50 protein-coding genes are annotated in these 53,566 nt (G+C 63.7%); 22 read left to right on the top strand and 28 right to left on the bottom strand.

The window, feature by feature from the left end; translation table 11 throughout:
- Positions 1 to 406: 406 nt before the first annotated feature.
- Positions 407 to 1,732: a phosphoglucosamine mutase gene (gene glmM, locus AUR64_RS16720; RefSeq protein WP_058583107.1), complete on the top strand. Its 1,326-nt coding sequence runs from the start codon at positions 407 to 409 to the stop codon at positions 1,730 to 1,732.
- Positions 1,733 to 1,916: 184 nt separating this feature from the next.
- Complete coding sequence (locus tag AUR64_RS16725; protein WP_058583108.1) at positions 1,917 to 2,108, top strand: hypothetical protein; 192 nt, start codon at positions 1,917 to 1,919, stop codon at positions 2,106 to 2,108.
- A gap of 164 nt (positions 2,109 to 2,272) precedes the next feature.
- Here the strand turns inward: AUR64_RS16725 and glmS are convergent, their stop codons facing one another.
- From glmS to AUR64_RS21175, 3 genes are all read right to left on the bottom strand, one after another.
- Positions 2,273 to 4,075 (bottom strand): glutamine--fructose-6-phosphate transaminase (isomerizing), encoded by a 1,803-nt coding sequence (gene glmS / locus AUR64_RS16730; protein ID WP_058583109.1) that lies wholly within the window; start codon positions 4,073 to 4,075, stop codon positions 2,273 to 2,275.
- A gap of 1,023 nt (positions 4,076 to 5,098) precedes the next feature.
- The gene (locus AUR64_RS16735) at positions 5,099 to 6,568 is read right to left on the bottom strand and encodes a helix-turn-helix transcriptional regulator (RefSeq protein ID WP_155120640.1); all 1,470 of its coding nucleotides are present in this window, start codon (positions 6,566 to 6,568) and stop codon (positions 5,099 to 5,101) included.
- Between the two features lie 256 nt (positions 6,569 to 6,824).
- Positions 6,825 to 7,457, bottom strand: a complete 633-nt coding sequence (locus tag AUR64_RS21175; RefSeq protein WP_058583111.1) for a DUF7344 domain-containing protein — start codon at positions 7,455 to 7,457, stop codon at positions 6,825 to 6,827.
- 882 nt (positions 7,458 to 8,339) lie between these two features.
- On the opposite strand from AUR64_RS21175, the gene AUR64_RS16745 reads away from it, so the two are divergent.
- From AUR64_RS16745 to AUR64_RS16765, 5 genes are read left to right on the top strand one after another with little or no spacing between them, the layout of a single operon-like run.
- On the top strand, positions 8,340 to 9,686 hold the full coding sequence (locus AUR64_RS16745) for a nucleotide sugar dehydrogenase (RefSeq protein WP_058583112.1): 1,347 nt from the start codon (positions 8,340 to 8,342) through the stop codon (positions 9,684 to 9,686).
- A complete protein-coding gene (locus AUR64_RS16750) occupies positions 9,686 to 10,774 on the top strand; it encodes a glycosyltransferase family 2 protein (protein WP_058583113.1) in 1,089 nt (362 codons plus the stop codon). Before AUR64_RS16745 ends, AUR64_RS16750 begins: the two co-directional genes overlap by 1 nt.
- A complete protein-coding gene (locus tag AUR64_RS16755) occupies positions 10,771 to 11,835 on the top strand; it encodes a DUF354 domain-containing protein (RefSeq protein ID WP_058583114.1) in 1,065 nt (354 codons plus the stop codon). The genes AUR64_RS16750 and AUR64_RS16755 overlap by 4 nt, the downstream gene beginning before the upstream one ends.
- Positions 11,832 to 12,767, top strand: a complete 936-nt coding sequence (locus tag AUR64_RS16760) for a glycosyltransferase family 4 protein (protein WP_058583115.1) — start codon at positions 11,832 to 11,834, stop codon at positions 12,765 to 12,767. Before AUR64_RS16755 ends, AUR64_RS16760 begins: the two co-directional genes overlap by 4 nt.
- Before the next feature lies 1 nt (position 12,768).
- Entirely contained in the window at positions 12,769 to 14,763 is a 1,995-nt protein-coding gene (locus AUR64_RS16765) for a hypothetical protein (RefSeq protein WP_058583116.1), read from the top strand.
- Positions 14,764 to 14,924: 161 nt separating this feature from the next.
- Here AUR64_RS16765 and AUR64_RS20625 read toward each other — a convergent pair whose 3' ends face one another.
- Positions 14,925 to 15,068, bottom strand: a complete 144-nt coding sequence (locus AUR64_RS20625; protein ID WP_155120641.1) for a hypothetical protein — start codon at positions 15,066 to 15,068, stop codon at positions 14,925 to 14,927.
- A 229-nt stretch (positions 15,069 to 15,297) separates the two neighbouring features.
- Here AUR64_RS20625 and AUR64_RS16775 point away from each other — a divergent pair, with 229 nt between their 5' ends.
- Positions 15,298 to 15,717 (top strand): hypothetical protein, encoded by a 420-nt coding sequence (locus AUR64_RS16775; RefSeq protein ID WP_058583118.1) that lies wholly within the window; start codon positions 15,298 to 15,300, stop codon positions 15,715 to 15,717.
- A gap of 64 nt (positions 15,718 to 15,781) precedes the next feature.
- On the opposite strand, the gene AUR64_RS16780 is transcribed toward AUR64_RS16775, so the two are convergent.
- The 3 genes from AUR64_RS16780 to AUR64_RS16790 are packed head-to-tail and all read right to left on the bottom strand — an operon-like array spanning position 15,782 to position 19,178.
- A complete protein-coding gene (locus AUR64_RS16780) occupies positions 15,782 to 16,348 on the bottom strand; it encodes a metal-dependent hydrolase (protein ID WP_058583119.1) in 567 nt (188 codons plus the stop codon).
- A complete protein-coding gene (locus AUR64_RS16785; protein WP_058583120.1) occupies positions 16,348 to 17,463 on the bottom strand; it encodes a DUF1616 domain-containing protein in 1,116 nt (371 codons plus the stop codon). Before AUR64_RS16785 ends, AUR64_RS16780 begins: the two co-directional genes overlap by 1 nt.
- 5 nt (positions 17,464 to 17,468) lie before the next feature.
- Complete coding sequence (locus tag AUR64_RS16790; protein WP_058583121.1) at positions 17,469 to 19,178, bottom strand: asparagine synthase-related protein; 1,710 nt, start codon at positions 19,176 to 19,178, stop codon at positions 17,469 to 17,471.
- Between AUR64_RS16790 and AUR64_RS21285 the strand changes: the two genes are divergently transcribed.
- The 4 genes from AUR64_RS21285 (at position 19,177) to AUR64_RS16805 (ending at position 23,180) form a co-directional block, all read left to right on the top strand.
- A complete protein-coding gene (locus AUR64_RS21285; protein WP_276203545.1) occupies positions 19,177 to 19,302 on the top strand; it encodes a hypothetical protein in 126 nt (41 codons plus the stop codon). The two genes, AUR64_RS16790 and AUR64_RS21285, sit on opposite strands and share 2 nt — an antisense overlap.
- Positions 19,303 to 19,589: 287 nt before the next feature.
- Positions 19,590 to 20,951, top strand: a complete 1,362-nt coding sequence (locus AUR64_RS16795) for a glycosyltransferase family 4 protein (RefSeq protein ID WP_058583122.1) — start codon at positions 19,590 to 19,592, stop codon at positions 20,949 to 20,951.
- Positions 20,952 to 21,029: 78 nt separating this feature from the next.
- The gene (locus tag AUR64_RS16800) at positions 21,030 to 22,397 is read left to right on the top strand and encodes a polysaccharide deacetylase family protein (protein ID WP_058583123.1); all 1,368 of its coding nucleotides are present in this window, start codon (positions 21,030 to 21,032) and stop codon (positions 22,395 to 22,397) included.
- A 357-nt stretch (positions 22,398 to 22,754) separates the two neighbouring features.
- A complete protein-coding gene (locus AUR64_RS16805) occupies positions 22,755 to 23,180 on the top strand; it encodes a hypothetical protein (RefSeq protein WP_155120642.1) in 426 nt (141 codons plus the stop codon).
- A 124-nt stretch (positions 23,181 to 23,304) separates the two neighbouring features.
- Here the strand turns inward: AUR64_RS16805 and AUR64_RS16810 are convergent, their stop codons facing one another.
- The 8 genes from AUR64_RS16810 to AUR64_RS16845 all read right to left on the bottom strand — a co-directional run bounded on the left by AUR64_RS16810 (position 23,305) and on the right by AUR64_RS16845 (position 33,295).
- On the bottom strand, positions 23,305 to 24,843 hold the full coding sequence (locus tag AUR64_RS16810; protein WP_155120643.1) for a right-handed parallel beta-helix repeat-containing protein: 1,539 nt from the start codon (positions 24,841 to 24,843) through the stop codon (positions 23,305 to 23,307).
- A 155-nt stretch (positions 24,844 to 24,998) separates the two neighbouring features.
- A complete protein-coding gene (locus AUR64_RS19665) occupies positions 24,999 to 27,485 on the bottom strand; it encodes a flippase (RefSeq protein ID WP_071391312.1) in 2,487 nt (828 codons plus the stop codon).
- A 206-nt stretch (positions 27,486 to 27,691) separates the two neighbouring features.
- Positions 27,692 to 29,293 carry a right-handed parallel beta-helix repeat-containing protein gene (locus tag AUR64_RS16820; RefSeq protein WP_205628417.1) on the bottom strand — a complete coding sequence of 534 codons (1,602 nt, stop codon included), beginning with the start codon at positions 29,291 to 29,293 and terminating at the stop codon, positions 27,692 to 27,694.
- Between the two features lie 419 nt (positions 29,294 to 29,712).
- Positions 29,713 to 30,480 (bottom strand): helix-turn-helix domain-containing protein, encoded by a 768-nt coding sequence (locus tag AUR64_RS16825; RefSeq protein WP_155120644.1) that lies wholly within the window; start codon positions 30,478 to 30,480, stop codon positions 29,713 to 29,715.
- A gap of 267 nt (positions 30,481 to 30,747) precedes the next feature.
- Positions 30,748 to 31,296, bottom strand: a complete 549-nt coding sequence (locus AUR64_RS16830) for a metal-dependent hydrolase (RefSeq protein ID WP_058583127.1) — start codon at positions 31,294 to 31,296, stop codon at positions 30,748 to 30,750.
- Between the two features lie 228 nt (positions 31,297 to 31,524).
- Entirely contained in the window at positions 31,525 to 31,707 is a 183-nt protein-coding gene (locus tag AUR64_RS16835; protein WP_058583128.1) for a DUF5786 family protein, read from the bottom strand.
- Positions 31,708 to 31,797: 90 nt separating this feature from the next.
- Complete coding sequence (msrA, locus tag AUR64_RS16840) at positions 31,798 to 32,352, bottom strand: peptide-methionine (S)-S-oxide reductase MsrA (RefSeq protein ID WP_058583129.1); 555 nt, start codon at positions 32,350 to 32,352, stop codon at positions 31,798 to 31,800.
- 94 nt (positions 32,353 to 32,446) lie between these two features.
- Positions 32,447 to 33,295, bottom strand: a complete 849-nt coding sequence (locus AUR64_RS16845; RefSeq protein WP_058583157.1) for an aldo/keto reductase — start codon at positions 33,293 to 33,295, stop codon at positions 32,447 to 32,449.
- A gap of 154 nt (positions 33,296 to 33,449) precedes the next feature.
- On the opposite strand from AUR64_RS16845, the gene AUR64_RS16850 reads away from it, so the two are divergent.
- Entirely contained in the window at positions 33,450 to 34,421 is a 972-nt protein-coding gene (locus tag AUR64_RS16850) for a D-2-hydroxyacid dehydrogenase (protein WP_058583130.1), read from the top strand.
- 51 nt (positions 34,422 to 34,472) lie between these two features.
- Here AUR64_RS16850 and AUR64_RS16855 read toward each other — a convergent pair whose 3' ends face one another.
- The 3 genes from AUR64_RS16855 to AUR64_RS16865 all read right to left on the bottom strand — a co-directional run bounded on the left by AUR64_RS16855 (position 34,473) and on the right by AUR64_RS16865 (position 36,418).
- Positions 34,473 to 35,036: a hypothetical protein gene (locus AUR64_RS16855; protein WP_058583131.1), complete on the bottom strand. Its 564-nt coding sequence runs from the start codon at positions 35,034 to 35,036 to the stop codon at positions 34,473 to 34,475.
- A 100-nt stretch (positions 35,037 to 35,136) separates the two neighbouring features.
- Entirely contained in the window at positions 35,137 to 35,811 is a 675-nt protein-coding gene (locus AUR64_RS16860; protein WP_058583132.1) for a DUF4166 domain-containing protein, read from the bottom strand.
- Positions 35,812 to 36,028: 217 nt separating this feature from the next.
- A complete protein-coding gene (locus AUR64_RS16865) occupies positions 36,029 to 36,418 on the bottom strand; it encodes a MaoC/PaaZ C-terminal domain-containing protein (RefSeq protein WP_058583133.1) in 390 nt (129 codons plus the stop codon).
- Positions 36,419 to 36,624: 206 nt separating this feature from the next.
- Between AUR64_RS16865 and AUR64_RS16870 the strand changes: the two genes are divergently transcribed.
- Entirely contained in the window at positions 36,625 to 37,731 is a 1,107-nt protein-coding gene (locus AUR64_RS16870) for a tyrosine-type recombinase/integrase (RefSeq protein ID WP_058583134.1), read from the top strand.
- Here AUR64_RS16870 and AUR64_RS16875 read toward each other — a convergent pair.
- The gene (locus tag AUR64_RS16875) at positions 37,728 to 37,955 is read right to left on the bottom strand and encodes a hypothetical protein (RefSeq protein WP_058583135.1); all 228 of its coding nucleotides are present in this window, start codon (positions 37,953 to 37,955) and stop codon (positions 37,728 to 37,730) included. The two genes, AUR64_RS16870 and AUR64_RS16875, sit on opposite strands and share 4 nt — an antisense overlap.
- 547 nt (positions 37,956 to 38,502) lie before the next feature.
- Here AUR64_RS16875 and AUR64_RS16880 point away from each other — a divergent pair.
- Positions 38,503 to 39,384, top strand: coding sequence for a ParA family protein (locus AUR64_RS16880; RefSeq protein WP_058583136.1), 882 nt, complete (start codon positions 38,503 to 38,505; stop codon positions 39,382 to 39,384).
- Positions 39,377 to 39,835, top strand: a complete 459-nt coding sequence (locus tag AUR64_RS16885; RefSeq protein ID WP_058583137.1) for a hypothetical protein — start codon at positions 39,377 to 39,379, stop codon at positions 39,833 to 39,835. The genes AUR64_RS16880 and AUR64_RS16885 overlap by 8 nt, the downstream gene beginning before the upstream one ends.
- Positions 39,836 to 39,876: 41 nt before the next feature.
- Here AUR64_RS16885 and AUR64_RS16890 read toward each other — a convergent pair whose 3' ends face one another.
- A complete protein-coding gene (locus AUR64_RS16890) occupies positions 39,877 to 41,901 on the bottom strand; it encodes a bacterio-opsin activator domain-containing protein (protein WP_058583138.1) in 2,025 nt (674 codons plus the stop codon).
- Positions 41,902 to 42,199: 298 nt separating this feature from the next.
- Here AUR64_RS16890 and AUR64_RS16895 point away from each other — a divergent pair, with 298 nt between their 5' ends.
- Both AUR64_RS16895 and AUR64_RS16900 read left to right on the top strand, forming a co-directional pair.
- Positions 42,200 to 42,547 (top strand): DUF7344 domain-containing protein, encoded by a 348-nt coding sequence (locus tag AUR64_RS16895; protein ID WP_058583139.1) that lies wholly within the window; start codon positions 42,200 to 42,202, stop codon positions 42,545 to 42,547.
- Positions 42,548 to 42,630: 83 nt separating this feature from the next.
- Complete coding sequence (locus tag AUR64_RS16900) at positions 42,631 to 42,849, top strand: DUF7120 family protein (RefSeq protein WP_058583140.1); 219 nt, start codon at positions 42,631 to 42,633, stop codon at positions 42,847 to 42,849.
- 196 nt (positions 42,850 to 43,045) lie between these two features.
- Here the strand turns inward: AUR64_RS16900 and AUR64_RS16905 are convergent, their stop codons facing one another.
- Entirely contained in the window at positions 43,046 to 43,432 is a 387-nt protein-coding gene (locus AUR64_RS16905; protein ID WP_058583141.1) for an SWIM zinc finger family protein, read from the bottom strand.
- Between the two features lie 184 nt (positions 43,433 to 43,616).
- Between AUR64_RS16905 and AUR64_RS16910 the strand changes: the two genes are divergently transcribed.
- Positions 43,617 to 45,416, top strand: a complete 1,800-nt coding sequence (locus AUR64_RS16910) for a hypothetical protein (protein ID WP_155120645.1) — start codon at positions 43,617 to 43,619, stop codon at positions 45,414 to 45,416.
- Between the two features lie 54 nt (positions 45,417 to 45,470).
- On the opposite strand, the gene AUR64_RS16915 is transcribed toward AUR64_RS16910, so the two are convergent.
- On the bottom strand, positions 45,471 to 45,782 hold the full coding sequence (locus tag AUR64_RS16915) for a HalOD1 output domain-containing protein (protein WP_058583143.1): 312 nt from the start codon (positions 45,780 to 45,782) through the stop codon (positions 45,471 to 45,473).
- Between the two features lie 271 nt (positions 45,783 to 46,053).
- Here AUR64_RS16915 and AUR64_RS16920 point away from each other — a divergent pair, with 271 nt between their 5' ends.
- Complete coding sequence (locus AUR64_RS16920; protein ID WP_058583144.1) at positions 46,054 to 46,401, top strand: four-helix bundle copper-binding protein; 348 nt, start codon at positions 46,054 to 46,056, stop codon at positions 46,399 to 46,401.
- A gap of 137 nt (positions 46,402 to 46,538) precedes the next feature.
- A complete protein-coding gene (locus AUR64_RS16925; RefSeq protein WP_082230836.1) occupies positions 46,539 to 48,005 on the top strand; it encodes an arylsulfotransferase family protein in 1,467 nt (488 codons plus the stop codon).
- Between the two features lie 39 nt (positions 48,006 to 48,044).
- Here the strand turns inward: AUR64_RS16925 and AUR64_RS16930 are convergent, their stop codons facing one another.
- From AUR64_RS16930 to AUR64_RS16950, 5 genes are all read right to left on the bottom strand, one after another.
- Positions 48,045 to 48,809, bottom strand: a complete 765-nt coding sequence (locus AUR64_RS16930) for an HFX_2341 family transcriptional regulator domain-containing protein (protein WP_058583145.1) — start codon at positions 48,807 to 48,809, stop codon at positions 48,045 to 48,047.
- 616 nt (positions 48,810 to 49,425) lie between these two features.
- Positions 49,426 to 49,941: a TspO/MBR family protein gene (locus tag AUR64_RS16935; protein WP_082230833.1), complete on the bottom strand. Its 516-nt coding sequence runs from the start codon at positions 49,939 to 49,941 to the stop codon at positions 49,426 to 49,428.
- Between the two features lie 220 nt (positions 49,942 to 50,161).
- On the bottom strand, positions 50,162 to 50,446 hold the full coding sequence (locus AUR64_RS16940) for a DUF7521 family protein (protein WP_058583159.1): 285 nt from the start codon (positions 50,444 to 50,446) through the stop codon (positions 50,162 to 50,164).
- Entirely contained in the window at positions 50,443 to 50,820 is a 378-nt protein-coding gene (locus AUR64_RS16945; protein WP_058583146.1) for a winged helix-turn-helix domain-containing protein, read from the bottom strand. Before AUR64_RS16945 ends, AUR64_RS16940 begins: the two co-directional genes overlap by 4 nt.
- Before the next feature lie 72 nt (positions 50,821 to 50,892).
- A complete protein-coding gene (locus tag AUR64_RS16950; RefSeq protein ID WP_058583147.1) occupies positions 50,893 to 52,083 on the bottom strand; it encodes a redox-regulated ATPase YchF in 1,191 nt (396 codons plus the stop codon).
- Positions 52,084 to 52,259: 176 nt separating this feature from the next.
- On the opposite strand from AUR64_RS16950, the gene AUR64_RS16955 reads away from it, so the two are divergent.
- The gene (locus AUR64_RS16955) at positions 52,260 to 52,538 is read left to right on the top strand and encodes a hypothetical protein (RefSeq protein WP_058583160.1); all 279 of its coding nucleotides are present in this window, start codon (positions 52,260 to 52,262) and stop codon (positions 52,536 to 52,538) included.
- Here AUR64_RS16955 and AUR64_RS16960 read toward each other — a convergent pair whose 3' ends face one another.
- A complete protein-coding gene (locus AUR64_RS16960; protein ID WP_058583148.1) occupies positions 52,539 to 53,393 on the bottom strand; it encodes a hypothetical protein in 855 nt (284 codons plus the stop codon).
- Between the last annotated feature and the right edge of the window lie 173 nt (positions 53,394 to 53,566).

Below are 53,566 nucleotides of genomic sequence, written 5' to 3' on the forward strand. Positions count from 1 at the left end.
GATAAGCCGAGATTCGGCCGTCTGCGGCCGGACAGGCAGATCTAGCCGAGACCGTTGTAGTCGGTTTCGAACGGTTCAACCGACGCACGACAGCAGACGAATCGGTCCCACTTCGGGCGCAGAGCGCTTATCTCGTTCATAATAATAGTCGTAGGGGGCCACCGTTAGAATGCGTCGCGCCGAACGAGGTGTTCCGGGCACTCGGTTCCCCCACGGCACGTGAACTGACGCCTCGTTCCCGCGGCCACCCATCGCGGGCCCCCACCCTTTGACCCGAGGTTGCGGACCCGTCTCTCTCCCCCCCTCGTCCTTCGTCGGGGACGCCCCGACAGCAGTGTGTCAGGTGTGTCGACCGACCCGGTTTATTCCCTCTATAACTACCACCCGTGAGCGCGAACTACGGACAATGTTCGGAACCAGCGGTATCCGTGGACCGGTCGGAGACGACGTGACGGGTGAGTTAGCCCTCGCCGTCGGGCGCGCACTCGCCGCAGAGGGCTACGACCACGTCGTTCTCGGGCGCGACGCTCGAGAAAGCGGTGCCTTCCTCGCCAACGCCGTCGCTGCAGGCGCACAGGAGTGCGGGACCGACGTCACCCGAGTCGGCGTCGCCTCGACCCCCACCGTCGCTCGCAGCGTCGCCGACTTCGACGCCGACGCCGGCGTCGTCATCACGGCGTCGCACAACCCCGCGACCGACAACGGCATCAAACTCTGGACGCCGAGCGGTCAGGCCTTCGACGCTAAGCGTCGCGCGGCCATCGAGGAACGCATCCGCGAGGAGTCGTTCGAGCGCGCAGACTGGCAGGGCGTCGGTATCGAACGCGAGCGAAACGACGCCATCGAGAACCACATCGACGCACTCGTTTCGGCGGTCGACCTCGGCCGCCAGCTTTCGGTGGTCGTCGACGCCGGCAACGGCCCGGGTGCGCTGACCGCGCACGCACTCTCGGAACTCGGCTGTGACGTGACGACGCTGAACGCCCAACCCGACGGGAGCTTCCCGGGCCGACCGAGCGAACCGACGGCCGAAAACTGCCAGACGCTCTGTTCTGTCGTCGCCTCCACCGACGCTGACCTCGGCATCGCACACGACGGCGACGCCGACCGGATGATGGCCGTGACCGAAAACGGCGAGTTCGTCGCCGGCGACCATCTCCTCGCGCTGTTCGGCCGCCGTGCCGCGAACGACGGCGAACGCGTCGCCGCGCCGCTGAACACGAGTCTCGCCGTCGACGACGCGCTCTCGCCGCAGGGCGCGACGGTCGAACGAACTCCCGTCGGTGACGTGTACGTCGCCGAAGCCGCGAGTTCGCCCGCCGTCACGTTCGGCGGCGAACCCAGCGGCGCGTGGATTTGGCCCGACGAGACGCTCTGTCCGGACGGCCCCCTCGCCGCGGTCAAACTGGCCGAACTCGTGAGCGTCGAAGGCTCGCTCGAAACGCTGCTGGGCGAACTCCCGCGCTACCCGACGCTGCGCGACAGCGTCGAAGTCGCCGACAAGACGGCGACGATGGCTGCGGTGAGCCAGCGCGTGGACGACGAGTTCGACGACGTCGACGAGATGGACGGTGTCCGCGTCGCACTCGACGATGGATGGTTCCTCGTTCGCGCCAGCGGTACTCAACCGTTGGTCCGCGTGACCGCGGAAGCACGCGACGAGACGCGCGCACAGGAACTGTTCGACCGGGCCTACGAGATGGTCGAAGACGCGGCGAAAGCGTCGGCGTAAGCGCGTCAGCTACGGTCTCTGCGCATTCTGCGCTCTCTTCGGACCTCGCGGGCCGGCCGCTCTGTCTGCTTTCTTCGGCTTCGCCATCGGCGTGACCCGACAGCACAGATTCTCGCGTGTCGTTTCGTGCTCTCGCTCGGAGAGATTATGAACTCGCTATCCATTCTACGAGACGAAGACACCCATGCCCTCCACAGACCCAACAGAGAAAATCGCACTCGCCCTGACCGGGTTGTTCGTCGTCGCCGTCCTGCTCTGGGGATATCTCGTCGCCCAGCAACTCCTCCTCTCGGTTCTGATAGCGCTGGTCGGCGTCCTCGTCTACGTCGCGTGGCGTCTGTTCGGTGGGACCTCTCGTCGACCCGTCGAACCGTAGACTATCGAGTCGAAGCGCGAACTATCGAATCAGTCCGGAGACTCCCGAGTTAGACTGAGCCACAGCAGTTCAGAACCATCGCTCCGGTCGAGCGAACGACGAACTCGGTGGTCGAGAGACCACCGGGCGTCAAAAAAGGGGTGGTCCGCGGTTGCGAGTCGCGCCTACTCGACAGTGACGCTCTTTGCGAGGTTCCGCGGTTTGTCTATGGAGCGACCCAGCAGGTTCGCCGTGTGGTACGACACCAGTTGGAGTTGAACGTTGGCGAGCAGGCCGGCCAGCGCGGGGTCCGTGTCGGGGATGGGGAGGTGCGCGTCGGCGGCGTCGACGGCCGGATGTCCCTCGGGTGCGACGGCGACGATGGGCGCGCCGCGGGTCTGGGCTTCTTTGGCGTTCGTCAACGTCTTCTGGTCGTCGGTGCCAGTGAACACCGCGAACACCGGGGTCTGGGGAGTGACGAGCGCAAGCGGACCGTGTTTGAGTTCACCAGAGGCGAACCCTTCGGCGTGTTCGTACGTGATTTCCTTGAACTTCAGCGCGCCTTCGACGGCGACCGAGTAGCCGAGGCCGCGGCCGATGAAGAAGAACGCCTCGCTGCCGAGGTAGCGGTCGGCGAGTTCGTGGGCGCGGTCGCCGTCGAGCACCTCGCGGACGTTCTCGGGCAGCGAGCGCAGCGACTCGAAGAACGTCGTCGGGTCGTCCCACGGCAGGTCGCCGGTGACGTCCTCGCCGATACGGTGGCCGAGCAGACAGAGTGCGGCCACCTGCGAGGAGAACGTCTTCGTCGCCGCGACGCCGATTTCGGGGCCGGCGCGGACGAGAAGCGTCTCGTCGGCCTCGCGGGAGACGGTTGAGCCTTGGACGTTGGTGACGGCGACAGTTCGAGCGCCTTCGGCCTCGGCGCGTTCGAGTGCGCCGAGCGTGTCGGCCGTCTCACCGCTCTGGGTGACGGCGACGACGAGCGTCTCGTCGGTGATTGGGTCGGCGGTTCCGTACTCGCTCGCGCGGAAGGCGCGGGCGCGGACGCCGGCGGCGTTGAGCAGTCGGGCACCGTACAGCGCCGCGTGGTAGGAGGTGCCGCAGGCGACGAACTGGACGTCGGTGACACCGTCGAACGTATCGAGTTCGGTGAGCGAGACGCCGTCGTCTTCGATTCGACCTTCGACCGTGTTTGCCAGCGAGGTGGGCTGGTTGTGAATTTCTTTGAGCATGTAGTGGTCGTAGGAGCCTTTGCCGGCGTCTTCTGGGTCCCAGTCGACGGTGTCGATGTCGCGGGAGACGGGTTCGCCGGCGACGGTGGTCATCGAGACGCTGTCGGGTTCGACGACGACCATGTCGCCGTCTTCGAGGTAGACGACCTCGGCGGTGTGTTCGAGGAACGCGGGCACGTCGCTGGCGAGGAAGTACTCGCCGTCGTCGAGACCGAGCACGAGCGGCGACCCCTGTCGGGCGGCGTAGACGGCCTCGAAGCCGTCGACGATAGCCGCGATGGCGTAGCTGCCGTCGAGTTCCTGTACTGCGCGGCGGAACGCCTCTTCGGGCGTGCCGACTTCCGCGAGGTGGGAGGCGATGAGGTGAGGAACGACTTCCGTGTCGGTGTCGGAGACGAACTCGACGCCTTCGGCTTCGAGACTCGCCTTCAGTTCCTCGTAGTTCTCGATGACGCCGTTGTGCACGACGGCGACGCGACCCGACTCGTCGGTGTGCGGATGCGCGTTGTCGTCGGTCGGTGCCCCGTGGGTGCTCCAGCGGGTGTGACCGATGCCGACGTTACCGTTCGGTTCCGACCCGCGGATGGCGCTTTTCAGTTCGGCGACTTTGCCGGAGCGCTTGTGGACTTTGATGCCAGTGCCGTTTTTCACGGCGACGCCGGCGGAGTCGTAGCCGCGGTATTCGAGGCTCTCCAGACCGGAGACGAGCGCTCCGACGGAGTCAGAGCGGCCGACTCGGGCGATGATACCGCACATCTACATCTCCTCCACGGTAGGTCGGACCGGAGGGCTGGTACAGCGATTGCGTTCGGTACTGCGTCCCGATAGGGCGGAACTGTGGCGGACCATATTCACATCTCCTACTCTGTATGGTTTACTATGAACGGGGTAATCGGAGACTTATTTCGCCGCTAAAGACCGTTTCAACGTGCAACAGTTACAACCACGTCAGACACAGCGGTCACAGGCCGGGCCGGATAGAGTGCGTATCGACCCGAAAACACCGACGAAACGGCCGGTTCGAACGGCTTGTGACGACTGTCAGATATGGTGTCAGAGACGGCGAGTGACCAACCGCGAGCAGCGGCTTTCCTTCTCTGCTCTGTTGACTGCTCGTCGAACGGTACTGACGTGACGGACTCATCTCCGAAGAACGTCTCGGGCGCGTCGACCGACACAGGGGTTCGAGACGTTCTCCGAGACACGAACGGACACGAAAAGGCACCAGAAGGCACGAGAAGAGTACCGGCCGACGGATTCGCCGGGAACGACCAACTGCCGTGTTGACGCCCGTCGTCGCCGCGTGAGGGCCTCGGAGTTGTCGGGGTCACAGCCACAGCACACGCGGTCGAATCCTCGCCGAAGCGACGGCAGTCCGTGAACACTGAGTCCGGAGAAACGCCATCGAGTCGTTCTGTGCGGCTCGCCCGGAGAGGCGAATCGGAGTCGTGGGACCGGGATGTGGAGTGCTGGGCACCGGTATGTGAGTTGCGCACTGACGCTCCGAGAGGGTGCGCGCGGCCCGACGTACTGTGATGAGAATAGGAGACAGCCAGCGTCGAGAGCCGATAGAGAACTGCACTCTCGTTCGCAGGGAATCGGACGAGACGGCGGTACCTGCTCGGAAGGCAGTTTAGAACAGCCACGCGGACAGCGTCGTCTACGGCTGTAGTAAAAGTACGTCCGCAAAACACCCGACCATCGGGGTCGAAGCCGGCGACAACGGGCACGGCAACGGATACGGTGATGGGGCACAGCGGCGCTGTACCGCCGGAGCGATTACCGAAGCGCGGAGTCGGCCCAGTCGGGCGTCTCGTCGGTGAGCGCAATGACGTTCTCGCGGCCGACGTTTATCTTCGTCAGCTTGCCCTCTTCTTCCATCCGCGAGAGGAGGCGGCTGACTTTCGACTTCGACCACTCGGTCCGGTCGACGATTTCGCTCTGTCGCAACCGGCCGCTCTCCTCGTGGAGCATCTTGAGAACGCGGCCGTCGTCCGACAGCGGAACCTGTGTCTCGGCCGGCGGTGCGTCTGTCCGCTCCTCGACTTCGGGGTCGGACGCCGCTACGCGTTCGTCGGCGTCGTCGTCCGTCTTCACGGTTCTGACGATGTCGCTGCCGTGTCTGCGGACCACCGTAACGACGCTGTACCGACTCCGACGGTACCAGACGCCGAGTCCGGCGAGAACGGCCACTGCCAACCCGGCGAATCCGATGGTCGTCGCTGGGTTGGTCGGGTCGGTCCCGAGGAGGATTTCCTGTCTGTCGGCCAGTCCGTCGTCGTCGGTGTCGACCCGCAGCGGGTTGGTGTCGTGGCGTTCGATTTCGACTCTGTCGCTCAGACCGTCACTGTCGGTGTCGGCCGCCAACGGGTCCGTGTTGTGTCTGTCGACCTCCGCACCGTCGAACAGGCCGTCGGCGTCGGAGTCTTCGTTCTGTGGGTTGGTTTCCAGCGCGAGTTCCTGGCTGTCGGTGAGGCCGTCGTCGTCGGAGTCGGGGTCCATCGGGTCGGTTCCGTGGTCGTCGACTTCCGCCCCGTCGGGCAGTCCGTCACCGTCGGTGTCGGGACCCAGCGGGTCGGTCCCGAGGATTATCTCCTGTTGGTCTCTGAGCCCGTCACTGTCGCTGTCGGGGTCTAACGGGTCCGTGTCGTGGTCGTCGACTTCCGTACCGTCTGAGAGGCCGTCTCCGTCTGTGTCGCGCGAGTCGAGGTCCGTTCCGAGTTCGACCTCCCGGTCGTTGGTCAGGCCGTCACCGTCGTAGTCGCCGGTTCGCTCGATGAACGTGTACGTCGTGGTCGTCGCGGCGACGGCTTTCTGGTTGCCGAAGCCACGGGTGGCGACGATGGAGACGTTTCGCTCGCCGGAGACGCTCGGCGGATAGCGCTCGAAGTCGAACTTGACCTTGCGCGAACCGTTGGGGTCGACGTTTAGCTGTTGGCAGTCCAGTGAGACTCGCTTTCCGTCGTCGGTTTCGACGTACGCACAGAACTCGTACAGCGAACTGTTCCCGGCGTTGTGAAAGCGCGTGGAGAGCGTGCTCGACTCGTTTCGCCAGACGTAGGTCTGGTTGTCTCCCTGCTGGATGCTTCCCTCGTCGGAGAGCGAGATACCCTCCATCGAGGAGTTCGCACTCGTGAGTACGGAGTCCGAGGCGGCAACCGGTGTCGCCGCTGCGAGCGAAACGATGCCCGCGAGGACCAAGAGGAGGGCTAACATCGGCGGGGCGACTCGATGATTCGATTGCGTCACGTCACACTCTCCCTCGAGTGGTGGATACGAGAGGTCGGCGGATGCCGAACGTAGTTCTTTCGATGTTGTAATGTCTCATTGCCTATGCAAATTTGGGCCAATGACAGATTTCACGTATCGTGTCGGACACGGCGTATAGGTCCGACTCGTCCGGTAACAAGTCATTGAAGCTACCGAAGATTTGCAGTTTCTTGACGAAATTCGTATACGACGCCGGGTGCGGGGATGGGGGGAGTCGACACCGCGGGCCGAACGCTTACTCGCCGTTACCGTTCGCGGACGGAATCGCCTGGGAGTATCCCGAGAGAGCGTACGCCAACGTGACCATTGCGAGTATCACCGCGATGATGCCGACTGCGAGCGTTCCGGATTCACCGAGTACGGGGGCGTCGAAGGTGATTCCGAGAAGTGCGAGTGCACCGATTCCCGAAACACCGACCGAGTACTTCTGCCAGGAGGCCGGTTCTGACGCCTGGACCCCTGGGGTTGCGGGGCCAGATGGGGTGGCCTCCTCGACGATCTCGTTCGTCAGGTAGGGGTCGAACTGGTCGGCGACGTCGTTTCGTTCGACGATACCCCGGCTCTTGTTGTAGTCGATGACGCCGTCTTCGTCGAGTTTCGGCAGGTGTTCTTGGTAGAGAGCGATGTATACGCGCTGGCGCTGGTCGGACATCAACGCTTCAACGGTGGTGTCGTTCTCCCAGGCGGCGACCTGTTCTGCGATGTCGCGCATGCGAACCGAGCCTTCGGTACCGCGGAGGTACCAGAGGACGTCGCGGCGGCGGCGGTTCTGGAGGATGTGGAACAACTGGTCCTTCGAGAGGGGGGTTTCGGTGTCCAGTTGGGGGGGCTCGAACGGGGCCGTGTTATCGGACTCTGTGACTGTCATGTGCCAGGTACAAACCCTGGGGGAGTAATAAATCAGGATGTCCGTATCGATAGTCGCAACTGTTGCAAACGGTCCGGCGAACTGTTGCAGACTGTTTCATACCGTTGTATACGACTGTTTTGACCGTTCTCAGATTACCAATCGTACTTCTGATACGTCGTCGGCCACGCGAGCGGCAGTCGCTCTCAGAAACAGTAACCAATCTGGTAGAACGGGCGTCGAAAGAGGGGTGACAGTCACTCGCCACGCCGCCGAACGTGGGGAGTCTCGGCGGGAGGCTCAGCGCCCGTTCGACTGTCTCAGTTCCGCGCTATTCGGTCACCTCGTGGGTCGTCTGGGACTCGGCTCGCTGCCGGCACCGGGGCGATGCCGTCGGCAGCGTCGAGTCGACGTGGGGTCGTATCGTGCTTCATCGCTTCGCGGGGGTCGTCCCGCATTCTGTGAGAGGGCGGTAACCCTCATTGTTATACGCGACACAAACTCTAAAACAGTGAGATTCGTTGATACGGGGCGTCGTTCCGGTGTTCTGTCACTCGTCGAACGGAGAACGCTCTCGTCCCGCTCAACTGCCGCGAGAGCGCTTGTGCACCTCCTAAACGGGTGGAGAGACGAAACAGTCGGTGGAACGGAAGAGGAGAACGGCCGGTAGAGGCGCGAAACCCGCCGAGGTAGGCGATATTGACCGTCTCACGAGGCGGAAAGTCGCGGATTTCGCTTACTCGCTCTATAATAAAGCAGGGATAGTGATACGAGAGAATCGAAGCCCGCCTGCGGTCTACGCAGGTGGGAGGTCACCCACATGAGCGAGACACAGACGCTTCGTCACGACGGACGGAACTGCACGGTTGAACAGGGACGAGTCCCCCGTACGGAGGAACAGCGATGAGTTCGGGACTGACCGGTGCGCGCCGTCACGGCGAGAGCCGACACGTCGAACCGGTCGGCCGAACCGAGACCATCTGCGTCGTCGGCCTCGGCTACGTCGGTCTTCCGCTGGCCGTTCACTTCGACCGAGTCGACCAGCAGGTCATCGGCTACGACATCGACGACGACAAAATCGGCACGCTCAGTGAGGGAGTCGACACGACCGGTGACCTCAGCGACGCCGTCGTCGCCGACAGCGACGTGGAGTTCACGAGCGACCCCGCGACCATCACGGACGCCGACTACGTCATCGTCACCGTTCCGACGCCCGTCGACGAGATGGAGAACCCCGACCTTCGATTCGTCGAGAGCGCCGGCGAGACGGTCGGCGAACACATGACGCCCGACACGACGGTCGTCCTCGAATCGACGGTGTTCCCCGGCGCGACCCGAAGCGTCCTCGCGCCGGCGCTCGAAGAGGCCTCCGGTCTCACCGAAGGCGAGGAGTTCTTCGTCGCGTACTCGCCCGAGCGTGCGACGCCCGGCGACGAGAAACACGGCCTCCGCGACGTGGTGAAAGTCGTCGGTGCCGACGACCCGGCCGTTCTCGAAGACGTCGCCGACCTCTACGAGTGCGTCGTCGACGCCGGCGTCCACCGGACCTCCTCGCTTGAGGCCGCCGAAGCGTCGAAAGTCGTCGAGAACGTCCAGCGTGACCTCAACATCGCGCTGATGAACGAACTCGCCGTCGCCTTCGACCGCATCGGCATCAACACTCAGGAAGTACTCGACGCCGCCGGGACGAAGTGGAACTTCCACGACTACTCGCCCGGTCTCGTCGGCGGTCACTGCATCCCCGTCGACCCGTTCTACTTCGCGTACCGCTCGAAGATGGAGGGGTACGTCCCCGAACTAACCCTGAAGGCACGTGACGTGAACCGCCGCATGCCCGAACACGTCTCCGAACTCGCGCTGAAGACGCTCAACGACTGCGGGAACGTCCTCGGCGAGAGTCGCGTCGTCGTGCTCGGCCTCACCTACAAACCGAACGTCGCCGACATCCGCACCTCGAAAGTCGACGGCGTCATCGACACGATGCAGGAGTACGGTGTCGACGTCCTCGGCTTCGACCCCTACGCCGACCCCGAACAGACGAGTCAGGCGTTCGGCATCGACGTGATGGACCAGCCTTCGTTCGAGAACGCCGACGGTATCGTGCTGGCGACGCCGCACGACGTGTTCGAGAGCCTCGACTTGGACGCCGCGCGCGAAGAGATGAACGACGACCCGTTCTTACTCGACGTCTGCGGCGAACTCGACGCCGAGGAAGTCGTCGGACACGGCTTCACCTACCGGAGGGTCTGATGTACCGGGATTCGAGAGTCGGCGTCGTCGTCCCCGCCTACAATGAGGAGGGACTCGTCGGCGACGTCATCGACACGATGCCGGCGTTCGTCGACCGGGTGTACGTCGTCGACGACCAGTCGACCGACGGTACGTGGGAAGAGATACAGCGGCACGCCAAGCGCGCGAACGTCGCCCACGTCAGCGAGCGCAGTCGTCTCGTCGAGACCGACGGCGGAACCGCCCAGTTGCACCGACCGGCCGAGTCGTCGACCGACGCCGACGACGCCGACAACACCGACGAGAAGGAACTCGGGGGCTTCGGGTCGTCGACCGCCTTCGACGAACGCGTCGTCCCCATCCGCCTCGAAGAGAACAGCGGTGTCGGCGGCGCAATCAAAACCGGCTACGAGCGCGCACTCGCCGACGGCATCGACGTCGTCGCGGTGATGAACGGCGACGGACAGATGGACCCCGAGAAACTCGACCGCCTCATCGACCCCGTCGTCTCCGGCGACGCTGACTACGCGAAAGGCAACCGCCTCCGCTACCGCGAGTACCGCAACGGGATGAGCGCGTGGCGCTCGTTCGGCAACTGGCTTCTGACCCTGCTGACGAAGGCGTCGAGCGGTTACTGGAAGACGATGGACCCCCAGAACGGCTACACCGCCATCTCGCGGGAGGCGCTGGAGACCATCGAGTATCAGAACCTCTACGAACGCTACGGCTTCTGTAACGACGTCCTCGTCAAACTCAACGCCCACGGTCTCCGCGTCGCCGACGTGGCGATTCCCGCCGTCTACGGCGACGAGGAGAGCACTATCGAGTACAAGACGTTCGTCCCGCGCCTCTCGGCGCTGTTGGCGAAGGACTTCTTCTGGCGACTCCGCGTGAAGTACCTCACCGTCGATTTCCACCCCCTCGCAGGGCTGTACCTGTTTGGCGCAGCACTCGCTGGTGCTGGAGCGCTCGATTCGCTCAAAGGAGCCGTCTCCGACGACGCCGACAGTTCCGGCGGCGTTCTCGCCTCGATTGGCGTCGTCTCGATGCTCTTGGCGATGGTGTTCGACATGCAGGAAAACGAGGAGTTGGAGGTGCGCCGAGAGTGAGAGTCGCCGTCACCGTCCAGCATCCGGGCCACGTCCACTTCTTCAAGCACGCCATCGAGGAACTCGAGGCGCGGGATCACGAGGTCCACGTCTTCGCCCGCGAGAAGGAGATGGCGGTCCGTCTGCTCGAACTCTACGGCATCGACCACGAGGTGCTCGCCGGCGAGTCGCACGGATTGGCCTCGCTCGCGGCGGTGCAGGCGACGTACGAACTCCGACTGCTCCGTCGCGCACGCGAGTTGAACCCCGACGTCATCACCGCTATCGGCGGCGTCGCCGCCGCCCACGTCGCGCCGCTGGTCGGTGCGAAGAGCGTCGTCTTCTACGACACCGAACACGCGACTATCATCAAGAACCTCGCGTACCCGTTCGCGCACACCGTCTGCACGCCGTCGTGCTACGTCGGCGACATCGGCTCGAAGCAGGTTCGATATCCGGGCTATCACGAACTCGCCTACCTCCACCCCGACCGCTTCACGCCGGACCCCACCGTCTTAGACGACCTCGGTTTGGACGAGGACGACTCGTTCGTCGTCACCCGATTCAACGACTGGGGGTCCTCACACGACATGGGCCAAAGCGGGTTCAAGGATATCAATGAGGTCGTCGACCGACTCTCGGAGACGGGCACGAAAGTGTTCGTCACCGCCGAGATGGACCTCGACGACGAGGTAGAGGGCCACCGGCTGGACCTCTCACCCGAGCGGATGCACGACTTGCTGTACTACGCCGACTGCTACGTCGGCGAAGGGGCGACGACGGCCGCCGAGTGTGCGATGCTCGGGACGCCTGCGGTGTACGTCAACAGCCTCTCGCTCGGCTACGTCACAGAACTCGACACCGAGTACGACCTCGTCTACAGTTGTAACGGCCCGAACAGACACCGAGAGGCACTGCGCCACGCCGTCGAGATACTCGATGGCCGCGACGTCGACCCCGAGACGTGGCGCGCCCGCCGCGACCGACTGCTCGCAGAGCGTGTCGACGTGACCGACGTCATCGTCGACCAACTGGAGTCGGCGGGCGGCGGCAGCGACAGACGAATCACAGCCACAGCATGAGAGTCCTCCAACTCATCACCTCGACGCGCTCGTTTTTCGAACAGCAAGTCGAGGCGCTCGAAGCACAGGGCGTCGACTGTACCGTCGTCTCGGTTCCCGCCGAGTACAGTCCCGACTCCCCGCGAACCGTCCGCGACTACCTCCGCTACTATCCGGAGGTACTCGCCGAAGGACTGGACTCCTACGACCTCGTCCACGCGAACTACGGCCTCACGGTCCCGTTCGCGCTGGCGCAACCGACTCGTCCGCTCGTCCTCACCCTCTGGGGGACCGACATTATGGGCGAGTACGGCTGGCTCCGCCACATCAGCAAGATGGGCGCACGCGCGGCCGACGAGACAGTCCTCCCGAGTCGCGCAATGGCGAGTCATCTCGGCGAGAACTACACCCATCTCCCGTTCGGTGTCGACACCGACCGATTCCGCCCCATCGACCGCACCGAAGCGAGAGAGCGAATCGGCTGGGACGAGGGTGAGAAAGTCGCACTGTTTCCGTACGAGAAGTCGCGCGACGAGAAAGATTATCCGCGCGCACAGGCCGTCGTCGACGCGGCCGACACCGACGTAACCCTCCGGACGATTTCGAACGTCCCCTACGAGGAGATGCCGTACTACATGAACGCCAGCGACGCCCTGTTGGTCACCTCCCAACGCGAGAGCGGGCCGATGGTCGTCAAGGAGGCCGCCGCCTGCGGTCTGCCCGTCGTGTCGACGGACGTCGGGTTCGTTCGCGACGAGTTCGGCGATGCACCGGGCGTCGCTGTCGGTCGCACCAACGACGAACTCGCGTCCGGTCTCGACCGACTCGTCGCGGAGGTCGACAGCCTCTCGGACAGAGAACGCCGGCGCTCGGTGTCGCCGGACGTGAGCGTCGACCGGATGGGCGAGCGCCTCGCCTCGCTGTACGAGTGTGTCGCGCAGGGGGCCGCCTGAGATGAGTATGGGTTCGGTCAGCGACTGGCTTCGCGCCCGTCGCTTCGACGTCGACGCGGCGGTTCTCGCGTTGATTGCCGCGCTTGCGATGGTGCCGCTTCGACTCCTCTTTTCGCAAGTGTACGTCGAGACGATTCCGTTGGTCCTCGGCGGCGCGGCGATACTGTATCTGCTGTCGGTGTACAGCAGTCGCGGCGAGAACGACGAGGCCGCGTTCGTCTTACCGGTCGGTCTCTCTCGACTGCTTCCGAGCGTCGTCGTTCTCGGGACCGCGGGAATGTTGCTCGCCGCAGTACTGGCCGGCGAGCGTGGCGTCGCGTTCTACGCTGTCGCCGGCGTCACCGGGACGTTGCTTCTCTCCCAAATTCTGTTCGCCAAGGAGGAGGCGTTCAATCCCTCGATACTCCTTCTCCAAGTAGTTCTTGTCGCCGGTACGGTTCGGTTTGCGGCCATCGCGACGACGCCCGGGTTCATCGGTATCGACATCTGGACGCACCTGCCCGAACTGACCAGTAGCATCCTCGAAGCGGGGTCGTTGGACGCTATCTCCGACGACAAACACTACGTCTCGCCGCTGTACCACCTGCTGGTCGCGTCGTCGTCGCTCATCTACGACGTGCCGCTTCGGACGGCGCTGTATCTCTCGTTGGGTCTCGTCATCCCGCTGTCGCCGCTTCTCGTCTACATGGCGACCCGCGAACTCGTCGCCGAGCGGTGGGCGGTGCTGGCGGCGGCACTCTTCTCGTTCGGTGACTACGTCATCGAGTGGGGGATGCACATCATCCCGACGAGCATGGGCCTCGTCATCTTCTTGGCCGTGTTGTACGCGCTGATTCGACTGATGCAGACCGACTACGCGGCGCGGGATTTCGCACTCCTCGCCGGCCTGTCGGTGGCGCTCATCCTCACCCACCAGGTGTCGTCGTTCATCATGCTCGTCGTCTTCGGCGGCGCGGTCGTCGCGTACTTCCTCCTGAATCTGGGTATCTACCGCGTCTCACGGCTTCGCCCCGACGTGTTCCGCGCGCGCAACCCGGTGAACATCCTCGGCCTCGTCGTCTTCGACGTTGGACTCATCACTTTCCTCTGGTCGTTCACGCCGTACAAAGGCGGGACGTTCCTGGAGACCATCTTGAGCTTCCTCGCGGAGACGGTGTCGTCAAGCGCTGGGTTCGGGAATCTCGCCGGGGGCGCGAGCGCTGCCTCCGCCAGTGGCGGCGAGAGCGCGGGCGCGTCGACGCCGCTCGTCGAACTCGCGGGCTACATCGACGTGCTGGGCTTCCTCTTGCTCCTCTTGGGCACGTTCGTCGGCTGTCTGTACGTGGTCCACCGTGACCGCGCCAAACAGTCGGTGTTCACGCTGCTCATCGGGACGGCCATCATGCTCGTGTTCACGCTGGGCCTGCCGATGTTCGGCATCCGCAACTTCATCCCCCAGCGCTGGTTCGCGTTCATGTACGCTCCGATGGCGATTCTGACCGCCGTCGGCGTGCGTTACCTCGCGGCGAATCTCAACGCGAAGATACTCGTCGCGGGGCTACTCGTCGCGGCGCTCGTCTTCCCCGGCGCGATGGTCGTCTCGCGCAACGGGACCCTCGACAACCCGGTACTCCCGGCGGGTGAGACGCTGAGCTACGACGAGCAGTCCGTCGCCGCCGTCGACACCATCGGGCAGATGACCGGCGGCCCCGAACCGATGGAGATTCGCCCCGACCAACAGTTACGGACCGACCATCCGTACCAGACGGTGTTCAAGCGAACGGGGGCCTATACGGCCGACACCGCGAACGTCACCGACGGGCAACCCGTCGACCACGACGTAGTCGTCTACCGCGAGTTCCAATCCGATGGAACGACGTACTTCATGAACGGTGACGGCTACGGGCAGGTGCGCAACATCCCGCAGGAACGCATCTGTCGGCCCGGCCAGAGTACGCTGTACGACAACGGCGACGTGACGATGTGCGTCACGCCGTCCGAGAACAGCGACTCCTGAGCGCTCTTCTTCCTTCGACTGCGTCGAACAAGTTCCTCTAGTCAGTGCTGGTGCGTTCGATAGCTGATTCTCGGTCCCTAACACCCGATTCCAGAGTGCCGGTTCTCGGCTCTCGATTTCCGGTTCCCAGTGTCGGCGTTGCAATCGCCGTCGCTACTGACTCACAGGACGAACGGCAGCGACAGCGCAACCATCCCGAGAACGCCGAGAACGGTGAGTCCGAGTGCCCCGGAGACGAACAGCCTGTGTTGCTGGGAGTCTGTTACCTCGATGTCGCCGCCGCGGATGCTGAAGCCGAACTGCATGAGCAGTATCCCAGTCCACGAGAGCGCCAGCCACAGCGCCGTCGACTGGACGTTCGCACCGACTCACGTCGCGTTCGACGGTGGCTGGACGAAACTGCCAATCCAGAGGGCGAAAACGAGCATTACCCGTATGCCGCCGACGAGTGCGACGAGTGTCCCGTACCGAGTCTGCTCCACACCGATAGATTCCGTGACACGATATTAAGTGGCGGCGGCGCAGTGGTTTGGTATGCAGCGCTCGACTCGTGACGCTCTCGTCGGGTTTCTGGTCGGGAGCGCAATCAGTGCGGGTGTCTTTTGGCTCGGTGGACCGCTGCTGCTCGCGGCGGCAGGCGGCCTCGGGTGGGCAGTCGGTGTCGGAACGACGCTGCACATCGCTCACGAGTACCCCGACTTTGCCACGGGCGAAACGTGGGAAGACCAACGGTGGACCGCACTCGGTGGAGGTCTCCTCGCAGTCGGACTCAATCTAGTGTATACGCTGGTACCCGGGTCGTTTGGCGTCCGACTCGCGTTCGCAGTTCTCCTCGGAGGGATGTGCTTGATGGCGTACACGACTGCCACGATGGCCGTCTTGGAGCGAACCGGCGGCGAGACGGGCGGATTGTCGCCGAACACCGAGGCTGAACCCCCGGTCGGTGGCGACTGAGACGGAGCGTCCGCAGCATCGTGCAGTCCGTAAAAACAGGAGACAGAAACGAACTACGCCGCACTCACCGACGCAGCGGTCGAACCACGGTTCTCACGCCGGGGAAGCCGTCGTACGCCCAGAGGCCGAAGACGAACGCCGCGAGTGCCAACTCGAAGGCGAGCAGGAGACTCACGTCGAGTCGGACGATGTCGACCAGCCAGCGCGCGAGGTAGTAGACGACAAGCTCCAACGACCCCGCTTCGGGGGCCGCGCCGGTGTTGTTGACGAGCGGCCACAGAAGCGGGTCGAACGAGAGCGCGTCGCCCTCGACGAGCGGGTAGATGACGTCACCGGCGAGATGCGAGAGGTGGCCGACGACGAACGCGACGCCGAGGGTCACGTTGCCGAATCGCTTGGCGAGCAGTAGCGCCGCCGCGGCGAACACCGGTGCGAGAAAGATAGAGTGCGCCAGTCCGTAGCCCGTCGGCACCACGCCGAACGTCCACGACAGCGGTTTGTCGACGAGGTCCGGAAACTGCGTCGCAAACGCGAGCACGAACACCTCGGGGCCGGTCGGATTCCGGCCGCTAGCGTGGCGAAACAGCGAGTAGAGCACGTAGCCGAACGCGAGATGCTCCCAGGGCCACATCAGTGGGCGAGAGTACTCCGTGCGGCCGACGCGGTTGGCGGGTCACCAACGAGCGTGGAGTCGGTTTCCGATGGAGAGGCGAGCGAGCCGTTCTGTCCGCCGCCGGAGACGGTGACGTATAGTCTGAGACTCCGGTAGGCGTTCTCCACCGACGGCTCGGCGGGCGCACCGTCGCGGTACAGCAGCAACGTGAAGCGCACGTCACCGGGCATCGACGGCGTCACCGTCACGTCGCGGGTAGTGTTCTCCTTCGAGTCGAGCGTGAGGTCCGCCGACCCAATCTGCTCGGACTCGGTCACCGTCGTCTCGTTGCCGTTCGTCTGGACGCGTTCGCTCACCACGACCACCGTGTACGACTGCGACTGCTGCTCGCGGTTTTCGACGCCGAAGGTGAGGTTCGCAGACGAGCCAGCGGTGAACTGGTTTTGGTACATCGACTGCGTGTTGCCGTCGACGTCTTCGGTTTCGACGTAGAACTCGGTGAACTGCTCGTCGTCGGCCGGGACCGTCGCCGCGTAGCCGACCGTCGAGAGAAGCACGAGCAGGCTCAACGCCAGCGCGACTGCGGGGAGCCGTCCACCCTCCGCACGCCCACGCAGCGGGTGTTCGGGCGGCCGCGAGGAGAACAACCCGGTGATGGCGGTCGGATACGGCGGCGCGTAGCGTTCGTCCGCATCGAGCGTCGCACGGCGCACCAGCGCGACGAGCAGGAGTACGCCCGTCGTCCCTTCGACGCCGATAGCGACCGGCAGCAACGCGATTGGCTGTGGCGAGAAGTGGACACCGAGCGTCACCAGCGGAACGAGGAGCGCGCTGCCGACGACGGCGAGTGCGACGCGTTCGACCCCCGTCACCGACCGCGCGGTCGGAAGCGGGTTCCGCAGACCGGAGACGGCGTCGTCGAAGGCGGTCTGTGAGTTCGTGTTCCGGTCCGGGAAAATTGCCGAGACCAACGCGTAGCCCGGCAGAAACAGCACGAGTGGGAGCGTGAGGAGGAGTCTCGGGAGCCCCGAAAGCGACGTGTGAATCGCCCCAGCAGCGACGCCGAGCAACACGAACGCGGCGACGAGGTCGGTGAACCACGGGCTACGCCGCGAGTACGGGGAGTGCGACACGGCGTTCAGGCACCTCGTTTGCTGGCGTCGGGGACGCGTTCGTCGACGGCGAACACCTCTTTGGGGCGAATCGACCGCTCGGTGCAGAGTTCGAGCCAGCCGAAACTGTCGTTGATGCGCAGTTTGTGTCGCACCGGGAGGTCGTGGACGTACGGTTCGTCGGGGAACAGTACGTCGTCGAGTTCGTACTCGCTGTAGATGTCGCGGCGGTCGGGCCACGGTGACTCGAAACCTTCGACGAGGGGCAGTTTCCGGCGGAGGAACCCCTCGACGTGGTTGAATATCTGGGTGTCGTACGGGCGGTCCGGCGGCGGGTTCTGCAGGATGTCGTCGTCGAGACGACGAAGCGCTTTGATGAACGTCGCGGTGTTGCGGTACTGCGGCGGCGTCGTCAGGTGCCAGTCGAGCAGTTCCGCGTCGGCGATGACGAACGACTCGAAGAAGTTGTCGGCGAGATGCGTTCGGAACGGCGTCGACGGCTGGTTGCTGATACCCGTCAGGTCGATAGCGTTCTGGACGCCGTCGGCGCGGTCCCACGCCTTCTCGAACTCGCGGGAGACGGCATCTCTGACGAACGTCGCGGGGTCGACGTCGAGGCCGACGAGCTGTTCGGCGACGGCTTGGCTCGCTTCGGGCATGTAGCCGAGTTTCGACAGCAGGTTCTCGACGGGGTCCGGGTCCGGGTCGAGGCGGCGGAACGGCACCGTTTTTCCGAAGAGTTCGACGCCGTCCTGTGCGAGGAAATGCCCGCGGAGGAACGTGTCGCAGAGCAGGCCGTGGAACATGGAGTCGACGCCCATCTCGTCGGTGTAGCCGGCGTGGTGGATGTGCAGCGACTCCTTGATTCCCTGCGAGTAGCGCACTTTCGACTCGTCGGCCATCAGGTAGCGATGCGTCGGACGGAAGGCGGTGTGTTCTGCGCCGTACTGGGCGGCGAGCGTTCGTGCGCCGTCGGTTTCTTGGCCTTCAGGGTGGCCGACGGTGTAACAGTGCTCGATTTCTGGCATCTTCGAGAGCACCGTCCGTGAGTCGTAACCAGCCGAGAGGAGCAAGCCCTTGCGTCCCGGTGAACGGGCGCGGCGGCGGACCGCCCGGCCGAGTCGGTCGGCCAGTTCTTGAACGTAGTCGAACTCCTTGGGTTCGTAGACGAACCGCGAGAGGTCGTGAACCGCCGACTCGGTGAGCGCCGAGTCGATGGGGAGCCGAAACATCCGTTCGAGCAGCGACTTCTCACCGAGCACGACGCCGAGGTGGAGGAACTCGAGGAGCGCGTCGCGGCGGACCGCGTGACCCGACAGCGTTCGGGCGACGGCGGCCGAATCGGTGCTGAACACGCGTCCGTGGTCGGTGTCGGCGTAGAAACAGTCCCACGACCGGATGGGGTCGTTGACGACGACTGCCTCGCCGTCGCGTTCGAGGAAGACGAGATACGAACCGTTGAGTTCCGAGAACGCCTCGCGGCCGACTTCGGCGTAGCGGTCGAGTACCCACTCGGCGACGTTGGCGTGGGTGCCGGGGGCGTACGCTTCTCCCCAGACCGCGCACTCGCCTTTCGGACCGGAGTACGTGTCGCTGCGGCCGGGGTGGCCCAGCGCCGGGTCGCGGATACCGACGGTGGCGACGTCGCCGCCGACGACGGCGTCGAACTCCTGTGGCGAGCGGAGGCGCTCGAACTCGTCGGCGTCACCGAAGACACCGAAGAACTGCTTTTTCATGCTCACTGTCCCACGCTCCGTTCTCGCCGGTAACGACGGACGCGTGTGGGACGCTGTTCGACTGGGGATGGGGTGGATGGGCCACGGGCCGCCGACGCGACGGGACGACTCGGGCGGGAGGTAGTCGATATCATGACTCTCGATAGGTTCGGATATGTCTCTCTGCGAACGGACGGGGCTTTGCTATGGACCGGGTAAGCCAGTTCACCGGTCCGATTGTGTGTGTCGTAACCGCCGCCTCGGGGGCTGACACGGGCTTATACGGTTCATAATAATCTCCACGAAGGACACAGTACACATCGATGACTGCTCTCTCTCGCCAGCGCCGCGCGCGTGCGCTGACTCCCTCCCGTTCGTACGAGCCTTCCTGCTCGCGCAAGCGCCGTCGGGACCTGTCCCCGGTGACGACCCGTGGATAGCGAGTCCTCGGCCACCGACTCCACCGAAACAGCCAGCGAACGCCTCGACGTGGGCTTTCTCCCCGTCGAAGTCCCCGGCCTCGACGGAACCGGCGCGACGTACACGGCGGCGCTTCTCATCCGTGAGCTGTCGAAACACCACGACGTGACTGTCTACGTCGTCAGCCAGCGCACGGCGGACCGGTCGCAGTTGCCCGCAACCGACCGCGTCGACTACGTCGTCCGCGACGACCTGCCGAAGCTCCCGCACCCCCTGCTGACGAAAATCGACGTGGTCGACGACCTCACGGACCGATTGGAGCGACACGACCTCGTCCACTCGTACTCGACGGGCTTTATCGAACCGCTGTCGACGCTGTCGACGCCGACGCTGGTGACGCTGAACTCCTACCAACCGGTGTGTCCGAAAGGCGATATGATGTGGATGGACCGCGAGAAATGCGGCGGCTCCGGCCGAGCGAAATGTGCGGCCTGCATCGCCGGGAGCGCCTACACCCGGAAATCAGGAGTCGAGACGACGCTTCGCTCGTCGTACGACTCGCTAGCGAAACTCGAATTCGTCCAAGACTCCATCGCCGCACGAGAGGGGATTTCGGCGTACCACCTGCTGTCGCCGCACCAGCGCGACGACTACGCCGAGTTCGGCTTCCCCGAAGAGCGTCTGAAAGTGATTCCGCACTTCGACAGCGGCGAGTTCGCCGTCTCGAACCCCGAGGCGTACAAGCGCGGCGGCGACCCCGAGGTGGGGAGAGACGATGACGACCCGTTCACCCTGTTGGCCGTCGGTGCGTTCAAGTACGTCAAAGGGTTTCAGGTGCTGCTTCGGGCGCTGCCGTCGATTCTCGACGCGGGCTACGACGTGCGAGTTCGCATCGCCGGGGCTGGACCCCATGGCGACGCGCTTCGCTCGCTTTCGAGCGATTTGGGCGTCGACGACCACGTCGACTGGTTGGGTTTCGTCGACCACGACGACCTGCCGGCGGAGTACGCCGCCGCAGACGCCTTCGTCTACCCCGGACTGCTCGACGAACCGTTCGGCCGCGTCTTCCTCGAAGCGCTGGCCAGTGGGACACCCGTACTCTCCTCGGACGTCGGAAGCACCGACTTCATCGTCGGCGACGCGGGCGTCCGCTTCGAGTCCGACGACCCCGAATCACTCGCTCACGCGTTCGGAGAGCTTCGAGACGACTACGAGCGCTATCAGGCGGCGACGTCGGAGCAGTTGGCCCGCTTTTCGCGCGAACAGGTCGTCTCCGAGTTCCGCGCGCTGTACGCCGATGTCCACGCCGGTCGGTCGCCGACGGAACGGACTGAAACGTTCGAAACGGAGCGAACAGTCGTTCGCAGCGATTAGCGCGTCGGTAAGCAACCGCGGGCCGACCGCATAGCGAATCCATAGTAATGGACCCGGTTGCCAAAGCAGGAGGTACAGATGAAGGACGACAGTCGAAGCCGAAGACGGTTCCTCCAGACCACCGGCGCGGCCGGCTTGGCCGGCCTCGTCGGTGTCGCGGGTTGTAGCGGCCAGTCGCCCGACGACGCCAGCGACTCCGCCGCCAACGGGACGACGCAGAGTGCGAATCAGACCGCGAGCGGCGACACCGCGACGGACGAACCGACGGAGACCGAACAACCGGTCACCGACGAAGCCGCCGAAGTGGAGGCGACGTACAAGAGCCGCGAGAAGTACAGCGAGCCAGGCGAGTTGCTCGACGACTTCACCGACCTTTCGACGTGGCTCTCGAACGCGGGCGAACTCGAATCCTCCTCCGAGCACGCCTTCCGCGGCAACAAGAGCGCGAAACTCATCGGCAAGGGCGGTCGCAACGCCAGTATCGCGCGGTCGTTCGAGGACACGCGCGACCTCACGAAGAAGGACTTCTCGCTCGCACTCCGTTCGTCGACACCCTCGAAGTTCGCACTGTTCGTCTATCTCCGTGACCCCTTCGGCAACTACGCGGTGCTCGAACTGCGCAACATCACGATGGAGACGCCCGACGTGGGCTGGTTCCGCACCGCACCCGGCGTCTACGAGACGAGCAACACGCCGCCGGACCTCACCCAGATTTCGCGCATCGAAATCGTCGCCAACAACGCCACCGACAGCGACGTCGAGGTGTTCGTCGACGACCTGCGCATCCACGACAAACCCGACAAGGGCTACATCGTCTTTAGCTGGGACGACGGGCGCAAGAGCTACTACAACGACGCCGCGCCGATGCACGACGAGTTCGAGGTTCCGGCAGTTCAGGCCGCGGTCCCACGGTTCGTCGGCCAGAACAAGTTCATGACGCTCGGCGAACTCAAAGAGCGCTACGAGGCCGGTGACGAAATCGTCGCCCACGAGAGCATCAGCAACCGCTTCCACTCGCTGGGCGGCAACGAACTCGAAAAGATAATCCAGCAGAACAAGAAGTGGCTGCTCGGCCACGGTTTCGAGGGCTCGAACTTCGTCGTCTACCCCGGCAACGACTACGACGCGACGGCGCTCGACATCGTCAACAAGTACCACTACATGGGCGGGATGAACCAGTCGTTCCAGCCGAACACGACGAGTCCGTACGCGTTCGACCCGCTCGTGCTGCCGCGGACGGTCGGTCACGACCTCGATATCGCAAAGCGTGTCGTCGACCTGTGTGCGAAACACCGCAACGTCGGCATTCTCAACTTCCACGACTTCGCCAACGAGAACACCATGAGCAAAGGTGACTACCGCAAACTGCTCGAATACGTCACGAAAGAGCAGAACGTCGAAGTCATCAACTTCTCTGAGCTCTGGAAACTGCGTAAATCGGTCTAACCGGCTTCGCTGCGACACCCCACATCACTCGACTCCCCGGTCGGCCCCTCGCGGTCCCCGCTTCGGCAGACGTGCACCGGGCCGACCCGCCGCTTTCGTTTCTCTTTCCGTTTCCTGTCTTTTCCCGTTTCTCGTTTCTCACTTCTTGTGACGAGCGCCTGCCGCTGTCGCACGCGTGTCAACCATGAATCAGATGTATCACACGACGACGAGAACTGTCTTCAATGGACCCCGGCAACCTGTTCGAGACGATTCGAGAATCGCTAGGTCTTCTCGCCGGTGGCCTCGGGTTCTTCGCACTCTTCGTCGTGGTGGCGCTCGTCATGTTCGTCGTGATACTCCTCGGGGGGGATGGCGATGGCCGGCATCTCGATGCCGATTCTGTACGCGTTACCGACCGTCCGTTCCCGATTCGCCTCCCTCACCGAACTTGTAACCGGTCGAGAAGCCGACTCGCTGTTCGACTGGCGATTCGTCGGTGTCTACCTCGTCTCGATTGCGAGTCTCAGTGTCGGATACGTGCTCGCCGCAATCACGTTCGCGGTCGGAGTTGGAAGGGTCACCGACGTCTCTCCCTCATGGCAGTTCGCCCGAGTCACGCTCCTACTCGGGGCGGTCGCCGTCGCCGCGGCCACGACTGGCCTGCTCGTCTACGCGGTGCGGAGACGAGGGTTTCGAGCGGTTGCCGAGTGGCTGATTTTCCTCTGCTTCGCCGCCGTACTCACGGGACTTTCAATCACCACCTTTCCGTACTACGCGGTTCGTGTTCTCAGCTACTTTTGAGAAAGAGGAACACGCAAACGGGACAACAACGACGGGTCGCGTCGCTCGCAGGAGGACCGAAGCTCTCGGAGGAGTTCGTCACCGAACTACGTAGAAGAGACACACCACACCGTCGACGGACGACTCAGGGGTACTCGTTCAGATACGTCCGCAAGCCCGCAGACCCGCGGTCCTCGATGCCGTTTTCGAGGACGCTCTCTTTGATAGTCACGCCGCTGCTCTGGTCGTACAGTTGGACGGCTTCCTTGCCGCCGGTCGACCCGGCGGCGAGTTCTTCCATCCACGTGTCGTCGCCGACGTTGATGACCGGGTGACCGCCGGCGATATACTGGCCGCCGTAGAGGAAACAGTCGTCGCCGGTGAGTTCGATGCCGTGGCGATATCGGGTGCTAATCTGGTCGATGGCGACCGCGCGAATCTGGGTGTTGTCCCGGTCGGCGCGAATCGCCGCACGGAACGTGTCGTCGCCGACGTCGCCGGTGAACGTGCAGTACTCGGCGACGGCGCGGTCGGCGTTCATCCCCGCTTTCGTCCAGAAACCGTAGCCACCGGGAGTGTGCATCTCGACGTCGCTTCTGACCATTACTGTCTCACCGGCCTCCGGCGAGACGACGACGCCGTGATTCGGCTGGTCGCCGTCGACGCTGATGGAGAGACCCGAGAGCCACGCGGATTCGGCGCTGTTCTGGACCGACACCGCCGCGCCGTTGGCCTCGTCGAGGCGGATGGTCGTGTCGAACACCGACAGCCCGGAGCCGTTTTCGAGGCGGATACCTCGCTGGGTCGTGTCGTACTCGCGGTTGCGGTCGACGACGACCGTCGCGCCGCGGACGTAGCTATCGCGTCCGGCGAGGCGGATGCTCGCAGCCCTGCTGTTTCGGTACTCGCCGCCACGGACGATGACCTGTCCGTCGTCGTCGGAGACGTAGAGGCCGTTGTCGGGGAAGCCGCCGAGTTCGCAGTCGCGGAACTCGATGGTTCCCTCGTGGTTCACGTCGACGATGATGCCCGTCGGCCCCCACCGGAGGTCGCCGGGCGTCCGAGTCGAGTACGTCCCGCCGTCGGGCGCGCTGAAGTTCTCGACGAGACCCGACCCCGACGGACTGGTGACGTTGAACAGCCCCGGTCCCCAGAGGCCGCTGTCGTGTTCGCCGACGACGTCGATGTCGCGGACGACGAGGCCGTCGTCGACTTCGACGTGAAACGCGCGAACGCCGGTGTCGGCGGCGGTCTGGTCGATGGTGAAGTTCTCGACGTGTAGGTCGACACCGGGGTCGTAGGAGACGCCGAGACGAAACAGACGGTACTGCGGGCCGTCGAACTCCTCGTAACTCGCCGGGACGATGGTCGCACCGTTCGAGGCGAGACCGAAGTTCTCGAAGCCCGTAAAACGGAACTGCTCGTCCATGTAGTAGCGTCCCGGCGGGAACTTGACGAGCGTGTCGTCGTCGGCAACCTCGCGGAGCACTGGTGTGATGGACTCGTTACCCTCGGGGTCCGCACCCGCGTCGACGATGTCGACGACGGTTCCGTAGTCGTCGTTCAGCGAGTGAGTCGCGGCGGCAGTTCCGGACGTCGATGCGACGCCGAGGGCGGCGGCCCCCGCGAGAGAGAGATACGACCGGCGATTCAGTTGCCTGTCTCGAGAGTTATCGGTAGGCACGTCTGTCACCCACGGCTGAACGTATTTTATTACCACGCAGCTAACAGTGCTAAGACCTCGTCACAACGCTCGAAACGATTGAAAGAGACACATTTGACGAGCAATGAATGCCAGCAGACATTTCTGAGAGACACTCAGAAATCGGCCGTTCCCCCTCAGACCGGGACCATCGACTGGAGCGGGAGCCGCATCCCGAACAGTCCGCCGTCATCGACGCTGCTCGTCTCGTTGCCCGAAGACGAGTCGGTCGTCGTCTGCGTACTCGCCTCGGTCGTCGTTGGTTCCGACGTGGTCGGTTCGGCGGTGGTCGTCGTCTCGGTAGTCGTCGTCTCCGTGGTCGTCGGTTCCGAAGTCGTCGGTTCCGAAGTCGTGGTCGTCGACGGTGGTTCCGTCGTCGTCTCGTTCGGCGTCTCCGTCGGTGTCGACGTCGTAGTTGTAGGGGTCGACGTAGTCGTCGTGGGTGCCGACGTTGTCGTCGGCTGTGACGTGGTCGTCGGTTGTGACGTGGTCGTCGGTTCCGAGGTCGTCGCCGGCGGCGTCTCCGTCGGGTCGGGTGTGGTCGTTCCGTTCGGGGTCGTCGTCGTCGGTTCCGAGGTCGTCACCGGCGTTTGGGTTCCGTTCGGCGTCTGCGTTTCCGTCGGCGTCTGCGTTCCGGCGGGTGTCTGCGTCCCGTTCGGGGTCGCCGGCGGCGTCTCCGTCGGGGTCTCGGTGTCGGCGTCGGAGTCGCCATCATCGTCGTCGTCGCCGATTCCGAGCCAATCACCGATACCGCCTGAATCGTCGTCACCGGCGTCGCTGTTGTCGTCGGCGTCGTTGTCACCGGCGTCCCCGCTACCGCCGCCGCTCGCACCGTCACCGCCACTGCTCTGTGGCGTTTGTGTCGAGTTCGGTGCTGCCGTGGCGTTCGTGTTACCCCCGGTCGTGTTGTTCGAGGCATCGTCGGGGGTCGGTGCTGGGGTCGGCGTCGCGGTTTCCGTCGTGTTCGCGTAGTCGGGTATCGACGGACCACCGTCGTCGCCGTTGTCGACGCCGACGTCGGCGAGAACGACGCCGCCAGCGGCGACGAACATGAGCAGTCCCGCGACGAACATGCTGCGCTGCATCACGTTCTTACCACCGTCGGTGACGAGGCGGGCGTGTCGCCAGTAGAGCGTGTCGCCGGCGCTGCCGATTGGGCCCGGGAACTCCGCCAGCAGTTCGAGTATCTCACCCACGCCCAGCGCGCCGGTGAGACAGGCGACAGCGACGAAAAGCAGCAGGCCGACCGGCGGTACGACGACCAGCGAGAGCAGGTCGTTACCGACGAGCGACGGGAGCACGAGCACGAGCGGGGTTGCGATGGCGATAGTTCCGAGCGAACGGAACAACCGCGACTCCGAGACGGGGTCGAAGCCGACTTTCTTCGCGCTCCAGAGATGGAAGAGGAACATCGACCCGTAGCCGACACTGGTGGCGACGGCCGCCCCGCGCATCCCGAACTGTGGGATGAGCGCGACGTTGAGCGCGACGTTGATGCCCGCCGCTGCGCCGGTCGCCGCAACCGGATACTTCATCGTCCCGTTACCTTGCGCGACGGCGAGAATCGGCCGTGCGACCGCGAAGCCGACGGTTCCCGGCAGCAGCAAGATGAGCGGAATGACCGCGTTGACGAACTCTTCACCGAGGTACAGCGGAACGACGACGGGTGCGAGCGCCGCGAGGCCGATAGCCATGATGCCCGTGAACAGCAGCGTGTAGCGCGTCGTCCGCGCGGTGAGTTTCGAGATGCGCTCAGTCTGGCCGTTCGACCACATCTCCGAGGTGGAGTGGACGAACACCGTCTGGAAGGCGATAGGCGCGAACCAGAGGAACTCCGCGATGGCGAGTGCGCCCTTGTAGTGGCCGACGACGGCGTTCGGCTCCCAGTACTGCAGCATCAGAATGTCGAGGTGGTACAGCGACATCATGAGCGTCATCAGGACGATGCTCATCCCGTTGAACGTCAGCATCTCGCGGCGCGGAAGCGTGTCGGGTGCGCCACGAACCACCGCCGACAGCGACACTTCTCGTGCGACCAGCACCATTCCGATGAGGCCGACGACGACGCTGGAGACGAGATGGCCGAGTAGCGCGCCGAGCACGCCGTAGCCGAGAACGACCAGCGAGACACCGACGCCGATGAACAGCAGCGAGTCGAGAACGCGAAGCGGTTCGGAGTACTCTTCGAGGCCGAACCCCATCAGCGTCCGGCGAGTGTACGCACGGAACTGTGCGGCGATGACGAGTCCGGCGAGTACCGTCGCGTACTGGACGAACGTGTCGCCGAACAGCGCGCCACCGAGACCCGTTTCGGCGAGGAGAAGAACGGCACCGCTGCCGACGAGTGCGAGCACGATAGCGACGCGGAAGTAGAACCCGACGACGGCGTCCTTCCACCCGGGCGTATCCCGGTCTTCGGCGATGTACTTGCGAACACCGTCGGTGACGCCGGAACTGACGAAAATCATCAGCAGCGCGAACACCGACAGTAGCGTCGTGTACGCGCCGACGTTCGTGTCGCCGAGTTCGCGGTACAGAAGCGGCGTCGTCGCCGCGCCGATGACGAGCGTGGCGACGCGACTGCCGCCAACCGAGAGGATGCCTTTCAGAATAGACCGGTCCATCAGGTACTCACCGGGCGACGATACCGAAGGCGTCTCGCAGGGGCGATGCTGTGGAGGCGCAGTGACATGGAGGTTTCTCTGGCCTACGGGGTGATTATTATAGAGACGCTATGCGCTGTGGCGCCCGAATTCGGTCGCTCGTAAGGTCGCCGCCCGAGAAGAATCGACAGCCCGCAGTTCGTTTATTTAGTTCTCGAACTCGGCGTTCAGAACTCGTTGCCCCACGCGCGTAGCTCGTCTTCGCTCTTGTCGTAGATGCCGTCTTCGAGCGTGCTCTGTTTGACGTAGGCGTCCTCGCTCGGGTCGTACAGATACAGCGCGTAGTAGCCGCCCTCGGAGTTGGCGTACACGTCCTCGATGCGCAGGCCGTTACCGTAGTTGCAGATGGGTCGTTCGCTCGCCACGTACTCGCCGCCGTACAGTTTGCAGTTGTCGCCGACGTTCTCCATGGCGCGGCGGTGCGGTGCCCCCGTCTGGTCGACGGTCACCATAGAGAACCGCGCGTTGTCGCGCGCACAGAAGATACCCGAGCGTGCGCCCTCGTCGCCCACGTCGCCGGTTATCTTGACTTCCTCGCAGTTTACCTGTGCCGTCCGCGCGCTGTCGGTGAGTTTGATGCCGTAGCCGCCGGGCGTGTCCATGTCGATAGCCGTCCGGTAGATGGTGGTCTCGCCTGCCTCCGGCGAGACGACGATGCCGTGTTTGACCTTGTCGCCGGCCATCGAGATGCGGACGTTCTCTATCCACGTCGACTTGCACGTGTTCATCACCGTCAGCGCGTGCCCGTTGACCGCCGAGATGCGGATGTCGGTGTCGTAGACGGAGAGTCCCGACCCGTTTTCGAGGCGAATCGCGCGCTGGTTGACGTCCTGCGGGCGGTTGTCGTCGACGATAACCGTCGCGTTCCGTATCTCGCTGTCGGTACCACCTAGACGGATGTTCGCGGTGTCACTGTTTTTGAACACGCCGCCGTCGACGACGACGGTGCCGCTGCCGCCGGAGGCGTACAGGCCGTTGTCGGGGAACGCGCCGAGTTCGCAGTCCTTGAACGTCAGTTCGCCGTTGTTGTGGACGTTCGAGACGATGCCGCTCGGTCCTTTCCAGAGGTTGCCTTCGTTCGGCGTCTCCTCGGTCCACGCTCCGCCGCCGGGTGCGCGGAATCGCTCGACGATTCCCGTTCCATCTTCGTCGGTGACGCAGAACCGACCCGGACCCCACGTGCCGCTGTCGTGTTCGCCGACGATGTCGATGTCACGGACTTCGAGTCGCTTCGAGGCCAGTGCGTCGATAACGCGGATGCCGGTGTCGTCGGCGGTGAAGTCCACCTCGAATCCCTCGAAGCGGATGTCCGTCCCCGGCGCGTAGTGAACGCCGAGGCGGAAGAGGCGATAGCGCGGGCCGTCGAACTCGTGGAAGTTCGCCGGGACGAGCGTCGCGTCGTTGCCGACGAGACCGAACTTCTCGAAGTCCGAAAACCGGAACTGTCGGTCCATCCGGTATCGACCCGGCGGGAAGACGAGCAGCGTGTTGTCACCGCGGAGGCGCTCCAGCACGTCGTTTATCGGCTGGTTGCCCGTGTTGTCGGCCCCGGCTTCGACCACGTCGTACACGCGGTCGTACTCGGTGAACAGGTCTGTCATGTCGGCGCTCGTCGAGGCGGCGGCGGACCCGGTGCCCAACCGGACGCCTGCCCCGGCGACCCCCACGCCGAGCACTCCTTTGAGATAGCCGCGTCGCGTTCGGTCTGTCGCATCGTCGTTCTCTTCTACTGGTTCTTCGTTTCCGCAGGCGTACATATTGTTCGGCATGGTGTCTCATCCGTCGCACCCCCATCCATCCTCGAAAACGGTGTTCGACCCCCCGTTATCGTGCCCCTAACGCGGCAACCCGTTTGGTTGGTGTGCAACGTTCGTGGAAACAATACAGAACAATCAGTTCTAATAGACAGTCGTTCAGTACTGTAGGTTTTAAATGCGCGACCCCAGCAACGGACGATTAACCGGCGTTTACTAGCCACCAAACCGGTGGCCAACAGCAGGACAGTTCAACCCACTCCGGAGACGCGTCGGGCGGCGGGTACTTGGATGGAGTCACTCCGGTTACGACCTTGCTAAACGAGCGCTCGCGCTGTTTTTCGGCGGATTAGTGAATCAGAGGAATCGGCGTCGAACGTGACGAGTCGAGGGGTCGAAACAGTAGAAGCTGTCGGTTGAGTGTCGCTTTGGGATTAGCGGTCGCGGGGCGGAGTCGAACTCGGAGTGGCGAGGGTGTTGCCGACGAGCGCACCGGTTCCACGGCGCAGTTGCTGGGACACCGCGGAGGGGGAGACGCCGAACTGCTCGGCCAGTTCGTTTTGGGAACTCCGACGCGGCACGTCGTAGTAACCCATCTCGTAGGCGGTTCGGAGCAGTTGCTCTTGGTCGTCGGTGACGCCGTATCGCGCGTTTCCGGGGCGTCCGTCGGCGGCGTCGGGACTGTACAGTTGTCGAACGCGGAAGTCGACATCGGTCTCGCGGCAGCGGGTGCTCAGCGCCGAAAGCACCGCTCGGCCGGGCAGTCGCATGCGGACGTGCCACCCGCCGCTGTTGTTCTCGGCGCTCGTCACCGACGCACCCAGCGACTCCGGTATCTCGGTCGGCCACCGCGCCGCGTCGCTCAGTCCGACTCGGTACGTCCGGTAGTTCGAGTCGACGCCGACGAGTGTCGGGTCGCAGACGGTTGTGTCGTCGACGAGTGCCGACTCGAACACGTCGAAATCGGCGTTCGCAGCGGTGAAAAACAGCGTCTGTCGGCCACGGTACGTCGTCTGTGACTGTGGTCGGACCGTCGACTCCGAAACGGCGTCGAGCGTCGGACACAGGAGGATAGACGGGTGTGCGAGATACGCCTCGACGACGAGGTCGTAGCGTTCGACGGCGAGGCCGTCCGTCGTCGACGACTCCTCGGCTCGCGGGTCACTCCGGTCGTCGGGGTCGTCGCCCATGCTCAACGGCACGGGGCCGCCCACCTTCCGAGACGGGACCTACTCGTCGTCGGCCGTACCGCGCTCGACGACACTATCGTCGGGTGAGTGTGGACCCTCATATCAGACGGCTACTGAACACGGAAGCGAGATAAATCCAGAACTCCGTTGCGACTGTTTCTGCGCTGAGCGGGCGTTTAGTAACGAGGTAACCGGGGATGACACTCTGCGGACACAGTCATGCACTCCGGAGTGGCTCACGAACCCGGCGGCGAGTCGTGAGCCACTATCGGTGGGCGCTCACCGTCGTGACTGTCCGGCAGTCGCCTGCGGTTTCCGATAGCGGTCTGTAACGAACAGAGCGAGCGCCGCCAGACAGACGAGTAGTTCGATGGGGAACGACGCCGACGAGAGATACTGTGCGACGTACCCCTCGGAGAGAAACGGGAGCCACGACAGCAGCGTGTCGGTGTAGCCCGGGGCCGACCCGTCGACCATCGGATTCGACCAGTGCGTCATCGGCCAGCCGAGCATGCCGGCAGCGTGCGCAACACGGCCGTCGAGCGTCAACTGAAAGAGGTCTGCACCGAGATGCGAGAGCCATCCAACCGCGAAGGCGACACCCGCTCGATAGGTGCTGTCGTCGACCGCCGTGTGTAACGCCGTCACGACAACGACGAGGCCGAAAATCGAGTGTGAGACGGTCTGATACGCGGGGAGGACGCCGGAGAGACCGAGCGATTTGTCGATGATGTCGGGCAGTGCCGCGCCCAACAGACACCAGCCCAGAAGGAGGCGACTGCGGACGCCGAGGAGGTAGCCGAGCGCCAGATGTGCGGGGAACCACATTGGCATCGCCAAACCCATTGGCCGCTAAAAGCGCACGGATTCGGCACAGTTGGTGACGGGTAGCCGACAAACTGTGTTCAGAGAATTCGAGCGTCAGCGCAGTCGCTCGACGGATGAATATCCCGTAGGGTGCGTGAACGACGTGTACCCCTACCCGTGTTCCCGACACCCTACGGTCGGTATCAACGTAGATGAAGAACCAGTATATAAACGTGTGTCAGACGAGCGTCAGTCGTCTTCGTCGGCGTCTTTCATCTCTTCGAGTTTCGAGAGCAAATCGTCCGTCGAGGCGTCGGAGTCGAACGTCACTTTCCCGTCGTGGTCGTTCTCGTGAACGCTCACGCCCTCGTCGGCGTCGGCGTTCACAGTCTGGTCTCGCTGCTCGGATTCATCGTAGCTGCCAAAACCCATACTTCGAGTTCCGGACGCCGATACAAAACAGACACGATGCGCTGGGCTTCGTGTCAGTCTCGTCAATTGTCGGCGGGCGCTTCTACCTCGTCAGTCGTCGGCAGGCGTCTGTTTCGCTTTGTCCGCGAACTTCTCTCTGACTTTCCGAATCTTGGGTTCGGCGTTGAACGTGCAGTACGCGTCGCCGGGGTTCTTCTCGTAGTAGTCCTGGTGGTGTTCTTCGGCGACGTAGTACGGCCCGAGCGATTCGATTTCGGTAACGATTGGGTCGTCGAACGCCCCTTCGGCTTCGAGTTCCTCGACGAACGACTCCACGAGTTCACGTTGCTCGTCGTCGTGGTAGTACACCGCCGAACGGTACTGGGTTCCCACGTCCGGACCCTGTCGGTTGAGCGTCGTCGGGTCGTGGACGGTGAAAAAGACCTGCAGGAGGTCCTCGTAGCTCAGTTTCTCGGGGTCGTACTCGACTTGGACGGCTTCGGCGTGGCCGGTGTTCCCGGTACAGACCTGTTTGTACGTCGGGTCTTCAACGTCGCCGCCGGTGTAGCCGGAGATGGCTTCGTGGACGCCGTCGAGTTCCTTCATCGCCGCCTCGATACACCAGAAGCAGCCACCGGCGAACGTCGCCGTCTCTGTGTTGCTCATGCGGCGAGTAGGGGCGCGAGGCGTTAAGATGCTACGGAAGTGGCGGGTGCGAAAAGCGCGAGAACCCGCCGCGACACTCGCTACTCGTTACCCGTTACTCGTTCAGCCGCGACATCTCCTCGTCGGAGAGGTCGATATGGGAGGCGGCGACGTTGTCGTGGAGGTGGTCGACGCTGGAGGTTCCCGGAATCGGGAGCATCACCTCCGAGCGGTGCAGCAGCCACGCGAGTGCGATTTGCTGGGTCGTCGCGTCGTGGGCGTCCGCAATCTCCTCGACGGCGTCGGCCTTATCGCCCAAGTCACCCGCGCCGAGCGGGTACCACGGGATGAACCCGATACCGGTCTCTTCGCAGGCGTCGAGGACGTCCTCCTGTTCTCTGTCGCCGATGTTGAACCGATTTTGTACGGTTGCGATGTCGACGATGTCGCGGGCGGTGTCGAGTTGCTCCACCGAAACGTTGCTGAGGCCGACGTGGCCGATTTTGCCTTCGTCTTTGAGTTCGGCGAGCGTCTGGACCGACTCCTCGAAATCGACGTCAGGGTCCGGTCGGTGGAACTGGTAGAGGTCGATTTGGTCGACGCGGAGACGGTCGAGACTACCGAGAATCGCGTTGCGGAGGTAGTCGGGGTCGCCGTTGGGCAGCCACTCACCGTCGGCGTTGCGCAGCAGACCGCCTTTGGTGGCGACGACGAGGTCGTCGGGATACGGATGCAGCGCTTCGCCGATGAGTCGCTCGCTCACGGCCGGACCGTAGGAGTCGGCGGTGTCGATGAGGTCGGTGCCGGTTGCGATGACTTCGTGAAGTACGCGGTGGGCTTCCTCGGAGTCGTCGGGTTCGCCGATGATGTTCTCGCCGGTGAGACGCATCGCGCCGTAGCCGAGTCGGTGAACCGTGAGTTCGCCGCCGATATCGAAGGTGTCGCTGTGATTTTCGACCGTCATAGAGAAGGAGACGGCCGCGAGATAGTAGCCTCTTGTGGCACCGGCACCTCGCGTGCGCGTGAGACACATAGTGCACGGTAGCATTAAACACGGAAATTGCACGCATCTTCGCCGACCACAACGCTTGCCTGCCGTGTCGCCGAACTCACGACCGATGGCCGAACAACTCACCATCGGCGTGCTTCGCGGGCGGGCCCACGGCCGGTCGAGCGAAGAAGCGGCGGAAGCGCTCCGAGAACGACTCCCGGACCACGAGATTCGATACGCTCGAACACGCGCCGAAGAACTCGCAGTCGCCGAAGACGCCGACGTACTCGTCGGTCTGCGCGCCGACGATGAACTGCTGGAGGCGAGTGAGAACCTCCGCATCTTCGCCGCCGGCTCTGCGGGTGTCGACCACCTCCCGCTCGACGCGTTCGAGGCACAGGACGTCGCCGTGACGAACGCCTCGGGCGTCCACGGACCGAACATGGCCGAACACGTGTTGGCGACGCTGCTGTCGCTCACCCGCCGTCTCGACGTGGGAATGCGCCAGCAACGACGCCGCGAGTGGCGGCGCTTCCAGACGCGCGGCGAACTGTACGACAGTACCGTCACCGTCGTCGGCCTCGGCGCAATCGGTGAGGCGCTGGTCGAACGACTCTCGGGCTTTGGCGTCCACACCATCGGCGTCCGGTACTCCCCGGAAAAAGGTGGCCCCACCGACGAGGTCATCGGTTTCGATGACGAAAAACTGGCCGACGCGTTCGCGCGGACCGACGCACTCGTCCTCGCCTGTCCGCTGACCGAGACGACCCGCGGACTGGTCGACGACGACGCCTTCCGGACGCTTCCCACCGACTCGATTCTGGTCAACGTCGCCCGCGGCCCCGTCGTCGACACCGACGCGCTGGTGTCGGCGCTGCAGAGCAACTCGATTGCGGCGGCGGCGCTGGACGTGACCGACCCCGAACCGTTGCCCGAAGACCACCCGCTGTGGACCTTCGGCAACGTCATCATCACGCCGCACAGCGCCGGCGACACGCCGCAGTACTGGCAGCGCGTCGCCGACATCGTCGCCGAAAACGTCGAGCAACTCGAAGAGGGCGGCGAAGACGCGAAACTCCGCAACCGCGTCGAGTTCTGAGGGTTCTCGGCGGGTCGAGGCGGCGAACGCGCCGACCACCGTCAACCCAGTTCAGTCTGCCTGATTGTGCGAGACGCCGACGACGAGCAGCGACGAGACGACTCCGAACAGGCCGACGGCCACGAATCTGATACCCCACTCGAAGCCGCCGCCGACGAAGGGGACGAGCGCGAACGCGCCGACGCCCAGAACGGCCAAACCGAGGGCGAGAAATCGGTCGTACTTTTCGGGATACTCGACGCTGGCGAGTCGGACCCACGGGTTGTTGTCGTCGGCAGCGTCGTACGTTCGGAGGCGTCGCTCGACGCCGCTCTCGGTTCTGACGGCGTAGAATCCGCGTCTGAGACCCATCAGAATCGCGCCGAACATGCCGCCGACGAGCAGTCCCCCGGTTGCCGAGTCGCTTCCGGCGAAGAGAGCGACCGAACCGCCGACGAGGAGCGTCGGGACGAGCAGAAGCGCGAGCGACTCCGTCACGTCGACGGCCCGCGCTCGCGTTTCTTCGGCTTCTTCGGCTTCTTCGGCCTCTTCGGTCTCTCCGTCCTCTCCGGGCTTACCGGTCTCTTCGACCTCTCGGACCTCTTCGGTCTCACCGACCTTTCGCTGGGAGGGCATCTCTCGACTGACGGTTCGTGCGGCCGAAGTTAACTGTTCACCGCGGCACGAATAACCGAGAGCCGTCGACTCGCTGCGGTCGACGCCGCCAGCGAGTCCGTCATCGCGGCGGCAACACGTCGAGTCCGCGTGTCGGCCGCATCCCGTCGGGAACCGTTTCGAGCGTCTCCGTCTCCTGCGTGAACGCGCCGCGGTAGCTGAGGATGTGCCCCGCGAGCGGGTTCTCGACGACGGCGTCGACGTGGTACTTCTCGTCGACCTCGTCGTACCGGTCGCGGACCTCGACGCTCGCCGCGAGGGGGCCAGGAAGCGAAACGTATCGGTCGTCGCGGCGGAGCCACTGTCGGCCGCCCTCGACGACGAGCGCACCGGCTTCGACCGACGGATGCAGTTCCGAAGCGACGAGTCCACCGGTCCCGAGGAAATCGAGCAGTCGCTCGTTCTCGTCGTCCCAGACGGTCAACGAGTCGAATCGACGGCGCTTGGGACCGAACCGGAACTCCCGAATCGTCGCCAGCGCCTCGTGGCCGGCGTCGTCGCGGAAGCCGACAGTCGTCACGGTGAAGGGGATGTCGCGGCCCGCCTCGGGAAACAGGAGGTTTCGAGAACGCATCGCGTACAGTGCGGGGAGGACGTGCGTGCCGCGACTGATATCCATCTCGCCGCGCCCGACGCAGACGACAGAATCGTCGACATCGAGTGCGTAGCGCTCGTGGACCTTCGGGTGGAGGTCGTCGGCGTCGTCGCCGAGCGCACGCTCGTAGACGCCGGTCATCGGCGTCGCTCCCGGGAGAGTTCGGTCGCGGGGGATTCGAAGGCAATCGGTGAGAACCGGTCTTTCGTCGCTCGGGCGGGACGACTGTCACACATAGTTGTACAGTGGGTTACATCACGCAAAACACTGTGTGCCCACAGCGAGTTCGTCGGGTCTGCGTCGTGGGCGCACGTTCAGTGAAAGGTGAGTCGGGGTCTCTGAATGGTCGACTTCGGGGTTACCGGGTGTCGCCTTTCCAAGTCAGACCAGTCACTGTCCCGGAAAGGACGACTTCGTCGCCGCGCGAACAGACGATGTTCGCGGTGAGGTCGTAGCGGTCCGAGCGCTCTTCGACCGACTCGTACGTCCACGTGCAGGTGATTCGCTCGCCAGTGTACACCGGTTGGGAGAACGTGAACTCCATCGTGTGCGCCAGCACCTCCTCTTTACCACCGATTTGTGTCGGCAGCGTCGCCGTCAGTAAGCCGTGGACCATCAGCCTCCCCTCGTCGTCGGGTGCTGTGTGCTGCGGTTGCGTGTCCCCGGAGAGGTCGGCGAACGTCTCGACTTCCTCGACGCTGAACGTTCGTTCGACTGTGTGGGACTCGCCCGGTGTCGGTGGTGTCATGCTCCACCGGTACGTGCGTGCAGGGATAAAATGAGGATGCTGACTGAGTTCGTCGTCGAGATAGTCGACTACTCTACCGTCGTATCCGGTCGAGTCTACGGACTCTGTATAGCGTCTCGTAATTTATCGTTGGGTATCGCCCGGTGTACCACTCACCCGGACCCCGACTGACAGCTATTTACCCGTGGCTTCACCAGTGAGACTCCATGCGCGAGGACGCTACGGCTATCCGCGCGGTTATCGACCGATATCTCGACGGCATCGAGGCGGGCAACTCCCGGAAGAACTACCGCTCGGTGTTGGTCGGTTGGGCCGAGTGGCTTCGGACCGACGCCGAAATAACCTCACTGGACGCGCTGACCGTGATGCACTGCCGGCAGTACGCGCGCCACCTTAAGCGACGCGTCGCCGACGGCGACCTCGGTGCGAACACGGCGAACACGTACTACGCGTACGTTCGGGCGTTTCTCGGCTTCTGCGTCGCCGACGAGCTACTGGAGACGAATCCGGCGAAATCGGCGCGTGCGACCGACGAACTCCCCGAAGACCACGGTGACAGGGACCGCCAGTTCTGGCGTCGTAAACAGCGTGATGCTATACTCACCTACGTCGACCGTCGAGCAGAGGAGGTCCAGTCGGCGGGGTCCGACCGCGAGATTCGACGCGCGTTCCGCGATAGGGCGCTCGTCTCGTTGCTCGCGCTCTCGGGCGTCCGCGGCGGCGAGGTGTTCGCTGCCGCCGCCGACGAACGCCGGACGGGACTCCGGTGGACCGACGTCGACCTCGACGCCAACGCGGTTCGCGTGTTCGGCAAGTCACGGGAGTACGAGTACGCGCAACTGCCCGAACGCGCGGGCGCAGCACTTCTCGACCATCGTGAGCGCTGTGACCCCGCAGAGGCATCGTGGCCGGTGTTTCCGACCGCACACGGCCCCTCGCTCCGGCAAGCAATCGACACCCAACTCGGCGAACGAGGGTGGAGCGACGAGGAGATAGCCGAGCGATGTTCGGGGACGTCGCTCGCGGCGGTCCTTCGAGAAGAGTCGGTGACACCGTCGTCGCTGACGACGAACGGCGCGCGCAGCGTGATGAAACGGCTCTGTGCCGACGCCGATATCGACGTCCGCGGCGAGTATCTCAAACCCCACGGCGCGCGACGCGGACTGGGTCACGAACTGTACGCCAGCGGACACGCGGAACTCGCCCAGTCGGCACTCAGACACGCCAGCATCGAGACGACACACGAGTCGTACTCTGATATTCGAGCCGCCGAAACCGCCAGAGAAGTCGACCGAGTACTGAACCGCGATTAACCCTCGAAGTCGCCTTCGAGTGTCACCCGCTCTGCGGACACCTCGGCGACGGACCCCGACCCGATGGGGTAGCGTTGCTCGTCGCCGCCACCCCAAGTGACCTCGACACCCTCGCCGAAGCGAAGGTAGAAGCCGTCGTCGGTCACCTCGTCGACGCTGCCGACCTCACGCCCCTCGTCGTCGTACACGGGTTTTCCGACGTCGTCTTCGGACAGTTGTGCCATACCCGTCACGACGGGCGCGAGACGTGAATAACTGGTGGCAGTATCCGATTCGTACGGCCATCTGTGTCACTGTTAGTCGGAACTCCGGAGAGAAACGGGGACCGTGCGACACTCGTAATCGACGCATGTCTGAACCGTGACTGACCAGAGTGTGCGCGAGTGCCGCGTGCGACGTTACCACAGTGGGGTACATAAAATGGACGTATTCGAGGCAACTTCGCGTGGGTTTCGTTTAGTTTGAATTCGAATTCGACGACCGAGACGCCGTGTCGATTCACGCGGTCGGTGTGCGTCCGTGGATAATTGGGAATTCTACAATTTTTAGACTGTGCTTCGCTGGACGGGTCGAAGTACCGGCGAGACACTACGGCACAATGTGCAGAACATCTAGAATTTGTAGACTGTCGCATCGACGTGGATAACGTTAAGACACGTCGGGGAGACGTGGTGAACCGATGACAGGGCCGACAGCTGGCAGACACTCTTCACTCTTCACACAGTGTACAAATTCTGAACCGTTCGGGCAGTCCGGCCCGGGTGAGCGTCGGTGAGTCGTGCAGTTAGCGTCTCGCTACAGAAAGGCGGCGTCGGCAAGACGACCGTCGCAATCAACCTCGCGGACGCGCTCGCCGACCGCGACAACGACGTGCTGCTCGTCGACTTGGACCAACAGGGGAACGCGACCGAGGGAGTCGGACTGAAACAGGAGTACGAAGCCGACGGACCACATATCGGACACGTGCTGACGGAGGACGACCCCGTCGACGTCGGCGCGGTGATACACGAACGCGACGGCTTCGACGTCGTCCCCGCCCACGTCGACTTGGACGGTGCCGAAGACCGGATTCGGAACTCGACGTTCGGCGTGCTGTGGGTTCGCCGACGCATCGTCGAACCGCTGCTCGACGAGCGATACGACTACGTCGTCATCGACTCGCCGCCGAGTCTCGGGCCGCTTTCGGATGCGGCGCTCATCGGGTCGGGCAACGTCATCGTCCCGTTGCTGATGAGCGAACCGAGTGTCAGCGGATTCGAGCGCATGTGGGAACAGCAGATTCTCCCGATTCGCCAGGAAGTCGACCTCGACTTACTCGCCATCGTGCCGAACGACCTCAGCGGCAACAACGAGGAGAAGCGTATCATCCGTGACCTCGAATCCTCGCCGTTCGCCGAGTACCTCCCCGGGTTCGCCCGGAGTGAGGAGTTCGAGACGGAGGATTCACCGGGGCCGGGACTGCGCCGCCGCATCGCGTTCCGTCGCTCTTGGCGCGACGGCAAAACCCTGCGCGAGTACGAACCGGAAAACGACATGGTCGACCGACTCGACGAACTTGCACGCGTCGTCGAAGCGGGGACGGTGGACGTCGATGGCGACGACGCCGACGGTGACCACGCCGACGACGCTGACGAGGTGGTCGCCAATGCCTGACGGGAACCGATTCGCTGGACTGGGCAGCGCACTCGGCGACGAGGAGGCCGACGAGCAGAGCACGGACGACGAATCGGATGCGGATACGGCGTCGGTCACCGACGCAACCACCGAGACGGTAGACGACGACGTACGCGACGGCGACGCAGATGAAGAAGTCGGAGACGAGGAGACGGCCGGCGACAGCGGGACCGCCGACGACTCGCCGGACGAAGACGAAGAGAGTGGACCGGCGTTCTCCTTCGAGGAGACGACGCCGAAGAGCGTCTACGTCCGCGACGAGACGCTCGACTCGCTCGAAGATTTGGAGTTCGAAGTCGAGGCCGCGCTCCGGCGTGAGTTCGGCGTCCGCGACGTGACGGGTCGTGAGTTCCACGACGCACTCGTGCGTGTCGCCGCCGACCACGCCGACGATATCGCCGCCTTAGTCGTCGAGACGCGCGAGGAGTAGGTCGGTCGAAAACGGATTTTCGTAGGTCTGCAGGTTTGTTTTCAGTCCGAACGGTCCGCGCCTTCGAGCGACGCGCCGAGCAACTGTGAGAGACCGTTTCTGAGGTGCTCGTGGAACGTCGCCGGGGCGATGCCGAGTCCTTCGGCGATTTCCTCGCCGGTACTTTCGCGGGGCCACGTGAAGTAGCCCGCCGCGAACGCCGCTTCGAGGGCGGCCTGCTGCTTGTCCGTGAGTCGGGAAGCCAGCGCCGACTGGAACTGCTTGAGCGTCTGGACGCTGCGGGTCGTCGACCGCTGGGCGACGAGTTCCGCGTCGGGGTACGCTCGCTGAACCGCCGTCGCTATCTCGCGGATGTCTATCTCGTGCGGTACTTCGACGACGACGCGGAACTCACCGTCTTCGACGACGGCGTCGACGACTTGGCCGCCGTACGTTGCCAGTTTCGAGGTGATGGGTGTCTCCGGCGAACGTATCTCGACCAGACAGCCGTCTTCCTGTTCGGAGACGACGCGGGCGTGGTCGACGGAGGGGTCGTCGGTGAGGGCGGTCTGGACGTCCTCCCACCCCATGCCGTGGACGCGGATGAACTGGATGGCTTTGTCGTCGGCGAGCGGAATCGTCCGCTCGTACGTCACCGTACAGTCGCCGTCGTTGGTCGCCGCGAACAACGGACTGTCCGGGTCCCGCATGACGAACTCCAGTTCGACGACGATGTTGTCCAGAAGCGCCTCCTTGCGCTCGATGGCGTTGATGGCGTGACCGACGATTTCGCGCAGTTGCGTGACAGCGTCGCGCTCCTGCCCGCTAAAGGCGTGGTCGCGCTCCGAGTAGATGGTGAGTACGTCGTACTGGAACTCCTGAAAGCCGATTGGAATCGCCGCCGCCGAGTTGTAGCCGTTCTCCAGCGCCCACGAGCGCCAGTTGCTCTCGGGTTCGGACTCGATGTCGGAGATGACTTCGACTTCCTGCGTCCGCGTCGCCCGCATCGCCGGCGAGGGAAACTGTTCGTCCGCACCGATTTCGTCGACCTCCGATTCGAGGGCGGACGCGTCGATGCCGGCGCTGGCGCGTGGAGTAATCGTACCCCGAGCGCTGTTGACTTCGCCTATCCACGCTGCGGCGTACGACGGCGAGTCCGACAGTCGGTCGCAGACGATTTCTTCGACCTCCTCGCGAGTCGACATCGAGACGAGCGCGCTGTTGATACTCCGAATGACGCGGTTTATCTGGTCGAGCGCCAGCAGTTGCTCGCGCTGTTCGCGGAGTTGCTGTTCGCGCTGTTTTCGCTCGGTGATGTCGCGTTGTGAGCCGAGGAAGTGGACGACGTTGTCGTCTTCGTCCCGAATCGGGACGACTTCGACTTGGTTCCAAAACGGCGTGCCGTCCTTGCGGTAGTTCTTGAGTTCGACGGAGGCGGGGTCACCTCTCCTTATCGCCTCGCGGAGTTGGTCGACCGTCTCGGGGTCGGTGTCTTCGCCTTGGAGGAACCGACAGTTCTGTCCGACGACTTCTCCGGCGGTGTAGCCGGTGGTCTCTTCGAACCCTCTGTTGACGTAGATGAGTGGGTTGTCGGGGCGGTTCGGGTCTGATAGACAGAGAGCGATGTCGGCGTCGTCCATCGCGCGGGTTTTCACCCACAGCTCGCGGTCGCGGATGTCCTGTTCGCCCTCGGCAGGGTGGACACCCACGGACCCGCGGAACTCCTCGTCGGGTGGACGGGAGATGAGGTCGACGATGAACGACTCGGTGTCGCCGCCGCCGGTTGGCAGTTCCGCATCGACCGTTTCGACGGCGATGGTGTCGGCGTCGAGCAGTCGCTGAATCGCCTCGGCGAGCGCGTCGTCTTGCTCGTCGTTGAGGCTGTCTGTCGTGTCGGAGCGGCTCAGAAGTTCCAGTGCGTCGTGACCGACGAACTCCTCGCGGGTGTAGCCGGTCGTCTCTAAGAACAGGTCAGTTACCGCAGCGATGGTTCCATCCGTTTTGAGCCAAATCGTACAGCGTTGCTTCGTGTCGGGTGGCTTCGAAGCGATTCCGCGTCCGTCTTCCGGTGAATTGTGGTGTGTCATCTTTTGTGGGAGACGCGCGTCGCAAACCGGTGTGTTGGTTGTGTGTGACGGCGGGTGTCGGTCGGCTACCGGGTACACGGTCGGGACGCTCACGGCGAGTCGTTGACCGCGTGTCAAGGTGTCGAGCAAAAGAACGGTGTGTCAGATTTCCGTTCGCGCCCGAGTGCCGTTATTCCTGTTAACGTCTGAATACTCATAATTGCTGGGATGCAAACAGGGGTGTATTCGGACACTCTCGAAACTGGACCAATCTCTTTCGGCCATTTACCTATGGTAGTCCAGTACTTCCGTTTCAGTGATGCACGACAGACCTGTCGACTCATCTACGTCCGAACTCGGAAGTCGTCCGGTCACGTCGCTCTCCACCGGGCAACTCCAGACGCTCTTTGCCAGTACCCGACGCCAACAGGTCGTCCGAGCACTCCGTACGTGTTCGCAACCGACACCGTTGGACGAACTCGTCGAGACTGTCGTCGCACAGAACCCAGAGGATATACCCAACGAAGCGGCGGTCCGAAGACGACTCCGAGTCAGCCTGTATCACGTCGACCTGCCGAAACTCGCCGAGGCAGACATCGTTCGCTTCGACGAGACCGAGCGGGTCGTCACCGAACTCTCCGACGATATCGACGGCGTCCGTCTGTAACTCGGACGGCGACGCTCTCTGGAGTCTTTCGACCAATCTCTTATGGGACTACCTTCACCCCGAAGTGATGCGTACGTAACCACGTGGCGCAAATCGAGATTACGCTCCCGAACGACAAACAAGCACAGTTAGACCGCCTCACCGAGGAGGAGTTCCTCAACGAGGAACGTGCGATAGAAGAACTGCTCTCGGCGGGACTCGAAGCCTACCGAGGCGTTGCAGACCAAGCGGAACCGGAAGTCGAACGGAGCCCCTTCGCCGCCGACGCCGAAGACGAGTACGGCCGACGCGGAGAGCTATAGCTCCCCGGACTGTTTTCACGCGCCGACTCCGGTCCGTAGCGACGCGACGGTGAGGAGTCGCCGACCCGTCTGTACAGCACAGACTGCCAACAATGTCTACAAATTCTACAGTGTCTACAATCTCCAAACCTCCTATTGAATCACCGAAACCGTCGGTTTCGACTGCCAAGTTCGGGTCCACGGTTCCGACGCCGGGTCAGCGACGCTCGAATCGGTCTATCGTCGAGAGGAGGCCAACGTACTCGGCCCGTCGGGCGGCGAGTGCGGCCAATCGGTCGTCGAGGGCGTCGAGAGCGGTGTGGACGTCCGCTGCGACGGTGTCGGGGTCGAGTTCGCCCGCCTCGAACTGCACCCGTCGGACGTGCTTGCACCGAACGTCTCGGTACTGGAAGTCCGGGCAGGTACACGCCGGTTCCCGGGTGTCGACGACGTACTCGTCGCCGCGTTGCGTGCGAACGCGGTAGAAGTCGGGTGCCTCCCTGTCGACGAACATCGTCTCGGTGAGCGCGCGCACATCGCGTTCGTCGACGGCGTCGACGGTCGATTCTGCTGTCGTATTTGGGACGTTTGGTTTCGAGGTCATATGTCGCCCTGGTGTGTTTCGTCGAGGCGAAGTTCGGGTCGTCTGTTCGCGTTCAGTGCAGGGCTTGCACGAGCATAAACCGACGTTCCGTCGGATTTCGAACCGATTCGGCACCCGGAGCCAAACTGTGTTGGCCGACGAGAATGGCACAACGCTGATAGTCGTCTCCGCCGATACTACGGCCGTGAGCGGACGTGTTCGCCGGTCCGTCGTCGTCTTTCTGACAGTGGTGGTAGTTGCGCAGTCGGCGGGTCTCGGCGTCGGCGTCGGTGTCGTCAACGCTCGACCGTCGTCGCCCGCGCCGACCGCTGCCCTCCAGCAGTCGGTAACGGAGTCGACGGCCATTGGCGTCGAACAGCGGATAACCCTCTCGGACCCGGACCCTGCCGGGCGAGTCGCCGCCGCGGTGACGTACCACCTCGCCAGCGAAACGACGGCGCTCGAACTCCGGTTCCCCGACAACGAGTCGCTCTCGGTCACCGAGTCAGAAGGCTTCGACCGAGTCGAACCGGGCGTCTACCGGTGGGACCGCGAGACTGCCCGCCCCTCGCTGTCGTTCGAGCGGGCGGTCAGTGAGACGACGCTCGACCACTACAGCACGGGCGTCGACACCGGGTCGTGGGCCGCCGTCGACGTTCGCCGCTTTACGCCCTCGATTCGGGGTCGAACCGCCGGTGCCACCGGTGTCTCGACGAACGTCACCGTCGAGGGACCGGGATACGCGACGTCGGTGTTCGCCTTCCTCGGTTCCGTCGACGTGTACGAACGCTCGGTCGGCGACGAGCGAGTTCGTCTGGTCGTCCCGGAGGCGGCGTCGATGGTTTCGGACCCGGCCGCGGTGCTCGACTCAGTCGAATCTGCAGGGAGTCGACTCCCCGAGAGCGAGTACGAGACGACGCATCTGTTTGCGATTCCCGCATCGTCGGTGCGGACGACCGCCGGTGGGTTGAGCTTCGACGGTGGTGCGACGGCGTGGGTCCGCGACGACGCCTCGGTGGACGCCGCGAGCAATATCTGGGTCCACGAGTACGTCCACCTCCGGCAGTCGTACCGCGCGACAGAGGAGATGCGGTGGTTCCGCGAGGCGAGCGCGGAGTACTACGCCAGCTATCTCCCGCTACAGTCGGGCGACCTCGCCTTCCAGCGGTTTCGAGCGGCTGTGAGCGCCGACACGTACGCCGACGCCGTGTTGTCGACGCCGGCGAACTGGTCGAGTCCGCTCGTCCCCTACCGGAAAGGCCCACGAGTACTCGCCTCGCTGGACGCGTCGATTCACGAGTCGACCGACGGTGAGCAGACGTTAACGACGGTGTTTGAGCGGGTCAACGCCCACGAAGGTCGAATCGACTACGAGACGTTCCGCGGTATCGTCGCCAACGTGAGCGACGAATCCGTCGCCGCCGACCTCGACCGCTACGTTCGCACGACCGCCGCCCCACCCGTCTCGGACCGGCCGACTCACTACACACAGCATCCCGGCGACGACCCCGACGACGACGGACTGACGAACGCCGAAGAACAGGCGGCTGGAACTAACCCGTTCGTCGCCGACGCCGATGTCGATGCAGATGCGGACGCCGACACCACGAGTTCGACCGACGGACGACAGTCGGGGACGAACGAGTCAGCCATCCAAAACGGTGATGCGACCGATGGTGACGATGCTTCGGTCGATTCGTCGACCGAGGACGACGCTGATGCCGACGCGGGCCGTTCGAGGGTGGATAGCGACGGAGACGGACTCACCGACGCGACGGAGCGTGAGCGCGGCACCGACCCGGAGCGACCAGACACCGACGGTGACGGCTACGACGACGACCGGGAGGTCGCAGCGAACACGGACCCGACGCGGCCGACGGATGCGCTGTCGTTTTGGGTCGCACGAGTGGTCACCGCGGTGAAATCGCTCGTACCCCTCTCGACTGTCGAGTCACTGCCGAGGGCGACCGCTCGTGGAGAGGTGGGTGGAGTAACGCGAGCGTAGCCGCACAGACCGAGTCAAAAAGGTGAGTGTGGCGAGGAGTCGACGCCGACTGCGTCAGTCGTCGAACCGTCGGACGGCAACGACGTTGCGAGAGATGACGACCTCGCACCCACTGAACGAGAAGATGAACTGCCCGTCGGCCGTCGGTGACGCCGACGGCCCCTCGGTGAAGAGGTCGTCGAGTGCGTCCGGGTCGACGGTTCCGTACAGTTGGTCCAACTCGAGTGGGTCGCAGTCGATAGTCGTTGCAACGGCTCTGATGACCACTTCGCTGACCGAATCGCTGTCGAGGGGATAGGTCTGATACGACTCCTCCGTAATGCGACTCTCGAAGGAGTCGAGGCCTTCGTCTGTCGGCCCCGACATCCTACTCCAGACCGCCAGATACTCTCATACGCACTGCACCACGCACCCGTCCTAAGCAGTTTTGGTAGCCACGTTCGCTGACATTGTCAGATATATGACTCTCGTTGCGGTCACGATGGTCAGTTCAGGTTCGTGACGCGACGGAGCGAACGGCGGTTTCGAACCGAAGATTCGATTCGGACTCTACTTTGGGACCGAGCCTTTCGACGGCGGTTTTCGACGTTCGCGTAAGCACAACGGGCTAAATCAAGGCCGTTGACCATACTGTGCAATGGCGCTACAAGAGATTTCACATCTGTCCGACCAACAGCGTGAGTGCCTCGACAACTGCCTCGAAGCGACGCAAGCGTGCGAGTGGTGTGCTGACGCCTGTATCGACGAAGGCGACGGGATGGAGCAGTGTATCCGTCTCTGTCGAGACGTCGCCGACGTGGCGTCGATGCACGCACGGTTCATGGCGCGCGACTCCGACTACAGCGGTGACCTCGCGGGCGTCTGCGCGGACGCCTGCGAAGCGTGCGCCGACGAGTGCGAACAACACGACCACGACCACTGCCAAGTGTGCGCCGACGTGGTCCGCGAGTGTGCGGAGACCTGTCGAAGCATGGCCTCGGCGTAACGCGACCGCAACGTACACGATTTTTTTTGGGCGAATCCGCAGACCTGTAGCCACGGCGATGAGTTCGGCGTGTAATTCGAGCCTACTCGGTGAGAATCGACACAACCGATAAAGCCGCACTCGCCGATGAACTCTCTATGGCCGGACGGATTAGTCCCCGAGTTGTCTTTATCGCCCTCATCGCGTTCGCCGCGGTGGCCGTCGGTGTCGGATACGCCTCGTCGGCGACCGACACCACCTTCGAGAGCTATCTCGGCGGCGACGGTGTCGCCGACCCGAGCGCCCAAATCGCGCCCCAAGCCGACGGCATCACCGTCGTCGCCACCGACTCGAACTCCTGGCGCGGCGAGAGCGCTGACGGGCCGCGTGCCCGCGCTGAGCTCGTCGCGTTCGACCCCAACGGGTCGACGCTGTACTACAACGACACCCACACGCGCTACTGGGACGTCGACCCCGTCGAAGGAACGGACGCGACGGTCGAGTATCTGTACGCCGACCACCTCGACCCGAACCAGTGTCCCGCTCCCGACGAGTGGAACGCCTCCGAACTCGGCGTCGACCAGGAGACGCTCGACACCTATCTGGAAGCACACAGCGACGTGAACGCCTGTACGCGCAACGGCATCGAACGTGTGAATCTGACGACCGGCGAAGTCGAGAACGTCTACTCCGTCGTGACGCCCGGCAAACACTCCTCGCGGTGGCACGACGGCGACCGAATCAACGAGACGCACTACGCCGTCGCCGACATCCTCTTCGACCGGATGTTCGTCGTCGACACCGAGACGAACGAAGTGACGTGGACGTGGAACGCCAGCGACGAGTTCGAGACCGGCGAGACGGGCGGTCCGTACGCCGAAGACTGGACGCACATGAACGACGTCGAAGTGCTCGAAGACGGTCGGTTCATGCTGAGTCCGCGGAACTTCGACCGCGTCATCTTCGTCGAACCCGGCGAAGGAGTCCAAGAGAACTGGACGCTCGGCGAGGAGGACAACTACGACATCCTCAACGAACAGCACAACCCCGACTACATCCCCGAGTCGCAGGGCGGACCGGCGGTCATCATCGGTGACTCCGAGAACAACCGCGTCATCGAGTACCAGCGCGAAGACGGCGAGTGGGTCGAGTCGTGGCGCTGGCGCGACGCGCGGATGCAGTGGCCGCGTGACGCCGACCGCCTGCCGAACGGCCACACGCTCATCTCCGACTCCAACGGCAACCGCGTGTTCGAAGTCGACGAAACTGGGCAAGTCGTGTGGAGCGTCAACATCGCGTTCCCCTACGAGTCAGAACGCCTCGGTACGGGTGACGAGTCCTCTGCGGGTCCGAGCGCGCAGTCCGCCGACATCGGCTCTCGTAACCCGTCGATAGACGAGCAGTTCTGGATTGGCATCAAGAACGTCATCCCCGGGAAGTATCTCAACGGTCTCATGTACATCACGCCGGTGTGGATGGGGATTCCCGAACTGTTCGCCATCTTCGTCGGCCTCGTCGGCGTCGTCGGCCTCGTCGCCGTCGAGGTCCGTCGGTTCGTCGCCCGCCGTCGTGGCGGACGGAGCACCGACGCCGGTAACACGGCGACGACCCGGGACGACGACTGACCGCCGACCCCGACGCGTCTTTTTGCTCGTTTACGCGGTTCAGCCGTATCTGAGTTTGTGCTCGAAAGCCCGATAGACGCTCTCGCCTGTCCCGGTGAGTGAGACGAGCGTTCGACGGCCCGCGCGTCGGAGGTCCAGATACCCTTTCGATTCCAGCGGGTCGACGACGTGCGCGTCGAGGCGGCGGTACTTCGACTGGCGGTTCTCGGTCGGACTCTCGGTCATGAAGGGGAGTTCCTCGCGTTCGGCGAACTCTATGAGGTCGCGTTTGTGGACGGTGTAGCCGCGGTCGTCGCGTTCGCGGACGTAGCCCATGACGGCGATTTGCTCGCGCGTCGGCGACTCTATCGGGTAGTCGGGGAGTTGCCCGATGTCGACGACACCGCGAGTCAGCGGCGCTTCGTGGATGTCGTGGCCGTACGACTCGGGTTCGACGCTGAACGCGGTGGCGTGCGTCGTCATGCAAGCGATAGCTGCGCCGACGGCGGCGACGTTCGTCCCGCTGGAGATGTTGACGAGCACTTCGTCGTCGGCGTGTTTTGCGGCGATAGTCGTCGTCACGCCCATCACGTCGTACACGTCGTGGAGGCTGACTTCGTGGTCTTCGACCTCGATACCCTCCGATTCGAGGTCGTCACGGAGCGTCTCGTGGTAGGAGACGGTCGTGTACGTGTCGGGTTCGGCGAGGAGGTAGAGGCGGTCGGCGTTGAGTCGCGTCGCCGGGAGGAACACCCGGTCGCGTTCGTAGCCGAGTGGTGCAATCTGCACCCGGCGCATCGACCGAATGTCGCGGATGCCGTCCATATTCGGTGTGTCGGCAACCGAGTAATCAATCTTCGGAAGCGAGGGCGGCGACGAAAATCGAACGACGCCGAAGCGGACTACCGACGTGGGGCATCGGTGGACGAGGGCTGTCGCGGTGGATGGAGGGGTCATCGGCGGTGGAGGGCCGAAGCGTCAACGAACGGGCGAGGCGAAGGCCGAAACGTCAGCGTGGGGACGTGGGCGAATCGGAGGGCCGAAGCGTCAGCGGGGACCGACTACGTCGGCGGCGGGAGCGAACTCCCGATGGCTGCGGACCAGCGGCGGCGACGCCGCGGTCCGGCATGCGCCCGACCACTGCAACCGAACAGCGTGGAGGGGCGTCGGCGGGGACTGACGCGGTGGTCGACGCGACCGTACCAGAGGCGTGTACGGCGATGCCGACCGGCGAACCGTGTCTGTCGGACACATGCATATTCACCATCTCGTGATAGTATATTCAGTATTGACACGCGACCATCGAGACAGTCGTACCAATCGTATCCGTCGTGTCGGTCGTGTCTGTCACGTCGGTCACGCTGGTCGCACTGCGGACCTGTTCGGTGCGCAGAGAAGCCACTGTCCGGACCGAAGAAACGAGCCAAAAAGGGGTGTCCGACTACGAACGGTTCAGCCGCCACAGACGTGCGTTCAGCAGCGTAGCGAAACTCACCCAGAGGACATACGGGAGCAGTAGCAGCGCCGCGCGCCGGTTCACACGGGCGAACGCGACGAGCGTCGTCAGCACCGAGAGCCACAGACCGACGATGGTGACGAACCCGCCGAGAACCGACTGGCGACCGAAGAACACGAGGGTCCACGAGACGTTGAGCAGGAGTTGCCCCACGAACGCCCACAACGCCTGTCGGCCGCGGACCGACTGTGCGTTGTCGCGGAACACGAGATACAGTGCAACGCCCATCGTCGCGTACAGGAACGTCCACACGGGAGCGAACACCCACCCGGGCGGCGTCGACTCGGGTCGTTCGAGCGTCGGATACCACTCGGCAATCTCTTCGCGGGTCAGCGCGCCGGGGACGACCCCCGCGAGTTCACACAGGGCGATGCACGCCGCGAGACCTCTCCGGTCGTCGGCTGAGAGTCCGAGCGCGGAGACAGCCGTATTCAGCGCCATACCTGCCGTACTCACCAGAGGGACAAACGGATTCCGGCGACTCCCACGGCGTGATATCGACGCGACAGGCATCGAACAGGTGAGTGTGACGGGGTGACCGAGACTGACGGCGAGCGACGACCATGGACGAACATAGGCGTCCGTGAACGCCTACGGACAAGCGCGGACGGGCGGCCGGGTCTGTCTTTCCTCCTTGTCGACGGTTCACCGGTCGCTCAGTTCAGTCGACGTACAGCGAGTAGACGATGACGGCGAAGCCGACAGCGGTGAGACCGCTCTCGACGACGAGGGCGTACATCTGTCCGGTTGCGAGCAGTTGGTCGGCGACGCCGGCGAGCAGCGACCCGAGCGTGACGATACCGAAACCGATTGCGAGTAACCGTAACGCGACTGCGCCGGTTCGCCGGTACGCTTTGTACGCGAAATACGTGATGAGTCCGCCCAGAACGAGTGTGAGCGTTTTGAGCGCGACGACGAGCGGACTCAGCGAAGCGGGGTCGCTCACGTCTCCCTCCGCAGTTCCGCCCACAGGCCCGCGAGGCGTTCGTCTGCCGACGCTGTGGGTCGGTGTATTGCGACCTCGAACTGCCTGCGCTCGCCGAGACTGATTTCGACCGACTCGAACGACACCCGATACGTGGTGGTGTGGTGGCCGTCGCTTCGGAGTTCGGTCTGTTCGTCGAGCAACGACGCGTCCGTGAGACGGTCGAGTTTGCGATACGTCGTCGACAGCGGGATATCGCAGGCGTCGGAGAGCTGTTGGGCGGTCATAGAGTCGTCGAGGTGCCGGACGATAGTTCGACAGTCAGGGTCGTCGAGGGCGTCCAACACCTCCTGGAGCGAGGCTACGCGAGCGACAGTGGACTGCTTGCGCGCCATCGACTCGGAGGTTCAACGGCCGTCGAATTAGTTCGTTCGGCTCCGCGCAGAAACGAGCGACGGCTGTGGCGCTCAGTTCGTCGTGAGAATCTCGACGACGTCGCGGTGACCGAGTTCGTGACCCGACCCGATTTGTCGACCGCTGCGGCAGTCGATACCGTGCAGGAGGCCGTCGCCGATGTCCGAGTGGAGGTGGTAGGCGAAATCTTCGGTCGTCGACTCCTCGGGGAGGATGAAGCAGTCACGGAAGACGCCTTTCTCGTCTTTCTTGCCGTTGGCGCTGCCGGGGAAGATGGCGATACAGCCGAGTTCGTCGAACAGCGCGGCTTCGAGGGCGGCCTGCACACCGGTTCCGTCGTACGCTTCGACGAACGTCCGAATCTGTTCGAGACCGGCCTCCTGTTCCTCGGAGACGTCGTCGACGATTTCGAACGAGGAGTCGCCCGCATCGTAGTCGACGACATCGGCTTCGTCGGCGTTCTTCAGCGCTTTCTCCGCGTGCGCGCTCGCGGGCACGAACGTGAGGTGGTCGTAGTCGGGGTCGGCGGTGATTTCCTCGTAGTTCTCCTGGGCGACGGGCTTGTCCATCTTGTTCGCCGCGATGACCATCGGTTTCGTCCGCTTTCGAATCTCGCGGGCCAGCGATTCGCGCTCGGCGTCGTCCCACGTCTCGGGGTCGAGTTCGAGGCCCTCCGCGAGGATGACCTGCTTCATCCGGTCTTTGTCGATTTTGAACGCGCTCATCTGTTCTGCGAGGTCCTCCTCGATATGCTTCTCGTCGCCGTCGTATCCACCTTGATAGCGTTCGATGCCTTTTTCGAGGATTTCGAGGTACCACATATCGAGTTCGTTTTCGAGGAAGTCGATATCGTCTCGGGGGTCGTGGCCTTCGGTAGCTTCGCCTTCGATGTCGGTCTCACCGGAGAAGTCGACGACGTGGACCAAGACGTCCGCCTCGTTGAGGTCGGTGAGGAACTGGTTTCCGAGTCCTTTCCCCTCGTGGGCACCGGGGATGAGACCGGCCACGTCGACGAGTTTCGCCGGGACGTACCGAGTTCCGTGGGTACAGAAGCCGACGTTCGGCGTACACGTCTCGTCGAAATCCGGGGCGGCACAGTCGACGCGGACGTACGCTTCGCCGATGCTCGGGTCGATAGTCGTGAAGGGGTACGCGCCTTCCGGCACGTCGTTCATCGTCGCCGCATTGAAGAAACTGGATTTGCCCACCGAGGGCTTGCCCACGAGACCGATTTTGTAACTCATTGGTCGTTCTGGCGGAGCGACGCCCAAAAACTGTTCTACCCACATCGCGTGTGCGTGAAACTGTCGTACATACACGGAGACGTGAACATGGAGACGCGGTGCGGCCCACCGACTCGCCTCACTGCGTGACGGCGACGTTCAACGAGGCTTTGTATCTCTCGAACGAACGCCCGCACATGAGCGATACGTTCGGCGTCGGTATCCACGTGACTGAGACCGACCTGCAGTTCGTCGTCCGCGTTCCCTCGGACATCGACTCGGGGTGGACCGACCCCGAGGAGTTCCAACGACTCGTCGAACGTGTCGTCTGGAAGCGACTCGACCAAGAGGCAGTGCTTCGGGAGATATCGGCCTCGACACCGACGGGTGAGACGGTGTCTCTGGGGACGGTGACGTTAGAATCCGACGGGACCGTCGTCGACGAGTCGTTACGTTCGCCGTCGACAGAGACGTAGTCACTCGGTTTCTGCGTTTGCCAGTGATTCGCCGACTGCGTCGAGCAGTTCGGCGTCGTACGTGGTCAAGTTGTAGCGGTTCGACCCGACGGTGTCGCTCCACAGTTCGATGACGTCGAGTTCGACGAGCGCTTGCAAGGCGACACCGAGACTCTGTGGCGTCGTCTCCGTCTCCTCTAAATCGGCGTGGAGTTGCCGCGCCTGCGGGTAGCTTCGGGTCGACTGCTCGATTGCCTGCTTGGTGTCTCGCCAGTGCCGCCGCAGATAGCCAAAGTTCGTCGGGTTCTCGGCGCGAAGTCGCTCAATGCGTGCGGACACCGGTTCGCTGACTTCGACGCTGTCGAACAGTTCCGCGATGGCCGTGTCCACAGACCCCGTTTCGGCGTGACAGACTGCAGTTACGGTGGCGCTCTCGCCGAGTTTTCTGAGTGTCTGCAGCAACGGGACCGTGGACTCACCCGCCGACAGCGGTGTGAGTGACTCCACCCAGACGAACAGTTCCCGCTCGGGGGCCGGGCGTGTGAGTGCAGTTTCGAGCGTGTCGGCGACGACGTCGGGTGCTACCGGTGCAGTGGTCGTGGTAAGTGAGATACCTCCGAAGGATGGCCCGTTCGACGTTGTTGCCGCTGTGCTTCGCGTCGTCTCGTCGACGGTGAGAATCGTGTGCCCGGCCGGGTCCGGTCCGACCTCCCTTCGCCAGCGGTCGAGCCACTCGTCCGGCGTCATCTCGGTCAGCATAGCAACGACGTCGACTGACTGGCTGCGGGTGAGTTCTGGTGGAAGCGGCGTCTCCACTCCCGTTTCGCGGAGGTGGAGTCCCGGGCCAGCGACCGTTGACGTCGACGAGTCACCCATGGTGATGTTCCTTATCCATGTCGTGCGTGATAGAAAGATAAGTGTGCCGGTCACCTGATGATTGTGTTCAGTTGTTGGGAAATATAGCCGTAGCTGTTCGAAATGAGAGTAGCCCACGGAGCGTCGCTGTCGCTCTGTGGGCGGTGGATGAAGTATGAAGAGAGGCGGCGAGA

It is taken from the genome of Haloprofundus marisrubri, from assembly GCF_001469955.1.
GTDB lineage: Archaea > Halobacteriota > Halobacteria > Halobacteriales > Haloferacaceae > Haloprofundus > Haloprofundus marisrubri.

Coding starts and splice junctions, on each gene's coding strand:
- glmM (WP_058583107.1), top strand. CDS start 407: ATGTTCGGAACCAGCGGTATCCGTGGACCGGTCGGAGACGACGTGACG.
- AUR64_RS16725 (WP_058583108.1), top strand. CDS start 1,917: ATGCCCTCCACAGACCCAACAGAGAAAATCGCACTCGCCCTGACCGGG.
- glmS (WP_058583109.1), bottom strand. CDS start 4,075: ATGTGCGGTATCATCGCCCGAGTCGGCCGCTCTGACTCCGTCGGAGCG.
- AUR64_RS21175 (WP_058583111.1), bottom strand. CDS start 7,457: ATGACAGTCACAGAGTCCGATAACACGGCCCCGTTCGAGCCCCCCCAA.
- AUR64_RS16745 (WP_058583112.1), top strand. CDS start 8,340: ATGAGTTCGGGACTGACCGGTGCGCGCCGTCACGGCGAGAGCCGACAC.
- AUR64_RS16750 (WP_058583113.1), top strand. CDS start 9,686: ATGTACCGGGATTCGAGAGTCGGCGTCGTCGTCCCCGCCTACAATGAG.
- AUR64_RS16760 (WP_058583115.1), top strand. CDS start 11,832: ATGAGAGTCCTCCAACTCATCACCTCGACGCGCTCGTTTTTCGAACAG.
- AUR64_RS16765 (WP_058583116.1), top strand. CDS start 12,769: ATGAGTATGGGTTCGGTCAGCGACTGGCTTCGCGCCCGTCGCTTCGAC.
- AUR64_RS20625 (WP_155120641.1), bottom strand. CDS start 15,068: ATGCAGTTCGGCTTCAGCATCCGCGGCGGCGACATCGAGGTAACAGAC.
- AUR64_RS16775 (WP_058583118.1), top strand. CDS start 15,298: ATGCAGCGCTCGACTCGTGACGCTCTCGTCGGGTTTCTGGTCGGGAGC.
- AUR64_RS16780 (WP_058583119.1), bottom strand. CDS start 16,348: ATGTGGCCCTGGGAGCATCTCGCGTTCGGCTACGTGCTCTACTCGCTG.
- AUR64_RS21285 (WP_276203545.1), top strand. CDS start 19,177: ATGCTCACTGTCCCACGCTCCGTTCTCGCCGGTAACGACGGACGCGTG.
- AUR64_RS16790 (WP_058583121.1), bottom strand. CDS start 19,178: ATGAAAAAGCAGTTCTTCGGTGTCTTCGGTGACGCCGACGAGTTCGAG.
- AUR64_RS16800 (WP_058583123.1), top strand. CDS start 21,030: ATGAAGGACGACAGTCGAAGCCGAAGACGGTTCCTCCAGACCACCGGC.
- AUR64_RS16805 (WP_155120642.1), top strand. CDS start 22,755: ATGGCCGGCATCTCGATGCCGATTCTGTACGCGTTACCGACCGTCCGT.
- AUR64_RS19665 (WP_071391312.1), bottom strand. CDS start 27,485: ATGGACCGGTCTATTCTGAAAGGCATCCTCTCGGTTGGCGGCAGTCGC.
- AUR64_RS16820 (WP_205628417.1), bottom strand. CDS start 29,293: ATGCCGAACAATATGTACGCCTGCGGAAACGAAGAACCAGTAGAAGAG.
- AUR64_RS16830 (WP_058583127.1), bottom strand. CDS start 31,296: ATGTGGTTCCCCGCACATCTGGCGCTCGGCTACCTCCTCGGCGTCCGC.
- AUR64_RS16835 (WP_058583128.1), bottom strand. CDS start 31,707: ATGGGTTTTGGCAGCTACGATGAATCCGAGCAGCGAGACCAGACTGTG.
- msrA (WP_058583129.1), bottom strand. CDS start 32,352: ATGAGCAACACAGAGACGGCGACGTTCGCCGGTGGCTGCTTCTGGTGT.
- AUR64_RS16845 (WP_058583157.1), bottom strand. CDS start 33,295: ATGACGGTCGAAAATCACAGCGACACCTTCGATATCGGCGGCGAACTC.
- AUR64_RS16850 (WP_058583130.1), top strand. CDS start 33,450: ATGGCCGAACAACTCACCATCGGCGTGCTTCGCGGGCGGGCCCACGGC.
- AUR64_RS16855 (WP_058583131.1), bottom strand. CDS start 35,036: ATGCCCTCCCAGCGAAAGGTCGGTGAGACCGAAGAGGTCCGAGAGGTC.
- AUR64_RS16860 (WP_058583132.1), bottom strand. CDS start 35,811: ATGACCGGCGTCTACGAGCGTGCGCTCGGCGACGACGCCGACGACCTC.
- AUR64_RS16865 (WP_058583133.1), bottom strand. CDS start 36,418: ATGACACCACCGACACCGGGCGAGTCCCACACAGTCGAACGAACGTTC.
- AUR64_RS16870 (WP_058583134.1), top strand. CDS start 36,625: ATGCGCGAGGACGCTACGGCTATCCGCGCGGTTATCGACCGATATCTC.
- AUR64_RS16875 (WP_058583135.1), bottom strand. CDS start 37,955: ATGGCACAACTGTCCGAAGACGACGTCGGAAAACCCGTGTACGACGAC.
- AUR64_RS16885 (WP_058583137.1), top strand. CDS start 39,377: ATGCCTGACGGGAACCGATTCGCTGGACTGGGCAGCGCACTCGGCGAC.
- AUR64_RS16890 (WP_058583138.1), bottom strand. CDS start 41,901: ATGACACACCACAATTCACCGGAAGACGGACGCGGAATCGCTTCGAAG.
- AUR64_RS16895 (WP_058583139.1), top strand. CDS start 42,200: ATGCACGACAGACCTGTCGACTCATCTACGTCCGAACTCGGAAGTCGT.
- AUR64_RS16905 (WP_058583141.1), bottom strand. CDS start 43,432: ATGACCTCGAAACCAAACGTCCCAAATACGACAGCAGAATCGACCGTC.
- AUR64_RS16915 (WP_058583143.1), bottom strand. CDS start 45,782: ATGTCGGGGCCGACAGACGAAGGCCTCGACTCCTTCGAGAGTCGCATT.
- AUR64_RS16920 (WP_058583144.1), top strand. CDS start 46,054: ATGGCGCTACAAGAGATTTCACATCTGTCCGACCAACAGCGTGAGTGC.
- AUR64_RS16925 (WP_082230836.1), top strand. CDS start 46,539: ATGGCCGGACGGATTAGTCCCCGAGTTGTCTTTATCGCCCTCATCGCG.
- AUR64_RS16930 (WP_058583145.1), bottom strand. CDS start 48,809: ATGGACGGCATCCGCGACATTCGGTCGATGCGCCGGGTGCAGATTGCA.
- AUR64_RS16935 (WP_082230833.1), bottom strand. CDS start 49,941: ATGGCGCTGAATACGGCTGTCTCCGCGCTCGGACTCTCAGCCGACGAC.
- AUR64_RS16945 (WP_058583146.1), bottom strand. CDS start 50,820: ATGGCGCGCAAGCAGTCCACTGTCGCTCGCGTAGCCTCGCTCCAGGAG.
- AUR64_RS16950 (WP_058583147.1), bottom strand. CDS start 52,083: ATGAGTTACAAAATCGGTCTCGTGGGCAAGCCCTCGGTGGGCAAATCC.
- AUR64_RS16955 (WP_058583160.1), top strand. CDS start 52,260: ATGAGCGATACGTTCGGCGTCGGTATCCACGTGACTGAGACCGACCTG.
- AUR64_RS16960 (WP_058583148.1), bottom strand. CDS start 53,393: ATGGGTGACTCGTCGACGTCAACGGTCGCTGGCCCGGGACTCCACCTC.